Annotated in this window: 51 protein-coding genes and 1 pseudogene (1 of these 52 only partly in view); 33 read left to right on the top strand and 19 right to left on the bottom strand. The window is 71.1% G+C overall.

Going from position 1 to position 56,313, the window contains the following annotated elements:
* On the bottom strand, positions 1-291 hold the 5' portion of the coding sequence (locus METY_RS04485; RefSeq protein ID WP_244593518.1) for a Uma2 family endonuclease. Its footprint begins 189 nt before the window's first position; the window shows 291 of its 480 coding nt (coding positions 1-291); it begins with the start codon at positions 289-291; its stop codon lies off the left edge, out of view.
* Positions 292-406: 115 nt separating this feature from the next.
* On the opposite strand from METY_RS04485, the gene METY_RS04480 reads away from it, so the two are divergent.
* The 8 genes from METY_RS04480 (at position 407) to METY_RS04445 (ending at position 9,182) form a co-directional block, all read left to right on the top strand.
* The gene (locus METY_RS04480; protein ID WP_244593517.1) at positions 407-1,261 is read left to right on the top strand and encodes an ion channel; all 855 of its coding nucleotides are present in this window, start codon (positions 407-409) and stop codon (positions 1,259-1,261) included.
* Positions 1,262-1,369: 108 nt separating this feature from the next.
* On the top strand, positions 1,370-2,428 hold the full coding sequence (gene hemH / locus METY_RS04475) for a ferrochelatase (protein WP_103120187.1): 1,059 nt from the start codon (positions 1,370-1,372) through the stop codon (positions 2,426-2,428).
* A gap of 207 nt (positions 2,429-2,635) precedes the next feature.
* A complete protein-coding gene (locus METY_RS04470) occupies positions 2,636-5,065 on the top strand; it encodes a PAS domain-containing sensor histidine kinase (protein WP_103120186.1) in 2,430 nt (809 codons plus the stop codon).
* Positions 5,062-6,621, top strand: coding sequence for a tRNA (adenosine(37)-N6)-threonylcarbamoyltransferase complex ATPase subunit type 1 TsaE (gene tsaE / locus METY_RS04465; protein ID WP_244593516.1), 1,560 nt, complete (start codon positions 5,062-5,064; stop codon positions 6,619-6,621). Before METY_RS04470 ends, tsaE begins: the two co-directional genes overlap by 4 nt.
* A gap of 20 nt (positions 6,622-6,641) precedes the next feature.
* Positions 6,642-7,340, top strand: a complete 699-nt coding sequence (locus METY_RS04460; RefSeq protein WP_103120441.1) for a nucleotidyltransferase family protein — start codon at positions 6,642-6,644, stop codon at positions 7,338-7,340.
* 127 nt (positions 7,341-7,467) lie between these two features.
* Positions 7,468-8,433 carry a signal peptide peptidase SppA gene (gene sppA / locus METY_RS04455; RefSeq protein WP_103120185.1) on the top strand — a complete coding sequence of 322 codons (966 nt, stop codon included), beginning with the start codon at positions 7,468-7,470 and terminating at the stop codon, positions 8,431-8,433.
* 78 nt (positions 8,434-8,511) lie between these two features.
* Positions 8,512-8,826: an integration host factor subunit beta gene (gene ihfB / locus METY_RS04450; protein ID WP_020186701.1), complete on the top strand. Its 315-nt coding sequence runs from the start codon at positions 8,512-8,514 to the stop codon at positions 8,824-8,826.
* Positions 8,823-9,182 carry a lipopolysaccharide assembly protein LapA domain-containing protein gene (locus METY_RS04445; protein WP_103120184.1) on the top strand — a complete coding sequence of 120 codons (360 nt, stop codon included), beginning with the start codon at positions 8,823-8,825 and terminating at the stop codon, positions 9,180-9,182. Before ihfB ends, METY_RS04445 begins: the two co-directional genes overlap by 4 nt.
* A 198-nt stretch (positions 9,183-9,380) precedes the next feature.
* Here the strand turns inward: METY_RS04445 and mutS are convergent, their stop codons facing one another.
* The 3 genes from mutS to METY_RS04430 all read right to left on the bottom strand — a co-directional run bounded on the left by mutS (position 9,381) and on the right by METY_RS04430 (position 15,116).
* A complete protein-coding gene (mutS, locus tag METY_RS04440) occupies positions 9,381-12,059 on the bottom strand; it encodes a DNA mismatch repair protein MutS (protein ID WP_103120183.1) in 2,679 nt (892 codons plus the stop codon).
* A 96-nt stretch (positions 12,060-12,155) separates the two neighbouring features.
* Complete coding sequence (locus METY_RS04435) at positions 12,156-13,226, bottom strand: GNAT family N-acetyltransferase (protein WP_103120182.1); 1,071 nt, start codon at positions 13,224-13,226, stop codon at positions 12,156-12,158.
* Between the two features lie 165 nt (positions 13,227-13,391).
* A complete protein-coding gene (locus tag METY_RS04430) occupies positions 13,392-15,116 on the bottom strand; it encodes an ATP-binding protein (protein ID WP_103120181.1) in 1,725 nt (574 codons plus the stop codon).
* Positions 15,117-15,250: 134 nt separating this feature from the next.
* Between METY_RS04430 and greA the strand changes: the two genes are divergently transcribed.
* Positions 15,251-15,730, top strand: coding sequence for a transcription elongation factor GreA (gene greA, locus METY_RS04425; protein ID WP_103120180.1), 480 nt, complete (start codon positions 15,251-15,253; stop codon positions 15,728-15,730).
* Between the two features lie 6 nt (positions 15,731-15,736).
* Here greA and METY_RS04420 read toward each other — a convergent pair whose 3' ends face one another.
* The gene (locus METY_RS04420; RefSeq protein WP_103120179.1) at positions 15,737-16,486 is read right to left on the bottom strand and encodes a HugZ family pyridoxamine 5'-phosphate oxidase; all 750 of its coding nucleotides are present in this window, start codon (positions 16,484-16,486) and stop codon (positions 15,737-15,739) included.
* Positions 16,487-16,622: 136 nt separating this feature from the next.
* Here METY_RS04420 and METY_RS04415 point away from each other — a divergent pair, with 136 nt between their 5' ends.
* From METY_RS04415 to METY_RS04395, 5 genes are read left to right on the top strand one after another with little or no spacing between them, the layout of a single operon-like run.
* A complete protein-coding gene (locus METY_RS04415) occupies positions 16,623-17,333 on the top strand; it encodes a response regulator transcription factor (protein ID WP_103120178.1) in 711 nt (236 codons plus the stop codon).
* 38 nt (positions 17,334-17,371) lie between these two features.
* On the top strand, positions 17,372-19,165 hold the full coding sequence (locus METY_RS04410) for a sensor histidine kinase (protein ID WP_103120177.1): 1,794 nt from the start codon (positions 17,372-17,374) through the stop codon (positions 19,163-19,165).
* Positions 19,162-19,758, top strand: a complete 597-nt coding sequence (locus METY_RS04405) for an HPr kinase/phosphorylase (protein ID WP_103120176.1) — start codon at positions 19,162-19,164, stop codon at positions 19,756-19,758. The genes METY_RS04410 and METY_RS04405 overlap by 4 nt, the downstream gene beginning before the upstream one ends.
* Positions 19,755-20,156: a PTS sugar transporter subunit IIA gene (locus METY_RS04400; protein WP_020186711.1), complete on the top strand. Its 402-nt coding sequence runs from the start codon at positions 19,755-19,757 to the stop codon at positions 20,154-20,156. The genes METY_RS04405 and METY_RS04400 overlap by 4 nt, the downstream gene beginning before the upstream one ends.
* A 53-nt stretch (positions 20,157-20,209) precedes the next feature.
* Positions 20,210-20,500 (top strand): HPr family phosphocarrier protein, encoded by a 291-nt coding sequence (locus tag METY_RS04395; protein ID WP_103120440.1) that lies wholly within the window; start codon positions 20,210-20,212, stop codon positions 20,498-20,500.
* Positions 20,501-20,503: 3 nt separating this feature from the next.
* Here the strand turns inward: METY_RS04395 and cysW are convergent, their stop codons facing one another.
* The 3 genes from cysW to METY_RS04380 form a co-directional block, all read right to left on the bottom strand.
* Positions 20,504-21,340 carry a sulfate ABC transporter permease subunit CysW gene (gene cysW, locus METY_RS04390; RefSeq protein ID WP_103120175.1) on the bottom strand — a complete coding sequence of 279 codons (837 nt, stop codon included), beginning with the start codon at positions 21,338-21,340 and terminating at the stop codon, positions 20,504-20,506.
* Positions 21,337-22,161, bottom strand: coding sequence for a sulfate ABC transporter permease subunit CysT (cysT, locus tag METY_RS04385; RefSeq protein WP_103120174.1), 825 nt, complete (start codon positions 22,159-22,161; stop codon positions 21,337-21,339). Before cysT ends, cysW begins: the two co-directional genes overlap by 4 nt.
* A gap of 175 nt (positions 22,162-22,336) precedes the next feature.
* Complete coding sequence (locus tag METY_RS04380; protein WP_103120173.1) at positions 22,337-23,347, bottom strand: sulfate ABC transporter substrate-binding protein; 1,011 nt, start codon at positions 23,345-23,347, stop codon at positions 22,337-22,339.
* A gap of 368 nt (positions 23,348-23,715) precedes the next feature.
* Here METY_RS04380 and METY_RS04375 point away from each other — a divergent pair, with 368 nt between their 5' ends.
* The 6 genes and pseudogenes from METY_RS04375 to METY_RS04350 all read left to right on the top strand — a co-directional run bounded on the left by METY_RS04375 (position 23,716) and on the right by METY_RS04350 (position 29,806).
* Positions 23,716-24,360: a phosphoribosylanthranilate isomerase gene (locus METY_RS04375; RefSeq protein ID WP_103120439.1), complete on the top strand. Its 645-nt coding sequence runs from the start codon at positions 23,716-23,718 to the stop codon at positions 24,358-24,360.
* 30 nt (positions 24,361-24,390) lie between these two features.
* On the top strand, positions 24,391-25,623 hold the full coding sequence (gene trpB / locus METY_RS04370) for a tryptophan synthase subunit beta (protein WP_103120172.1): 1,233 nt from the start codon (positions 24,391-24,393) through the stop codon (positions 25,621-25,623).
* Positions 25,620-26,453: a tryptophan synthase subunit alpha gene (trpA, locus tag METY_RS04365; RefSeq protein WP_103120171.1), complete on the top strand. Its 834-nt coding sequence runs from the start codon at positions 25,620-25,622 to the stop codon at positions 26,451-26,453. Before trpB ends, trpA begins: the two co-directional genes overlap by 4 nt.
* 27 nt (positions 26,454-26,480) lie before the next feature.
* A pseudogene (gene accD, locus METY_RS04360) lies at positions 26,481-27,429 on the top strand (acetyl-CoA carboxylase, carboxyltransferase subunit beta); the annotation flags it as partial.
* A complete protein-coding gene (locus METY_RS04355) occupies positions 27,428-28,747 on the top strand; it encodes a bifunctional folylpolyglutamate synthase/dihydrofolate synthase (protein WP_103120438.1) in 1,320 nt (439 codons plus the stop codon). The pseudogene accD and the gene METY_RS04355, both read left to right, overlap by 2 nt.
* An 87-nt stretch (positions 28,748-28,834) precedes the next feature.
* Complete coding sequence (locus tag METY_RS04350; RefSeq protein WP_103120169.1) at positions 28,835-29,806, top strand: TAXI family TRAP transporter solute-binding subunit; 972 nt, start codon at positions 28,835-28,837, stop codon at positions 29,804-29,806.
* A gap of 110 nt (positions 29,807-29,916) precedes the next feature.
* Here METY_RS04350 and trxA read toward each other — a convergent pair whose 3' ends face one another.
* The 3 genes from trxA to METY_RS04335 form a co-directional block, all read right to left on the bottom strand.
* Positions 29,917-30,237: a thioredoxin gene (trxA, locus tag METY_RS04345; RefSeq protein ID WP_020186722.1), complete on the bottom strand. Its 321-nt coding sequence runs from the start codon at positions 30,235-30,237 to the stop codon at positions 29,917-29,919.
* A gap of 220 nt (positions 30,238-30,457) precedes the next feature.
* A complete protein-coding gene (gene ahcY, locus METY_RS04340; RefSeq protein WP_103120168.1) occupies positions 30,458-31,864 on the bottom strand; it encodes an adenosylhomocysteinase in 1,407 nt (468 codons plus the stop codon).
* Between the two features lie 200 nt (positions 31,865-32,064).
* The gene (locus tag METY_RS04335) at positions 32,065-32,880 is read right to left on the bottom strand and encodes an outer membrane protein (protein ID WP_103120167.1); all 816 of its coding nucleotides are present in this window, start codon (positions 32,878-32,880) and stop codon (positions 32,065-32,067) included.
* A gap of 264 nt (positions 32,881-33,144) precedes the next feature.
* Between METY_RS04335 and METY_RS04330 the strand changes: the two genes are divergently transcribed.
* From METY_RS04330 to METY_RS04315, 4 genes are all read left to right on the top strand, one after another.
* Positions 33,145-34,176, top strand: a complete 1,032-nt coding sequence (locus METY_RS04330; RefSeq protein WP_103120166.1) for a Tim44 domain-containing protein — start codon at positions 33,145-33,147, stop codon at positions 34,174-34,176.
* Positions 34,177-34,334: 158 nt separating this feature from the next.
* A complete protein-coding gene (locus METY_RS04325) occupies positions 34,335-37,151 on the top strand; it encodes a [protein-PII] uridylyltransferase (RefSeq protein ID WP_200819597.1) in 2,817 nt (938 codons plus the stop codon).
* A gap of 296 nt (positions 37,152-37,447) precedes the next feature.
* Positions 37,448-38,521 carry a fatty acid desaturase family protein gene (locus METY_RS04320; RefSeq protein WP_103120165.1) on the top strand — a complete coding sequence of 358 codons (1,074 nt, stop codon included), beginning with the start codon at positions 37,448-37,450 and terminating at the stop codon, positions 38,519-38,521.
* Positions 38,522-38,685: 164 nt separating this feature from the next.
* Positions 38,686-39,654: a cell wall hydrolase gene (locus tag METY_RS04315; RefSeq protein WP_103120164.1), complete on the top strand. Its 969-nt coding sequence runs from the start codon at positions 38,686-38,688 to the stop codon at positions 39,652-39,654.
* Positions 39,655-39,657: 3 nt separating this feature from the next.
* Here the strand turns inward: METY_RS04315 and METY_RS04310 are convergent, their stop codons facing one another.
* The 5 genes from METY_RS04310 to METY_RS04290 form a co-directional block, all read right to left on the bottom strand.
* Positions 39,658-41,307, bottom strand: coding sequence for a cisplatin damage response ATP-dependent DNA ligase (locus METY_RS04310; protein WP_103120163.1), 1,650 nt, complete (start codon positions 41,305-41,307; stop codon positions 39,658-39,660).
* Complete coding sequence (locus METY_RS04305) at positions 41,304-42,464, bottom strand: ligase-associated DNA damage response exonuclease (RefSeq protein ID WP_103120162.1); 1,161 nt, start codon at positions 42,462-42,464, stop codon at positions 41,304-41,306. The genes METY_RS04310 and METY_RS04305 overlap by 4 nt, the downstream gene beginning before the upstream one ends.
* Before the next feature lie 70 nt (positions 42,465-42,534).
* Entirely contained in the window at positions 42,535-43,524 is a 990-nt protein-coding gene (locus tag METY_RS04300) for a complex I NDUFA9 subunit family protein (protein WP_200819596.1), read from the bottom strand.
* Positions 43,525-43,597: 73 nt separating this feature from the next.
* Complete coding sequence (locus tag METY_RS04295; protein WP_103120160.1) at positions 43,598-44,650, bottom strand: hypothetical protein; 1,053 nt, start codon at positions 44,648-44,650, stop codon at positions 43,598-43,600.
* Positions 44,651-44,779: 129 nt separating this feature from the next.
* Positions 44,780-45,754 (bottom strand): DMT family transporter, encoded by a 975-nt coding sequence (locus METY_RS04290; protein ID WP_103120436.1) that lies wholly within the window; start codon positions 45,752-45,754, stop codon positions 44,780-44,782.
* Positions 45,755-45,959: 205 nt separating this feature from the next.
* Between METY_RS04290 and moaB the strand changes: the two genes are divergently transcribed.
* Both moaB and METY_RS04280 read left to right on the top strand, forming a co-directional pair.
* On the top strand, positions 45,960-46,520 hold the full coding sequence (gene moaB / locus METY_RS04285; protein WP_103120159.1) for a molybdenum cofactor biosynthesis protein B: 561 nt from the start codon (positions 45,960-45,962) through the stop codon (positions 46,518-46,520).
* Positions 46,517-46,981, top strand: a complete 465-nt coding sequence (locus METY_RS04280) for a hypothetical protein (protein ID WP_103120158.1) — start codon at positions 46,517-46,519, stop codon at positions 46,979-46,981. The genes moaB and METY_RS04280 overlap by 4 nt, the downstream gene beginning before the upstream one ends.
* Here the strand turns inward: METY_RS04280 and METY_RS04275 are convergent.
* A complete protein-coding gene (locus tag METY_RS04275) occupies positions 46,972-47,649 on the bottom strand; it encodes a glycosyltransferase (RefSeq protein WP_103120157.1) in 678 nt (225 codons plus the stop codon). The two genes, METY_RS04280 and METY_RS04275, sit on opposite strands and share 10 nt — an antisense overlap.
* Positions 47,650-47,776: 127 nt before the next feature.
* On the opposite strand from METY_RS04275, the gene METY_RS04270 reads away from it, so the two are divergent.
* From METY_RS04270 to METY_RS04255, 4 genes are all read left to right on the top strand, one after another.
* On the top strand, positions 47,777-48,919 hold the full coding sequence (locus tag METY_RS04270; RefSeq protein ID WP_146035653.1) for a PA0069 family radical SAM protein: 1,143 nt from the start codon (positions 47,777-47,779) through the stop codon (positions 48,917-48,919).
* Between the two features lie 82 nt (positions 48,920-49,001).
* A complete protein-coding gene (locus METY_RS04265) occupies positions 49,002-49,433 on the top strand; it encodes a VOC family protein (RefSeq protein WP_103120156.1) in 432 nt (143 codons plus the stop codon).
* A 42-nt stretch (positions 49,434-49,475) separates the two neighbouring features.
* The gene (locus tag METY_RS04260) at positions 49,476-50,141 is read left to right on the top strand and encodes a ribonuclease HII (RefSeq protein ID WP_103120155.1); all 666 of its coding nucleotides are present in this window, start codon (positions 49,476-49,478) and stop codon (positions 50,139-50,141) included.
* Between the two features lie 97 nt (positions 50,142-50,238).
* Positions 50,239-51,357 (top strand): site-specific DNA-methyltransferase, encoded by a 1,119-nt coding sequence (locus METY_RS04255; protein ID WP_103120154.1) that lies wholly within the window; start codon positions 50,239-50,241, stop codon positions 51,355-51,357.
* Here METY_RS04255 and METY_RS04250 read toward each other — a convergent pair.
* Both METY_RS04250 and mutY read right to left on the bottom strand, forming a co-directional pair.
* Positions 51,354-52,523: an MFS transporter gene (locus tag METY_RS04250; RefSeq protein ID WP_103120153.1), complete on the bottom strand. Its 1,170-nt coding sequence runs from the start codon at positions 52,521-52,523 to the stop codon at positions 51,354-51,356. The two genes, METY_RS04255 and METY_RS04250, sit on opposite strands and share 4 nt — an antisense overlap.
* Positions 52,520-53,632: an A/G-specific adenine glycosylase gene (gene mutY, locus METY_RS04245; protein ID WP_103120152.1), complete on the bottom strand. Its 1,113-nt coding sequence runs from the start codon at positions 53,630-53,632 to the stop codon at positions 52,520-52,522. The genes METY_RS04250 and mutY overlap by 4 nt, the downstream gene beginning before the upstream one ends.
* A gap of 66 nt (positions 53,633-53,698) precedes the next feature.
* Here mutY and METY_RS04240 point away from each other — a divergent pair, with 66 nt between their 5' ends.
* The 3 genes from METY_RS04240 to METY_RS04230 all read left to right on the top strand — a co-directional run.
* Positions 53,699-54,220, top strand: coding sequence for a DUF721 domain-containing protein (locus METY_RS04240; protein ID WP_103120151.1), 522 nt, complete (start codon positions 53,699-53,701; stop codon positions 54,218-54,220).
* A gap of 122 nt (positions 54,221-54,342) precedes the next feature.
* Entirely contained in the window at positions 54,343-55,011 is a 669-nt protein-coding gene (locus METY_RS04235; RefSeq protein WP_103120434.1) for a DsbA family protein, read from the top strand.
* Between the two features lie 87 nt (positions 55,012-55,098).
* The coding region (locus METY_RS04230) for an AAA family ATPase (RefSeq protein WP_160147302.1) at positions 55,099-56,313 on the top strand (1,215 nt) is incomplete at its 3' end.

Genomic DNA, 56,313 nt, shown 5'->3' with positions numbered 1-56,313 from the left:
CATCTGCGGCTTCTCGGTGTCGACCAGCAGGATGTAGCGCAGCGACGGCCCGGACTTGTACTCGTCGAGCTTGCGCACCCGGTCGAAGTTCATGGTGCTGGGCGACAGCACCTCGACGACGAGGCGGGGCTCGGCGGAGGTGGTGTCCTTGAGGAGGGGTTGGCCGCATTCCACGGTCACGTCGGGGCGCCTCACATTGCCGGCCGGAATTTTTAACGCGATCGCGTCCGTCGTTGTCTCGCAGGGTTTCCCGCGGAGCTGACCGTGCAGCGACGCGACCAGGTTCACCATCACTCTGTCTCGCTCGTCGCCTGTCTTCCGCGCGCTCGCCCGGAGAGGCGCGTTTGCCGCGGGGCTTGCGCTCGCTATCTAGCGCGGGATGACGACCTCCCGCCCGGAACGCCGCTTGCCCGACACGACAGACGCCGCCGCAGCGGCAGCCGCGGCAGGCGCCGAACCCTCGGCCGACGGCCCGCCGCCCCGCGGACGGGGCGGCTTCGCCCGCTTCCGCCGCGCGCTGCACGCGCTCTACCACGGCGACAGCCGCAGCGCGCTCCGGTTCCAAGGCGTGGTCGTCCTGATCGACCTTGCGATCATCGCCTTCTTCCTGGCGACGCCGGCGCTCAGCACCGAGCCGATCTATCTCTGGCTCGACGTGCTGATTGCGATCGTCGTGGGCCTCGACCTCGCGGCACGGGCGCTCGCGGCGGCGGATCTGAAGCGCTGGATGCGCCGACCGGACGTCTGGATCGACGCCTTCATCTTCGTCACCCTGCTCGCGCCCGCATGGTTCGCGAACCTGGGTTTCCTCCGGGCGCTCAGGATCTGGACGCTCTCCCGCAGCCCGACGATCTGGCGGGGCCTGCGCCGCCATGGCCTCGCCCATTGGGAGGACGCCACCCGCGCGGTGATCAATCTCGCCACCTTCCTGATGGTGGTGACCGGTTTCGTCTACACCGGCTTCGCGGGCCGCGCCGAGGGCATCACGTCCTATGTCGACGCGCTCTACTTCACGGTGACGACCGTCACCACTACGGGCTTCGGCGACATCACCCTGCCGGGAACCTGGGGGCGGCTGACGTCCGTCGTCGTCATGATCGTGGGCATCTCGCTGTTCGTGCGGCTGGCGCAGGCGATCTTCCGGCCGCGGAAGGTCTCGTTCTCCTGTCCGCAATGCGCCTTGACCCGTCACGAACCCGACGCGGTCCACTGCAAGGCCTGCGGCCATCCGCTGAAGATTCCGGACGGCGACGACGACTGAGCGCGATCCGCCTTTCCGCCGGCGCCGTAAGGGCGGTGCGGCCCGGCTGTATTTCCGCGCGCCGGCGACTATGTTCCGGCCAGCCATTCGAGGAGTTCCACCCGTCCGATGAACGCCCCCTTCAGCCAGGGCGACATGCGCGCCGTGCGCCTGCCCGCCGATCATCCGCCGGTGAAGGTCGGCCGTATCGGCGTGCTGCTCGTGAACCTCGGCACGCCGGACGGCACCGACTACTGGTCGATGCGGCGCTACCTCAAGGAGTTCCTGTCGGACCGCCGCGTGATCGAGACGCCTCGGATCATCTGGTGGCCATTGCTGAACGGGATCATCCTCACGACCCGGCCCGGCCGGAAGGGCAAGGACTACGCCTCGATCTGGAACAAGGAGCGCGACGAGAGCCCGCTCCGCACCATCACGCGAAGCCAATCCGAAAAGCTTGCGGCGTCGCTCGCGTCGACCGCGCCGAACCTCGTCGTCGACTGGGCGATGCGCTACGGCAACCCTTCGATCCCGTCCCGCATCGAAGCGCTCCAGAAGGAGGGCTGCGACCGCATCCTCCTCGTGCCGCTCTACCCGCAGTACGCCGCGGCGACCTCCGCCACCGTCTGCGACAAGGCGTTCGACGCGCTGAAGGCCATGCGCTGGCAGCCTGTGCTCAGGGTCGCGCCGCCGTGGGCCGACGACCCCGTCTACATCGAGGCGGTCACCAGCCAGCTGCGGAAGGAAGTGGCGAAACTGTCGTTCGAGCCGGAGGTCATCCTCGCCTCGTTCCACGGCGTTCCCCAGTCCTATCTCGCGAAGGGCGACCCCTACCACTGCCAGTGCCAGAAGACGGCGCGGCTGATGCGTGAGGCGCTCGGGCTCGACGAAACCCGCTTCCGGATCACCTTCCAGTCCCGCTTCGGCCCCGAGGAGTGGCTGCAGCCCTACACCGACAAGACGGTGGAGGCGCTCGCCAAGCAGGGCGTGCGCAACCTCGCGGTCTGCATGCCCGGCTTCACCGCCGACTGCCTGGAGACGCTGGAGGAGATCGCGGGCGAGAACGCCGAGATCTTCCATCACAACGGCGGCCAGAACTTCGCGGCCATTCCCTGCCTCAACGACGGCGAGGAGGGCATGCGCGTGATCGAGCACGTGGTGCGCCGCGAATTGATGGGCTGGATCTGAGGAAAAAGCGCCGCCGCGGAGCCGCGCGCGTCGCCATAATACCGTCTCCCGAAGGACTCAATCGCGCCTTTCTCGTTCGCGTACTCGTTATGGACTCTTGGGGGCGACTCCCCCCGAAGGGTATGGTGACGCTGATTCGTGAGGGCGCGCGCGGGGCGTATGGCGCGCCTTTCGCGGCGAACGCCGCACCGACGGGGGCTTCACCAGATGCACGACCGGCCGCGCCGCGCCGTCGCTCCTTTTGTCGTCGTCACGGCGGCGCTCTTCGCCCAGCCGGCTGCGGCCGCGCCCTTCGGAGCGCCTGAGACCGCCGCCCTCTCTCTCTTTCTCGGCGCGCTGTTCGTGGCGGCCCTCACCTCCATCCTGTTCCTGCGCACGCGCCAGCGCCTCGCCGAGGCTCAGCACGCCGCAGCCGCCGAGATCGCCGAGCTGCGCTCGCGGCTCGATCGCTCCGAAGCGCTGGTCGCGACCGAGCCGCAGGTGATGATCATTTGGCGGGCGGGCGCCGAGGCGCCGGAGCTGGTCGGCGACCCGGCGCGCCTGACCGGCATGCCGGCAGGCCGCCGCCTGCTCGCCTTCGGAACCTGGCTCGAACCCGACGCCGCCCGCGCCCTCGACGCCCGGTTGGACGCGCTCCGCCAGCGGGGCGAACCGTTCCGCCTCATGCTGCGCACGCCCGAGGGCGGCCACCTGGAGACCGAAGGCCGCCCCGTCGGCGCCGCCGTGGTGCTGCGTCTGCGCGACGTCACGGGCGAGCGCTTGGCCCGGGCCGAGATCGAGGACCGCAACGCCGAGCTCTCCGGCGCCCTCGCCCGCGCCACCGCCCTGCTGGAGTCCCTGACGCAGCCGGTCTGGATCCGCGACGCCGAAGGCCGGCTGACCTACGCCAACGAGGCCTACGCCCGCGCGGTCGAGGCCAGGACGGGCGCCGCCGCGGTCGAGCAGGGCGCGGAGTTCCTCGACCAGCCGCTGCGCGCCGCCGCCGCCCGCGCCAACCAGGCCGGCCAGGTGTTCCGCCGCCGCGCGCCCGCGGTGTTCGCGGGCGCCCGCCGCATCTTCGACGTGGTCGAGGCGCCCTCGCCATCCGGCTCGGCCGCGATCGCGGTCGACGTCTCCGAACTCGAGGACGTCCGCGCCGACCTGTCGCGCCAGATGGAGGCGCACCGCCGGACGCTCGACGAACTCGCGACCGCGGTCGCGATCTTCCGCAAGGACGGCGCGCTCGCCTTCCACAACCAGTCCTACCGGCAGCTCTGGGCGCTCGATCCCGCCTTCCTCGACGGCGGCCCGAGCGACGCGACGATCCTCGACCGGCTGCGCGCCGAGCGCCGGCTCCCCGAAGAGGCCGATTTCCGCAAGTGGAAGGCCGAGCTGCACGAGGCCTACCGTGCGATGGAGCCGCGCGAGCACTGGTGGCACCTGCCCGACGGCCGCACGCTGCGCGTGGTCGCGGCGCCGAACCCCGAGGGCGGCGTCACCTACCTGTTCGACGACGTCACCGAGAAGATCGCCCTGGAGAGCCGGTTCAACGCGCTGTCCAAGGTGCAGCGCGAGACGCTCGACCATCTGCAGGAGGCCGTCGCGGTGTTCGCCTCCGACGGCCGGCTCACGCTGCACAACCCGGCGTTCGCCAGCCTTTGGCGCCTGTCCGAGGCCGACCTCGCCAACCGTCCGCACGCCGACGAGATCCTCAAGGCCTGCAGCGCGCGCCACGCCGACGTCGAGCTCTGGCGGCAGCTTAAGATGGCGATGACCGCCATGCCCGACGAGCGCCAGCCGGTGATCGCCCGCATCGACCGCGATCGCGCCGGCATCGTCGACGTCATCACCCTGCCGCTGCCCGACGGCGGCACGCTCGCGACCTTCACCGACGTGACCGCGAGCGTGAACGTCGAGCGCGCGCTGCGCGAGCGCGCCGAAGCGCTCGAGGCCGCCGACCGCCTCAAGAACGACTTCGTCAACCACGTGTCCTACGAGCTGCGCTCGCCTCTCACCAACATCATCGGCTTCGGACAGCTGCTGGGCGACGCCCGGCTAGGCGCGCTTTCGCCGAAGCAGCGCGAGTACGTCGAGCACATCCTGTCGTCCTCGGCCGCCCTGCTCGCGATCATCAACGACATCCTCGACCTCACCACCATCGACGCCGGGGCCATGGAGCTGGAGCTCGGCCCAGTCGAGGTGCGCGAGAGCATCGACGCCGCCGTCGAAGGCGTGCGCGACCGGCTTGTGGAAGCCGGGCTCCGGCTCGAGATCGACGTCGCGCCCTCGGTCGGTTCGTTCGTCGCCGACGGCAAGCGCGTGCGCCAGGTGCTGTTCAACCTGCTTGCAAACGCCATAGGGTTCTCCCAGCCCGGCCTGCCGATCCGGCTGTCCGCGCGCCGCGAGGAGGACGCCGTTGTGTTCCAGGTCTCCGACCGAGGTTCCGGAATTCCGCCGGAGATGCTCGAGAAGGTCTTCGACCGCTTCGAAAGCCGCACGGCGGGCGCCCGCCACCGCGGCGTCGGCCTCGGCCTGTCGATCGTCCGCTCCTTCGTGGAGCTGCACGGGGGCCGCGTGACGATCGACAGCGGGCTCGGCCGCGGCACCACCGTCACCTGCCGCTTCCCCGCGGGCCAGATCGCGGCCGCCGCGGAATGAAGGGCCCGGCCAGCATGATCGGCGCGGCGCGCAAGGCGACGCCGGGCGTCGAGACCTGGGAGCTCGCGCTCGTCGACGAAGCCGCGACCGCCGCGCTCGCCGCCGACGTCGCCCGCATCCTTCGCCCCGGCGACCTGATGACGCTGTCGGGCGACCTCGGCGCCGGCAAGACCACCTTCGCCCGCGCCCTGGTGCGCGCGCGCGCCGGCGACCCGGAGCTCGAGGCCCCGAGCCCGACCTTCACCCTGCTCCAGATCTACGACCTGCCCCGCGGCGCGATCGTCCACGCCGACCTCTACCGCCTCACCGGTCCCGAAGAATTGGAGGAGCTCGGCTGGGAGGAGGCCGGCGAAGACGCGATCGTGCTCGTCGAGTGGCCGGACCGCATCGGCGCAGACCTGCCGCCGGACCGGCTGGACCTCAGGCTCGATCTCGGCTCAAGCCCGGAGTCCCGCAAGGCGCGGCTGTCGGGCTACGGCGCCTTCGGCAATCGGCTGGCGCGCCTGCGCGACGGCCGGCGCTTCCTCGACGCCGCCGGCTGGGGCGAGGCAGCCCGCGCCCACGTGCAAGGCGACGCCTCGAGCCGCCTTTACGAGCGCCTGACGCTCGGCGACCGCACGGCCATCCTAATGGACGCCCCGCCGCGCGCCCACGGTCCCGCGCTCTACGACGGCAAGAGCTACCTGACGCTCGCCCGCCTCGCGGTGGACGTGAAGCCCTTCGTCGCCGTGGCCAACGCCTTGCGCGCCTTCGGCTACGGCGCGCCCGAGATCTACGCGCAGGACCTCGCCAACGGCTTCCTGCTTGTGGAGGATTTGGGCCACGAGCCGGTCGCCGCCGGCCAGCCGATCGCCAGCCGCTACGAGGTTGCGGTGGAGCTTCTGGCCGATCTCCACGGCCGTTCGGCGCCGACGGAGCTGCCGGTCGGCCGCGAGCTCTACAGCGTGCCGCCTTACGACCTGTCGGCGATGCTGGTCGAGGTCGACCTGCTGCTCGACTGGTACATGCCGCATGTGGCGGGCGCCGCTCCCGCGCCCGAGGCGCGGGCGGAGTTCCGCGCGCTCTGGGCGGCCGCGCTGGAGCCGATCCTGGACGAGCCCGCGACCTGGACGCTGCGCGACTACCACTCGCCGAACCTCACTTGGCGCGACGACCGGGAGGGGCTGCAGCGGCTCGGCGTGCTCGACTTCCAGGACATGGTGTTCGGCCCGCCGGCCTACGACGTCGTCTCGCTGCTGCAGGACGCCCGGGTCGACATGCCCGACGGGCTCGAGCTCGCGCTTGCGGCCCGCTACCTCGAGCGGCGGCGACGCGCCGATCCCGGCTTCGACCCCCGGGCCTTCGCCCGCGCCTACGCCACCATGGGCGCGCAGCGAGCGACCAAGATCCTCGGCATTTTCGTGCGGCTCGCCAAACGCGACGGCAAGCCGGGCTACCTCGGCAACATCCCGCGGGTGCGACGGGCGCTCGCCGCCAACCTCGCCCATCCCGACCTCGCCGACCTCGCCGCCTGGTGCGCGGCCAATCTCGAGCTGACGGAGACATCGGAGCGTTGAGCGCCGCGATCACCGACGCGATGGTGCTGGCCGCCGGCCTCGGCACGCGGATGAGGCCCATCACCGAAACCAAGCCGAAGCCGCTGGTCGAGGTCGGCGGCGCGACGCTGGTGGACCATGTGCTGGACCGGCTCGCGGACGGCGGCGTCGCGCGCGCCGTCGTCAACGTCCACCACCACGCCGATCAGATGGAGCGCCACCTCGCCGCCCGGACGGCGCCGGCGATCGTGATCTCCGACGAACGCGATCGGCTGATGGATTCGGGCGGCGGCGTCGCGCGGGCTCTTCCGCTGCTGACGGGGGACGCCGTCTTCATCGCCAACGCCGACACCTTCTGGATCGACGGCGCGCGCTCCAACGTGGCCCGCATGGCCGAGGCCTGGGACCCGTCGAGGATGGACGCGCTGCTGATGGTGGCCGCGCTGACCGCGAGCGTCGGTTTCGACGGCGCCGGGGACTTCGCCTTCGCGGCCGACGGCCGCCTCACCCGCCGCCCCGAGAACCAGGTCACCCCCTTCGCCTACGCCGGCCTCGCGGTGATGCCGCGCGCCACGTTCGAAGGCGTCGGCGACGCGCCGTTCTCGCTCAACCGGCTCTGGAACGAGGCGATCGAGCGGGAGCGCCTGTTCGGCCTCCGGCTGGACGGCCTGTGGCTGCACGTCGGCACGCCCGAAGCCATCGTCGAGGCCGACCGCGCCATCGCGCTGTCCGCGGCCTGAGAGGGCTCGCGCCGGGAGCCGCGGAGCCTCCGCGACCCGGCGCTCGCCCGTGGCGGCGAGAATGGAAGACAGCGCGCGGGCGGCCATGCTACGCCTCGTCGCCTGACAGCCGCACAGGGACGACGCCATGGCCCTCGACGCCGAATCCATCATCGAGCGACGCGCGCTCCGGCGGCGGCTCGCGATCTGGCGCGTCGGCGCGATCGCGCTGGTCGGCCTCGTGATCGTCGTCGGCGCGCTCGCGACCTTCGGAGGCGACGAGCGGAAGCCCGGCCCGCGCGAAGCGCACATCGCCAAGGTCGAGATCTCGGGCGTCATCATGGACGACGAGAAGCGCCAGAAGCTGCTCAAGGACATCGACAAGAGCGAGGCCAAGGGCGTCCTGCTGGTCGTCAACAGCCCCGGCGGCGGCGTGACCGCATCCGAGGACATCTATCTCGCCGTCCGCAAGATCGCCGAGAAGCGGCCGGTCGTCGCCGTGGTCGAGACGCTCGCGGCCTCGGGCGGCTACATCGCCGCCATCGCCGCCGACCGCATCGTCGCCCGCGAGACCTCGATCACCGGCTCCATCGGCGTGCTGGCGCAGTACCCCAATTTCACCGGCCTGCTGGAGAAGCTCGGCGTCCAGGTGGAGTCGGTGAAGTCCTCGCCGCTGAAGGCGGCGCCGAACGGCGTGGAGCCGACAAGCCCCGAGGCGCGCAAGGCGCTCGAGGCGCTGATCCTCGACAGCTACGCCTGGTTCAAGACGCTCGTCTCGGAGCGCCGCAAGCTCGACGGCGAGGGCCTCGCCACCGTCGTCGACGGTCGCGTCTTCACCGGCCGCCAGGCGCTCGGCCTGAAGCTGGTGGACGAGATCGGCGGGGAGGACCAAGCCATCGCCTGGCTCGGAACCAAGGGCGTCGACGTCGACCTTCCGGTGCGCGAATGGAAGCCGGACCAGGGCGGTCTGGCGCGCCTCGGCCTCGCCGGCATGGCGGCCTCGGCGGCTGACGCTCTCGGCTTCCCGGCGCTCGGCGCCGCGCTTCGGACCGGCGGCGACGGCCGCCCGCTGATGCTTGACGGGCTGCTTGCCCTCTGGCAACCTTCCGCCTAAAGGCCTTGTTTTCGAGGCACTTAAGCCGAACGAGAGACCTGAGCGGCCGCCCGGCCGCATCTGGCGGAGGGGATGGCGATGATCAAGTCGGAACTGGTGACCCGTATCGCGGCGGAAAATCCGCACCTCTACCAGCGCGACGTCGAGAACATCGTGAACGCCATCCTCGACGAGATCGTCGACGCCCTCGCCCGCGGCGACCGGGTGGAGCTGCGCGGCTTCGGCGCGTTTTCGGTGAAGGCGCGTCCGGCCCGCGTCGGCCGGAACCCGCGCACCGGCGAACACGTTCCGGTGGACGGCAAGGTGGTGCCGTTCTTCAAGACAGGCAAGGAGATGCGCGTGCGGCTGAACAAGGACGACCCGGCGGCGGCGGCGGCGGAAGCGAGCGCATGACCCTCCGTCGGCTCCTCACCGGCCTGATCGGCGTCCCGCTGTTCCTCATCCTCGTGCTGTTCGCGGTGGCGAACCGGCAGTCCGTGGTCGTCGGCTTCGACCCGTTTTCGCCCGAAGCGCCCGTGCTCGCCGCGCCGGCGCTGCCGCTGTTCGCCGTCATCCTCGCCGCCGTGATGCTGGGCGTCGTGATCGGCGGCTCGGCCTCCTGGTTCCGCCAAGGCAAATGGCGCAAGGAGGCGAAGACCCGCCGCGCCGAGGTCTCGAAGCTGGAAGCCGAGACCGAACGCGCGCACCGCGAAGCCGCCGCTGCCCGGCAGGCCCTCGCGCTGCCGGCGCCCCGCCGCGAAGCCGCCTAAGCCAGGCGGACGCCGACCCTTTTCCTCCCGTCGGCTTTCTGCGCGCCGTCTTGCGGCGCGCTGCATGCGTTCACGGGCGAACCATGGGCGTGTCAGCCCCCTCGACCATTGCGGCGATCGTACCGAGCAGCGCGTAGGCGACGTGGGGCTGGCGCGGCAGCGCCCTTCCGCAGGCTGATGAACGCGAGCCGTTAAGCCTCAGGCCTCTCCGGCCTTCCTCAGCGTCTTCAACCGGTACAGCGCCTCGAGCGCCCCCTTGGGCGTCAACTCGTCAGGGTCGATCGCGTCGAGCGCCTCCGCGACAGGGTCTGGCCCCGCCTCAGGCTTCGGGCGCGCGGCGGCGAAGAGCGGCAGGTCGTCGATCATGCGCTCCACCGGCGAGGCGCGGTCCGCGGCCTCTAGCTCGTCCAGCACCGCCTTCGCGCGACGGACCACCATCGGTGGCAGGCCCGCGAGCTTCGCCACCTGGATGCCGTAGGAGCGGTCGGCGACGCCGGGCGCGACCTCGTGCAGGAACACCACCTCGCCCTTCCACTCCTTGACCCGCACCGTGGCGTTGCGCAGCCGGCCGAGCCGGCGCGCGAGCGCGGTGAGCTCGTGGAAATGGGTCGCGAACAGCGAGCGACACCGGTTGACCTCGTGCAGGTGCTCAATCGCGGCCCAGGCGATCGACAGGCCGTCAAAGGTCGCGGTGCCGCGGCCGATCTCGTCGAGGATCACGAGCGAGCGCGGCCCCGCCGTGTTCAGGATGGCTGCGGTCTCGACCATCTCCACCATGAAGGTGGAGCGCCCGCGGGCGAGGTCGTCCGCGGCGCCGACGCGGCTGTAGAGCCGGTCCACCACGCCGATGCGCGCGGCCTTCGCCGGCACGTAGGCGCCGGCCTGCGCCAGCACGGCGCAGAGCGCCGCCTGCCGCAGGTAGGTCGACTTGCCGCCCATGTTGGGGCCGGTGACGAGCTGGACGATCCCCGCGTCGAGCTCGGTCTCCGAGAGCGTGACGTCGTTCGGCACAAAAGGCTTTCCGCCCCGCTTCAGCGCCCGCTCGACCACGGGGTGCCGGGCGCCCTCCAACCGGAAGTCGAGCGTGTCGTCCACATGCGGCCGCACGTGGCCGCAATCGACCGCGACCTCCGCCAGCGCCGCCGCCACGTCGAGCGCGGCCAGCGCCTCGGCGCAGGCGCGGGACGCGTCCCAGCTCGCCGAGACCTGCGCCGCCAGCCGGTCGAACTGCGCGAGCTCGAGCCGCAGCGCCGTGTCCCCCGCCTCGCCGATCCGCCGCTCGAGGTCGCCTAGCTCGGTGGTGGTGAAGCGCATGGCGCCGGCCATGGTCTGGCGGTGTACGAAGGTCTCGGCATGGGGCGGCTTCAGCAGACGCTCGCCGTGCTGCTGCGGCACCTCGATGAAATAGCCCAGCACGTTGTTGTGCTTGATGCGCAGCGTCCGCACATCGGTTGCGTCGGCGTAGCCGGCCTGCAGCCGCGCGATCACCTTGCGGCTCTCGTCGCGCAGCGCCCGGGCCTCATCCAGCGCGGGGTCTGCGCCCGCGCGCACGAAGCCGCCGTCGCGCTTCAGGAGCGGGAGCTCGTCGTCGAGCGTGGCGGCGAGGTCCGCGCCGAGCGCATGGTCGGCGGCGCCGAGCGCGTCTGAGATCGCGCCAAGCTCGTCCGCCGCGGGGACCAGCGGCGCGATCCGCGCGGCGAGCGCTTCCGCGGCCCTGAGCGCGTCGCGGACGGCGGCGAGGTCGCGCGGACCGCCGCGTCCGAAGGCGATGCGCTGGGCGGCGCGGGCGAGATCCGGCGCGCCGGCGAGCGCGGAGCGGACGGCGCGGCGGACCGCGGGCTCCTCGATGAAGGCGGCCACGGCGTCGTGCCGGCGGCGGATCGCGGCGACGTCGACAAGCGGCCCGGCGAGGCGCGCGCCCAGCAGCCGCGAGCCGCCGGCGGTGACGCAGGCGTCGACCGCGTCGAGCAGGCTGCCCTCGCGCTGGCCTGCGAGCGTCCGCACGATCTCGAGGTTCGCCCGCGTCGCCGCGTCGATCTCCATCGCAGCGCCGCGCCCCTCGCGGACGGGACGGGCCAGCGGCGGGCGGCTGGCCAGCTGGGTGCGCTCGAGATAAGCGACGACGGCCGCCGCGGCCCCAAGCTCTGCCTTCGACAGCGCGCCGAAGGCTTCGGCCGTCGCGACGCCGAAGTGCTTGGCGAGCCGCGCGTCGGCGCGGGCGGCGTCGGTCATGTCGCGGGGGATCGGCGTGACGGCGGCGCGGGTCTCGGCGGTCGCGGCCGCTACGTCGTCGACCAGCGCCTCTGGTACGAGTATCTCGGCCGGGTCGAGCCGCGCGAGCGCCGCGCCCAGGCTCGCTGGGGCCGCCTCTCCGACCGCGAAGGCCCCGGTCGAGACGTCCACGTGGGCGACGCCGAACACCACGCCGCTGGTCTCGCCGCGAGCGCGGACGACCGCCGCCAGCAGGTTCGCCCGCCGAGGCTCCAGCAGCGCGTCTTCGGTCAGGGTGCCGGGGGTGACGAGACGCACGACGTCGCGGCGCACGACGGATTTCCCGCCGCGCTTCTTCGCCTCCTTCGGATCCTCGGTCTGCTCGCAGACCGCGACGCGATGGCCGGCGGCGATAAGGCGTTGGAGATAGTCGTCGGCGCGGTCCACCGGCACGCCGCACATCGGGATGTCCTCGCCGAGGTGCTTGCCGCGCTTGGTCAGCGTGATGCCGAGCGTTTTGCTCGCGACCTCGGCGTCCCGGAAGAACAGCTCGTAGAAGTCACCCATCCGGTAGAACAGCAGGCTGTCCGGATTGGCCGACTTGATCTCGACGTACTGCTCCATCATCGGCGTCACGCGCGCCGGGGCGTCTTGGACGTCGGTCATCGGAGGTCGCGGGTTCCGCTGCGGCAAGCGTCCTTCAAACGCGATTCCGCGCGCCGGCGCAAACCTGCGGCTGGTCGGGGCTGGCGACGAGCGGCCTCAGGACGCCCGACGGCCGGCGTCGCCGCCGTAGTAGTCGACGTAACGAGGGTTGATCAGCGCTCGCGGCATCACGATCAGCACGTCGGTGGTGCCGAACTGGCGGTCGATCACCGCTCCGTCGCCGATGAAGGCGCCGAGCCTCAGATAGCCCTTGATCAGCGGCGGCAGCGCCTTGAGCGCCGCCCGCAGATCGATCGCCTCCCTGGGCATCAGGTTCATGCCCGTCCGGCGTTCGGGAAGCGCGGCCGCGCTCCACTCCGCGGGGGCTGCGTGGAAGTGGTGGAGGTAGGACAGCGGAAGCGCGAGCCGCTCCGGGTCGCAGCCCTCGAGGCTCGCGCAGCCGATCATCACGTCGACGTCGTGGGCCTGCACGTAGGCCCAGATGCCCTGCCACAACAGCTCCACCGTCCGCTTGTCGCGGTAGGCCTTCTCGACGCAGGAGCGGCCGAGCTCCAGGAACGACAAGCCCCTGTGGCGAGCGACGAGATCGTCGATCGCGAACTCGCCCGAGGTGTAGAACCCGAAGGCGCGGTCCGCCGCCTCCTGCCGAAGCAGGCGGTAGGCGCCGACCACCCGCGGCTTCTTCTTGAAACCCTTCGGCTTGAACGGCGCGGCGGCCTCGCCGAAGGCGCGGGCGAACTCCGCGCCCTTGCCCTCAAGACCCTTCAATTCAAATCCCTGCAGCCCGAGAAGCGCCTTGGCGGGCTTCGGCCGCGGGGTGTGGTCGAGCACGAGCAGGTGGTCGCAGACGGCGTCGTAGGCGTCCATGTCGCGCCGCGCGAGCCGCGCCAGCGGGTCGGCGACGGCCGACAGCTCCTTGTAGAACACCTCGTAGCGCAGCCGCTGGGCGCGCTTCACGTCTCGGGGGCGTTCGGCGAGCCGCACCTCGAGCTGGCCGATGCGCCCGAGCGGCTTGGGCATGGCGTCGGCGGAGGCTTCGAGCGCGGCGCGGCTCGGCGTCAGGTCGAACGGGAAGCCCTTTCGCTTGGGCAAACCGGCCGCGTGATGGGACCGGAAGCGCCCGACAAGCGAGGGAGCGCCGGCGCGGGGAGCACGGACGATGGACATGCGGGCGTGGCCTCTTGCGGACCGGCGAGGTTTGGACCGCGCCTCGGGACGGGCCGCCCGTCAGGGCCGGCCTAGGGCCGCAACCGGCCCTTCCCTCACATCACCATAATCCGCGGACGCCAATGTGACAACGCAACCGCCGGAACGCCTTGGCGAATTCCCGACTCACGCCACGCGGGCCGCGACCGCCGCCTGAACCGCAAGCAGACCTTCAAGGGCGCGGGCGTCGAGCGGTTTGGCGAGCAGATCGTCCATGCCGGCCTCGAGCGCCGCGGCGCGGTCGGCCGTCGAGACGTTCGCCGTCAGCGCGACGACAAGCGCCGGCCGCCGGTCGCCGGCGCGCTCGATCGCGCGCAGCCGACGGGCGCAGGCGAGACCGTCGAGGCCCGGCATCCGGATGTCGACGAGCGCGGCGTCGAAGGTCTCCCCTTCAAACGCCGCCACGGCCTCAAGCCCGTCCTGGACCCTCACCACCGCGTGGCCGAGCCGCGAAAGATGGGCCACTGCAATGAGAGCGCTGACCGGGTCGTCCTCGGCCAGCAGCACCTTCAGGCCGCGCGCGCGAGGGAAGCTGACGGCCGGGCGGGTTTCCACCGGAACCTGCTCGCCGAGCGGCCGCGGATCGTTGAGACGGCTCGTGAGCGACGCCGCCCGCACCGGCTTCACCAGATAGCCGTCGAAGCCGTCGGCGACGAGGGCCGGCAATTCGCGGCGGTCCAGCGGCGTCAGCAGGGCGAGCGTCTTCTCGGCGCCGCCGAGACGGGCCGCGGCGGCGAGGTCGCTGGCGCGCGCCTGGATCGCGCGGTCGATCACCACGGTGTCCGCCTTGAACCGGCGGACGCGGGCCGCGAAGTCGTCCGCCGGCTCCGGCGCGACGAGCCGGGCCTCTGCGCCCCATTCCGCGAGCTTCTCGACGAGCCAGGGCCCGCCGAACGGAGCGTTGGACACCACGAGCAGACGGCGGCCGGCGAGGCTCGCCTCGGGCTGCGGCGCGGGGGCCGCCGCGGCCGCCGGCAGCGTGAGCGTGAAGACCGCGCCCTCGCCCGGCCGGCCATCGGCCGTGAGCCGACCGCCCATGGCGGCGGCGAGCCGCGCGCTGATGGCGAGGCCGAGGCCGGCGCCGCCGGCGCCCGGATCGGCGTCGCCGCGCTCGAACTCCTCGAACAGGCGCTCGGCGTCCGAAGGTTCGAATCCGGGGCCGGTGTCGAGCACCGTGAAACGCAGCCCGTCGCCGGTGGGGTCGACCCGCAGGCCGACCCCGCCCTCGGTCGTAAACTTCACCGCGTTGCCGGCGAGGTTGAGCAGGATCTGTCGAACGCGCGCCGCGTCGCCGACGACCATCGCCGGCCCCTCGACGGCGACGCGCACGGCGAGGTCGAGTCCCTTGGCCTGCGCGCGCGGCGCCAGCAGCTCCGCCACGCCCTCGACCACCTCGGCCACGTCGAAGGGCGCGGTCTGCAGCGCCACTCGGTCCGATTCGATGCGGGAGAGGTCCAGCATCTCGTCGACCAGCGCGAGCATGCCCTCAGCGGAGGTCTTCACCGCCGTGGCGTAGGTGCGCTGCTCGGCGGCGAGCGGCGTGCCGAGCAGAAGGTCCGTCGCGCCGATGACGCCGGAAAGCGGCGTGCGCATCTCATGGGTGACGGTGGCGAGAAAGCGCGTTTTGGCCTCGGAGACCGCAGCGGCCCGCTGCTTGGCGCTGTCGACCGCGCGGACGCCCTCGGTCCGCGCGCGCTCCTCGCGTTCCTGCGCCGCCCAGACCGCGTCGCGCAGGCTCTCGGCCTCGATTGCGGCGTCGGACAGCCGCCGGCGAAGCGTCCAGCATCCGCCCGCCGCGACCAGCGCGACGGCGCCCGTGACGGCGAACAGCGCTTCGACCTCAAAGCTCATGCGCAACCTCCCCGCCCCGCGTCCCAGCGCAGGCGCCTTCGATCCTAGGACGCCGGCCTTGCGGAACTCTTGACGGAGGCCCACCTCGCCGGCTTGCCTAAGCGTTTCCCCGAAGCGTCACACACAGAGCAGCGATGAGCGTCGCCTTCACAAAAGAGCAGGAGAACGAGGCGACCGCCGCCGACCTGCCGGACCGCCCGATCTCGCCGCATCCCAATCTCGTGACGCCCGAGGGCCTGCGCCAGCTCGACGCGGCTTTGGCCGAAGCGCGCGCCGCCTACGCCGCGGCGCAGGCGACGGGCGACATCCAGCAGGACCGCACGGCGATGGCCCGCGCCACCCGCGACCTGCGCTACTACTCGGCCCGCCGCGCCAGCGCCGAGCTGATCGAGCCGGCCGCGAACCCAGACACCGTCACCTTTGGCGGGACGGTGACCTTCGACCGCGAGGACGGCCGCCGGCAGACCTTCCGCATCGTCGGCGAGGACGAGGCTGACCCCGCGAAGGGCTCCGTCTCTTATGTCTCCCCGCTCGCCCGCGCGCTGATGGGGAAGACCGTCGGCGACGCCGCGACCGTTGCGGGCGGCGAGGTGGAGATCGTTGCGATCGGTTAGGCGGCCTTAGCCGCCCCGCGCCTTTGCGACCAGCGCCACCAGCTGCTTGCGCACGTCGCCGGCCGTCGTCGCAGGCGCGTCGAACGGCAGATAGGCGGCGCGTCCGTCGAGGGCGATCTCGCAGCCAAGCGGATCGACGCCCTCGAAGCGCCAGTCGCCGTCCGGCAGGCCGAGCAGCTTCGTGGCGTAGAGGCGGGTGGCGTCGGCATGGTCCTCGTTCATGTGCGCGACGATCCCCTCCTCCGCCGCGATCAGCCCCTCGGCGCCGGCAAGGTCCGTGCGCAGATCGTCCCAGGCCAGGTCGACGATGCGCCCGAAGCCGGCGACGAGGTGCGCGCCATGAGGCTCCAGCCGGAGCATGCGGAAGTCCGAGAAGCCGACATACATCGCCGATTCGGGCTGCCGCGCGAGCCAGCGGGCCTTCTGCTCGGCCTTGTCGACCTGGACGCAGGCGCCGAACAGCGTGACCCGGGGATGGGCGAGCGGATCGCCCGCGCCGACGTCGGCGCAGAGCAGGCTCGCGCGGGGGTCGCTCGCGAGATTGTGCGTGTGGCGGGCGAGATCGGACACCAGCAGCAGCGGCGCGCCGTCAGGCGCGGTCGCTACGGCGACCAACGAAACGTAGGGAGCGCCGTTGCGCCCGAGCGTCGCCAGGCTGGCGCGACGGGCGGACCGGAGCAGCCCGCGAGCGACCGCAACCGGATCGAAACCGGGACCGGCGGCGGGCTGCGGCGTGGCGGGTGCGGCTGTGGTCATCGGCGCGGGGCGCTCCGTTCCTGCGGGCACCGACCAAGTGGCGCCTTGACAATCAAGTCCAATCGGCGCGTCCGTCACATTTAGGCCACTTGGCGCCGCTTCATGCGGCGTGGGTTTCTCGACATATGACGGCGACATGCCAACCATTGCTTTGGTCGACGACGACCGCAACATCCTGACCTCGGTTTCCATCGCTCTCGAAGCGGAGGGGTACCGGATCCAGACCTACAACGACGGCGCCGCGGCCCTTGAGGGGCTGAAGACGTCGCCGCCGGATCTTGCGATCTTCGACATCAAGATGCCGCGCATGGACGGGATGGAGCTGCTGCGGCGGCTGCGCCAGAAGTCCGAGCTTCCGGTCATCTTCCTGACGTCCAAGGACGAGGAGATCGACGAGCTGTTCGGCCTCAAGATGGGCGCGGACGACTTCATCCGGAAGCCGTTCTCGCAGCGCCTTCTGGTCGAGCGCGTCAAGGCGGTGCTGCGCCGGGCGGCCGCGAAGGACCCGACGGCGCCGGGCGCCGTGGCCAAGGGTCCCGACAGCAAGGCGCTCGAGCGCGGCCTGCTGATGATGGACCCCGAACGTCACACCTGCACCTGGAAGGGTGAGCCGGTGACGCTGACGGTCACCGAGTTCCTGATCCTGCAGGCGCTGGCGATGCGTCCGGGGGTGGTGAAGAGCCGCAACGCTCTGATGGACGCGGCCTATGACGACCAAGTCTATGTCGACGACCGCACCATCGACAGCCACATCAAGCGGCTCCGTAAGAAGTTCAAGTCGGCGGACGACGACTTCGACATGATCGAGACGCTGTACGGCGTCGGATACCGCTTCAAGGAAATCTGAGCGGCGGCCCGCCGGGCCGCGTTCGGACGGACAACGGAATGAGCGTCGACGCGGAACGGCCGGACGAGATCGCGACGGTCGACGCCGACGACGACGCCGCGCGTCCCTCGCTCAAGCAGCGCGCCAAAGCTGCGCTGCTCGCGCTGCGGATGCTGGGCTTCTCCAGCCTGACGCGCCGCATCGTCATCCTGAACCTCGCCGGCCTCGTCGCGCTGCTGTCGGGCATCCTCTACCTGAACCAGTTTCGGGCCGGGCTGATCGACGCGCGCGTGCAGAGCCTGCTGATCCAGGGCGAGATCATCGCCGGCGCGATCGCCTCCTCCGCCACCGTCGACACCAACCAGCTCTACGTCGACCCGGACCGGCTGCTGGAGCTTCAGGCCGGCGAAAGCGCCTCGCCGAACGAGGAGGGGCTGACCAGCCTCGAATTTCCGATCAACCCCGAGCGGGTCGCGCCGGTGCTACGCCGACTCGTGACGCCGACGCGCACCCGCGCCCGCATCTACGACCGCGACGGCGCGCTGCTGCTGGATTCCCGCTCGCTTTACGCGCGCGGCGACATCCTGCGCTTCGACCTGCCGCCGCCGCAGACCCGCGAGCCCACGCTCATCGACCAGGCGGTCCGCACCGTGAAACGGTGGTTCCGGCGTTCGGACCTGCCGGTCTACGAGGAGATCGGGGCGTCCAACGGACGGGCCTACCCCGAGGTCAAGCGCGCGATCTCCGGCACGCCGGAGAGCATCGTGCGCGTGAACGACAACGGCGAGATCATCGTCTCGGTCGCGGTGCCAATTCAGCGCTTCCGCGCCGTCACCGGCGTGCTGCTGCTCTCGACCCAGGGCGGCGACATCGACGCCATCGTGCAGGCCGAGCGGTTCGCGATCGTCCGCGTCTTCCTGGTGGCCGCGGCCGTCATGGTGGTGCTGTCGCTGCTGCTCGCAAGCACGATCGCCGGCCCGGTGCGCAAGCTCGCCGACGGGGCCGAGCGGGTGCGCAACGGCGTCCGGCGGCGGGCCGAGATCCCGGACTTCACCAACCGCTCCGACGAGATCGGTCATCTCTCCGGCGCGCTGCGCGACATGACCAACGCGCTCTACGCCCGGATGGAGGCGATCGAGCGCTTCGCGGCCGACGTCGCGCACGAGCTCAAGAACCCGCTGACGTCGCTGCGCTCGGCCGTCGAGACGCTGCCGCTCGCCCGCAACGACGACTCGCGCCAGCGCCTGCTCGGCGTGATCGAGCACGACGTGCGCCGGCTCGACCGGCTCATCAGCGACATTTCCGACGCGAGCCGGCTCGACGCCGAACTCCAGCGTCAGGACACCGAGCCGGTGGACGTGGTGAAGCTGCTCACGACGGTGATCGACATGCAGAACAGCGTCACCCGGGACGACGGCGTCGCCGTCGCGCTCACGGTCGCCGACGCGGCCCAGGGCCGCGACGCCTATCTCGTGCTCGGCCACGATTCGCGGCTCGCGCAGGTCGTGACCAACCTGATCGACAACGCGCGCTCGTTCTCGCCCAAGGGCGCGACGGTGCGGGTCCTCTGCCGCCGCTCCAAGGCCTCGGTAGAGATCGTCGTCGAGGACAGCGGCCCAGGCATTCGGCCGGACGCCGTCGAGAAGATCTTCGAGCGCTTCTACACCGACCGGCCGGACCAGGGGTTCGGTCAGAACTCCGGCCTCGGCCTGTCGATCTCCCGGCAGATCGTGGAGGCGCACAATGGCCGCATCCGCGCCGAAAACCGGGTTCGCAAGCCCGTCCACGAGGGGGACGAGCCCAAGATCCTGGGCGCGCGCTTCGTCGTGCGTCTGCCGGCGGCGCTGGCATGAGCGCGCCCACGAGCCACGCCAGCGTCGTGGTGATCGGCGAAGCCGGCGTGCTCGTCCGCGGAGCCTCGGGCGCCGGCAAAACGACGCTCGCGCTCACGCTGTTGCGCGAGGCAAAGCGCGAGGGCCTTTTCGCCCGCCTCGTCGCCGACGACCGCGTGCGGCTGACGACGGTCGGCGGCCGCCTGATCGCCGAGGCGCCGGAGGCGATCGCCGGGTTGGTGGAGGTGCGGGGCCTCGGCGTGGTCCCCGAGACCTTCTGTCCTTCGGCGGTCGTACGCCTGGTGGTTGATCTCGGCGTCGCCGCTGCCCGCTCTCCCGAGGCGGAGGAGCTTCGCACGGAGGAGGAAGGGGTCCCGCTGCCGCGACTTCCGGTCGCAGGAGGCGATCCCGGCGGCCTCATGCTGGCGTGCCACGCCATTTTGCGCATGCTGTCGCACGCGGGTTGTGGCGGCTCCGCACTTGCGTTCGCGCCGCAACATGAAAAACTGCCTCTTCCGGCGCCGTCGGCGCCTCTTTTCAGGTCGATCGGCGACGGCCCGCCGCCCGACGACCTCGACCCGGAGCGCAAACGAGCTTGCGCGGAGACTGCATGATAGGCCTCGTACTCGTAACCCATGGGCGGCTCGCCTGTGAGTTTCGTTCCGCGCTCGAGCACGTCGTCGGACCCCAGGGCCAGATCGCGACCATCACGATCGAGCCCGAGGACGACATGGAGCTGCGTCGGGGCGACATCATCGCCGCGGTCCGCGAGGTCGACACGGGCGATGGGGTCGCCGTCCTGACCGACATGTTCGGGGGCACCCCGTCGAACCTGGCGATCTCCTGCATGGAGGGCCGCAAGGTCGAGGTCATCGCCGGCATCAACCTGCCGATGCTGATCAAGCTTGCGAGCGTCCGCTCCGACCTTCCGCTTGACGCGGCGGTGGTGCAGGCGCAGGAGGCGGGGCGCAAGTACATCAACGTCGCGAGCCGCGTGCTCTCGGGCAAATAGGCTTTCCCCTTTCCTCCCTTTCCCAGAGTGTGATGGTCCAGGACGCCGCCGCAATGATCGAGACGAGCGACAGCCGCGTTTCTTGCGAGCTCCCGATCATCAACAAGCGGGGTCTGCACGCTCGCGCCTCCGCGAAGTTCGTCCAGGTCGTCGAGCGGTTCAACGCGGACGTGCGCGTGAGCCGCGCCGGCGAGACGGTCGGCGGCACCTCGATCATGGGGCTCATGATGCTGGCTGCGGCGCCGGGCACCACGATCTACGTCGAGGCCAAGGGCGCAGACGCGGAAGAGGCGATCGAGGCGATCGCGAGCCTCGTCGCGAACCGCTTCGGCGAGGACGAGTAGGCCTCAGCCGGCCCTGTCGGGATCCATCCGCTCGACGACCAGCTTAGCCACGATGGTGAGCAGCGCGATGCCGGCGAGCACCGTCGCCGCCGCGAAGGCCCCGGGCGCGTTGTAGTCCTGGTACAGCAGTTCGATCTGCAGCGGCAGCGTGTTGGTCACCCCACGGATCGAGCCCGACACCACCGACACCGCGCCGAATTCGCCCATCACCCGCGCGTTGGTCAGCACGGCGCCGTAGAGCAGCGCCCAGCGGACGTTCGGCAGCGTCACGCTCCAGAGCGTGCGCCAGCCCGAGGCGCCCAGCGACAGCGCCGCCTCCTCCTCGTCCGAGCCCTGCTGCTGCATGACCGGCAGAATCTCGCGCGCCACGAAGGGCGCGGTGACGAACAGGCTCGCCAGCACGATCGCGGGGTAGGCGAACATCACCTTGATCCCGAGCGCATCGAGCGTCGGCCCGAACCACCCCTGCGCGCCGTAGACGAAGAGATAGGCGACGCCGGCCACGATCGGCGAGATCGAGAACGGCAGCTCCACCAGCGCCGTCAGCAGGCCCTTGCCCGGGAATTCGAACTTCGCGATCGCCCAGGCGGCCGCGATCCCGAAGGCGACGTTGACCGGAACCGCGACAAGCGCGGTCAGCACGGTGAGGCCGATCGCGTGGACGGTGTCGGGCGCGGCGAGGTTCGACAGATAGATGCCGAGACCGGCCTTAAAGGCCTCCACGAAGATGATCAGGAGCGGCCCGACGATCAGCAGCGCAGCGCCGAGCATGACGAAGGCGAGCAGCGCCGGCCGGAAGACCGGCCCGTCGCCGACGCGGGGGCGACGCTTCGCGCTCATGCCGCCGACCTCGTCCAGCGCAGGCTCCAGAGCTGGATGGCGTTCACCGCCAGCAGCATCAGGAACGCCGCGCCGAGCATCACGGAGGCGATCGCGGCCGCCGCCGGGTAGTCGTACTCCTCCAGGCGGATGAACACGAGCAGCGCCGCGATCTCGGTGCGAAACGGCTGGTTGCCGGCGATGAAGATCACCGCGCCGAACTCGCCGAGCGAGCGGGCGAAGGCGAGGCTGCACCCGGCGAGAAAGGCCGGGAAGATCGCCGGGAAGATCACGCCGGCGAAGATGCGGGCCTGACCGGCCCCGAGCGTCTCGGCGGCTTCCTCGACGTCGGCGGTCAGATCCTCGAGCACCGGCTGCACGCTGCGCACCACGAACGGCAGGCTGGTGAAGGTCATGGCGGCGACGATTCCGAGCGGGGCGTAGGCGACCTTGATCCCGAGCGGCTCCAGAAACTGCCCGTACCAGCCGTTGCCGGCGAACAGCGCGGTGAGCGCGACGCCCGCCACCGCGGTCGGCAGCGCGAAGGGCACGTCGACCAAGGCGTCCAGCAGGCGCTTGCCGGGAAAGTCGTAGCGCACGAGCGCCCAGGCGAGCGCGAGGCCGAACACCGCGTTGATCGCGGTCGCGCCGAGCGCAGAAAAAACGGTGACGCGGAAAGCGGCGAGCGCGCGGTCGCCGGTGACGACCGTCACGAACCGCGCCCAACCGAGGTCCGCCGCCTGCCAGACGAGCGCCGCCAGCGGCAGCAGCACGATCACGCCGACGTAGAGCAGCGTGCAGCCCATCGCGAGCCGGAAGCCGGGGAGGATCGTGCGGGGCATACGGGCTCGCTGGAAACCCTTCCGCGCCCGACAGGCTCGGAAAGGGCAGGATGAAACGCGTCACCCTCCGGCTTGACCGGAGGATCCGTGTTCGGCGTCGAGCTTTACGGCCGGTTCGGGCCCTCCGGTCAAGCCGGAGGGCGCCGCGGCGCGGTGTGCGGTAGGCGCGGGGCCTTTAGCGCCCCACGAACAGCTGGTCGAGCTTGCCGCCCGACGCGAAGTGGACGTCGTTCGCTTTCTTCCAGCCGCCAAACACGGCGTCGACCGTCAGAAGCTCGACCTTGGGGAACTGCGCTTCCGTCGCGGCGGTCACCTTGGCGTCGCGCGGGCGGTTGTTGAAGGACGCGATGATCTCCTGCGCCTTGGGCGAATAGAGCCACTCGAGATAGCCGGTGGCGACCGCGCGGCTGCCGCGCTTGTCGACCACCTTGTCCACCACCGAAACGGGGAAGTCCGCGAGCAGGCTGACCGGCGGCACCACGACGTCGACCTTGTCGGCGCCGTACTCCTTCTTCACGGCGGCCGTCTCGGCCTCGAAGGTCACCAGCACGTCGCCGATGCCGCGCTCCACGAAGGTCGTGGTCGCGCCGCGGCCGCCGGTGTCGAACACGGGCACGTTGGCGAGCAGCTTCTTTACGAAGTCGTCCGCCTTGGCCTCGTCGCCGCCGTAGGCCTTCAGCGCGAAGGCGTAGGCCGCGAGGTAGGTGTAGCGGGCGTTGCCCGAGGTCTTCGGGTTCGGGAACACCACCTTCACGTCCGAGCGGACGAGATCGTCCCAGTTCTTCACGCTCTTCGGGTTGCCGGCGCGCACCACGAAGGCCGGCAGCGAGAAGTAGGGCGAGGCGCCGTTCGGCAGGCGCGTGCGCCAGTCCGAAGCGACCGCGCCCTTATCGGCCAAGAACTGCACGTCCAGCTCCTGGTTGAAGGTCACCACGTCGGCGTCCAGCCCCTCAAGGATCGAGCGCGCCTGCTTGGAGGTCCCGGCGTGGCTCTGGTTGACGGTGATCTCGGTCCCGGACTTCGCCTTCCAGTCCGCGGCGAAGGCCATGTTCAGCGCCGCATAGAGCTCGCGGCCGACGTCGTAGGAGGCGTTGAGGATCGTGGTCGGCTCCGCGGCGCGGGCCGGGGCTGCGGCGAAGGCGGCGAGGCCGAGCGCGAGAACGGCGCGGCGGAAGAAGGCGGCCATGGCAGGCTCCGATGCGGCGCGGGCGCGCCGTGCAAGAGGGTCGCCGCCGCTGTCACGGAGGGACCGGGACGGCGGATATAACAATCCACTGCATGTTTGTCGACTTTATATACAAATCCAGTTGTGCGACGTGTTTTGTCGTTTCGCCTGCAGTCCTGTCGTGCCGACGGTCGCCGGACCGATGTTTCCGACAGCGTCGCCGGAGCGCTCGCCCAGATCCCTAAGCAGGCGCCCGACCTCGCCGGCCTACGCGCCGCCGGGGCGCGCTGCGACAGGGCTGGCCGTTCGCGGCGATTGACGTTGCGCGGGCGAACGCCGACATGCGAAGCCAAGCCGCCGGCGGAGGCGCCGGCGTGAAAGGGCCCGCGATGTCGGTCGAGATCAAGATCTGCGGTCTGTCGGACGAGGCGACGCTCGACGCCGCTCTCGACGCCGGCGCGAGCCATGTGGGATTCGTCTCCTTTCCAAGGAGCCCGCGTCATGTGACGCCAGACCGCGCGCGCGATCTTGCGCGGCGAGCCCACGGCAGGGCCGGGATCGCCCTGCTCACCGTCGACGCCGACGACGCCGCGTTGGCGGCGCTCGTCGAGGCGGTCGATCCCGCCGTTCTGCAGCTCCACGGTCACGAGACGCCGGAGCGGGCGGCGGCGGTGAAGGCCCGTTTTGGCCGCGAGGTCTGGAAGGCGGTCCCGGTCGCGACCGCCGAGGACCTGGCTCTCGCGTCCGCCTACGCCGGCGTCGTGGACCGGGTGCTGTTCGACGCCAAGCCCCCCAAGGGGGCGGACCTGCCCGGCGGCAACGGCGTCGCCTTCGACTGGGACCTCCTTGCCGCGCTTGACCCCAGCCTGCGCTTCGTGCTTTCCGGAGGACTTACGCCCGAGAACGTGGCCAAGGCCGTTGCGCGCACCCGCGCGCCCGCGGTCGACGTCTCCTCGGGCGTGGAGAGCGCCCCCGGCGTCAAGGATCCGGAGCGCATCCGGGCGTTCGTCCGCGCCGTACGATCGGATGGCTGACCGCACACGCGCCAGCCGTCGCGCATCTTGATGAAGGCTTCGTCCGTGACCGAACATGCCCTGCCGAATTCGTTCCGCACCGGCCCCGACGAGCGCGGCCGGTTTGGAATCTATGGCGGCCGTTTCGTCGCCGAGACGCTGATGCCGCTGATCCTCGAGCTCGAGAAGGAGTACGAGGCGGCGAAGAAGGATCCAGCCTTCCACGCCGAGATGGCGTCCTACCGCACCCACTACATCGGCCGGCCGAGCCCGCTCTATTTCGCCGAGCGCCTGACCGAGCATCTCGGCGGCGCGAAGGTGTACCTTAAGCGCGAGGAGCTGAACCACACCGGCTCCCACAAGGTGAACAACGTCCTCGGCCAGATCCTGCTCGCCCGCCGCATGGGCAAGAAGCGGGTGATCGCCGAGACCGGCGCCGGCCAGCACGGCGTCGCGACCGCGACGCTCTGCGCCCGCTTCGGGCTCGAATGCGTGGTGTTCATGGGCGCGGTCGACGTCGCGCGGCAGGCGCCCAACGTGTTCCGCATGAAGATGCTGGGCGCGACCGTGGTGCCGGTGCAGTCCGGCGCGCGCACGCTGAAGGACGCCATGAATGAGGCGCTGCGCGACTGGGTCACCAATGTCGCCGACACCTTCTATTGCATCGGCACCGTCGCCGGCCCGCACCCCTACCCCGGCATGGTGCGCGACTTCCAGTCGGTCATCGGCGACGAGACCAAGGCGCAAATGCAGGAGCTCGAAGGCCGCCTGCCCGACAGCCTGATCGCCTGCGTCGGCGGCGGCTCGAACGCCATCGGCCTGTTCCATCCCTTCCTCGACGACGCCGACGTCGCGATCTACGGCGTGGAGGCCGCCGGCCACGGCCTGACCCAGCTGAACGCCGCCTCGATCGCCGGCGGCCGCCCCGGCGTGCTGCACGGCAACCGCACCTACCTGCTGATGGACAAGGACGGCCAGATCGAGGAGGGCCACTCGATCTCCGCGGGCCTCGACTATCCCGGCATCGGGCCGGAGCACGCTTGGCTGAACGACATCGGCCGGGTGAAGTACCTCTCCGCCACCGACGACGAGGCGGTCTCGGCGTTCCAGCTGCTGTCGAAGCTCGAGGGCATCATCCCGGCGCTTGAGAGCGCGCACGCCATCGCCAAGGTGGTCGAGCTCGCGCCCGGCCTGCCGAAGGACCACCTGATGGTCGTCAACCTCTCCGGCCGCGGCGACAAGGACGTGCCGCAGGTGGCCGAGCTTCTGGGAACGAGCCTGTGACGACCCGCATCGACGCCCGTTTCGCCGCCACAGCCTCCGAAGGCAGGGCCGCGCTCGTCACCTTCGTCACCGCCGGCGACCCAGACCACGCGACCTCGCTCGCGATCCTCAAGGCGCTGCCGAGCGCGGGCGCGGACGTGATCGAGCTCGGCGTGCCCTTCACCGACCCGATGGCCGACGGCCCGGCGATCCAGCAGGCGGGCCTGCGCGCGCTGGCGGGCGGCGAGAGCCTGGTGAAGACGCTCGACCTGGTGCGCGCCTTCCGCGCGGACGACGACGCGACGCCGATCGTGCTGATGGGCTACTACAACCCGATCTACGTCTACGACGTGGAGGCCTTCCTCGCGGACGCCAAGGCCGCCGGCGTCGACGGCCTGATCGTCGTCGACCTGCCGCCGGAGGAGGACGAAGAGCTCTGCCTCCCCGCGCTCAAGGCCGGCCTCGCCTTCGTCCGGCTTGCGACCCCTACGACCAACGACCTGCGGCTTCCCGCCGTGCTCCAAAACACCTCAGGTTTCGTCTATTACGTCTCGATCGCAGGCGTGACCGGAACGGCGACGCCTGATTTCGACGTGGTGACCGGAGCCGTGCAGCGCATCAAGCGCCACACGGCCCTGCCCGTCGCCGTCGGCTTCGGCGTGAAGACGCCCGAACATGCGGCGGCGATCGCGAAAGGCGCGGACGGCGTGGTGGTCGGCTCGGCTCTGGTCGACGCCGTTCGCGGCTCGCTCGACGCCGAAGGCCACGCAACCGCCAAGACCGTGTCCGCAGTGACGGACCTCGTCGCGGCGCTCGCCGCCGGGGTCCGCTCGGCCCGCGTCGCGGCCTGACGCTAAAACGGGAGGCGCAAGGCCCCGATGAACTGGCTCGTCAACGTCGTACGTCCCAAGATCAACAACCTCTGGCCGCGCAAGGACGCGACGCCGGAGAACCTGTGGATCAAATGCCCCGAGACCGGGCAGCTCGTGTTCCACAAGGACGTGGAGGCCAACGACTGGGTGATCCCCGGCTCCGGCTACCACATGCGCATGGGCGCGAAGCAGCGGCTTGCGGCGACGCTCGATCCCGGGTTCGAGGAGATCGCGCTTCCTGATGTCGCAATCGACCCGCTGAAGTTCCGTGACGAGAAGAAATACGTCGACCGGCTCAAGGACGCGCGCACCAAGACCAGCATGACCGACGCCGTGAAGGTGGCGGTCGGGACGATCGAGGGCGCGCCGGTGACGGTCGTCGTGCAGGACTTCGAGTTCATGGGCGGCTCGCTCGGCATGGCGGCCGGCGAAGCGATCGTCCGCGGGCTCGAGACCGCCGCCGAGCGCGGCACCCCCTGCATCCTCTTCGCGGCCTCCGGCGGGGCGCGCATGCAGGAGGGCATCCTCTCCCTCATGCAGATGCCGCGCACGACCGTCGCGGTGCAGATCCTGCGCGAAGCGAAGAAGCCCTACATCGTGGTGCTGACCAACCCGACCACGGGCGGCGTCACCGCCTCCTACGCGATGCTGGGCGACGTCCACATCGCGGAGCCCGGCGCGCTGATCGGCTTCGCGGGCCCCCGGGTGATCGAGCAGACGATCCGCGAGAAGCTCCCGGACGGGTTCCAGCGCTCGGAATACCTGAAGGACCACGGCATGGTGGACATGGTCGTCCACCGCAAGGACCTGCGCGCGACGCTCGCGCGGCTGTGCCGCCTGTTGACCAAGCAGCCGAAGGACGACGGTCGCGCTCTCGCCGCGCCGGAGCCGGAGGAGGCTCACGCCGGACCCGTTCCGGCGTGAGCCCCGCGCCCGCCCGGCAGCAGACGTCGGTGGAGATCAGCGACGCCATCCTGGCGCGTTTCCTCGCGCTGCACCCGAAGGAGATCGACCTCTCCCTCGGCCGGACCCAGCGTCTGCTGGCCGATCTCGGCCATCCGGAGCGGGCGATGCCGCCGGCGATCCAGATCGCCGGCACCAACGGCAAGGGGTCGACCACGGCCTTCCTGCGGGCGATGCTGGAGGCCTCCGGCCGCTCCGTCCACGTCTACACCTCGCCGCATCTCGTGCGCTTCCACGAGCGCATCCGGCTCGGCTCCGCCGACGGCGGACGCTACGTCGACGAGGACCGGTTGGTCGCGACCTTCGACGAGGTCGAGCGCGTCAACGCCGGCCGCGAGATCACGCTGTTCGAGATCACCACCGTCGCGGCCATGCTGCTGTTCGCGCGTTCGCCCGCGGACGTGCTGCTGCTGGAGGTCGGGCTCGGCGGCCGCTACGACGCCACCAACGTGATCGAGACCGCGCTCGCGAGCGTCATCACGCCGGTGAGCCTCGACCATCAGAAGTTCCTCGGCGACGACATCGCCGCCATCGCCCATGAGAAGGCCGGCGTGCTGAAGAGCCTGACGCCTGCGATTCTCGCCCGGCAGGAGGAGGCCGCCCTCATCGCGATCGAGCGCGAGGCCGCGCGCGTCGCGGCGCCGCTGTCGATATCGGGCCAGGACTGGCAGGCGCGCGAGGAGCGCGGCCGCTTGGTGTTCGAGGACGGCGACGGGCTGCTCGACCTGCCGCTGCCGCGCCTCGTGGGCCGCCACCAGATCGAGAACGCCGGCGCCGCCATCGCGACGCTGCGCGCCCTGCCCGTGCTGAAAGTCGGCGCCGACGCCATTGAGGCCGGCCTTGGCTCCGTCAACTGGCCGGCGCGCATGCAGCGGCTCGCGACCGGACGTCTGCCGACGCTGTTGCCCGAAGGCTCCGAGCTCTGGCTTGACGGCGGGCACAACCCGGACGGGGGCCGCGCGATCGCCTCCACGCTGGCCGAACTGGACGAGCGGTCTCCGAAGCCGATCGTGATGATCGTCGGCATGCTCAACACGAAGGACTCCGACGGCTTCCTGGAGGCCTTTTCGGGGCTCGCCGGCCGCGTCTACTGCGTCCCGATCTCGTCCTCGTCCGCCGCGCGATCCGTCGAGGAGGTGGCCGCCGCGGCCGAACGCGCCGGGCTCGCCGCGGAGGCCTGCGCCACGATCGAGGAGGCTCTGGCCAAGACCGCGCGCGCGGCCGGCGCCGTTCCGCCCCGCGTGCTCATCACCGGCTCGCTCTATCTCGCGGGCGACGCGCTCGGCGCCAACGGCACCCCGCCGCAGTAGACGGCCGCCGTCGCTCTGGACGCTGGCGCTTCGGGTCTTAGCTCTCGTTCCAGACCGCCGATAGGCGCGACAGGGGGACTGAGGCGCATGATCTCTAAGAAGACCTCTCGTCGAGCCGTGCTGCGAGCGATCGCGGCGTCGCCAGCGCTCGGGCTCGCGCCACCCTTTTCCTTCGCGGCGGAGACGCCGCTGCGGCTCGGCACCTCCACGGCGGGCGGCGGCTTCACTCTGTATGGCGAGACGCTGGCCCGGGCGGCGAACGCGCGGGCGGGCGAGACGCTGGTCGTCCCGGTCGGCACCAACGGGACCGCCGAGAATCTCCGATTGCTCGCGGACGGGCGGCTCGATCTCGCCCTCATCCAGGGCACGGCGGCCAGTCAGGCGCTGGCGGCCGAAGACGCGTCGGGGTTGCGGATCGTGTTCGCGATGTACCCGAGCCCCGGCATGCTCGCGGTTCCCCGCGGCTCGCCGACGCGGCGTTTTGAGGACCTGAAGGGGCAGCCTGTGGTCTTTGGCGTGCGGGCGTCCGGGCTGGTGCTTTTGGCCCGGCAGGTGTTCGGCGCGATTGGCCTCGACGTCGACCGCGATTTTCAGGCGGTCTATGTCGGCCAGGCGGCGGAGAGCCCCGAACGCGTGATCGATGGCGAGGCGGCGGGTCTCTGGGGAGCCGGAGAGGGGTGGCCCGGCTTCGCGCGGCTGGCGGCCTCGCCCCGCGGCGCGCGGTTCCTCGGCCCCCTCCCCGAACAGATCCCAAGAATCCTCGCGGCCCATCCCTTCCTGACGGCGATGGCGGCGCCGGCGGGCGCCTACCCCGGGCTCGACGCGGACCTGCCGACGGTCGGCTCGTGGAACCTCATTCTTGGCCGTTCCGATCTCTCCGCCGAACGCGTGCGCGGCTTCGCCGACGCGGTGCACGCCGCGGCAAGGGAACTGGCCGCCGCCTTGCCGCAGGCGGCGATGACGACGGCGGCGCAGACGGCCAAGGCGACGCCTGCGGCGGCCCTGATCCATCCGGGGACCGCGGCTCTCCTGAGGGAGTTGAAGCTGCTTCCCGGCTGAGGCCCGCTTCGTCGCCGCGCCCTCCTGCGCTCACGAAAAAGCCCCCGGCTTACGCCGAGGGCTTTTGTCGTTCACATGCCGTCCCCGGACACTCCGGGATTGGGGTCGATCTAGACCGAGGTCTCGATCCAGCTCACGAGCTTGGACTTCGGAGCCGCGCCGCGCTGGGTGGCGACATGCTCGCCGCCCTTGAACATCATCAGCATCGGAATGGCGCTGATGCCGAAGCGGGTGGCGATCTCGGGGTTCTCGTCGACGTTGAGCTTCACGATCTTCACCTTGCCCGCCATCTCCTCGGAGATCTCTTCGAGCGCCGGGCCGATCGCGCGGCAGGGGCCGCACCACTCGGCCCAGAAGTCGACGACGACGGGCTCGGACGACTTAAGCACGTCCTGTTCGAAGGTCGCGTCGGAAACCTTGGCGGTCGCCATGGGAAACATCCTTATCATCTGGAGCGCCAGCGAAAGGGCCGTCGCGGCCCCTGAGCGCTCTCGTGCGTTGGCGCGAAGGTATGAACAGCGCGCTGGAGCGTCAAGCGAGCGCGGCCCTGCGCCGCGCCCGGCGCAGGGGACGGAGAACGCGGCGCCGCCCCTGGAAGACCGGCCGTCATCCCCCCAGACCCAGCCGGGGGATGACGTCACGGAACTCCGCTCAGTAGCGGTATGTCTCGGGCTTGAAGGGACCGGCCTGCGGCACGCCGATGTAGCCGGCCTGTTTGTCGGAGAGCTTCGACAGCTTGACGCCGATCTTCGCGAGATGCAGCGCGGCGACCTTCTCGTCGAGCGTCTTCGGCAGCACGTAGACCTGCTTGCCGTACTTGCCGTCCTTGTTGTTGGCCCAGAGCTCGATCTGCGCGAGCGTCTGGTTCGTGAAGGACGCCGACATCACGAAGGACGGGTGGCCGGTGGCGTTGCCGAGGTTCACCAGACGGCCCTCCGACAGCACGATGATGCGCTTGCCGTCGGGAAACTCGACCTCGTCGACCTGCGGCTTGACGTTGTCCCACTTGAAGTTCTTCAGCGCGCCGATCTGAATTTCGCTGTCGAAGTGGCCGATGTTGCAGACGATCGCCCGGTCCTTCATCGCGCGCATGTGGTCGACGGTGATGACGTCGACGTTGCCGGTCGCGGTGACGAAGATGTCGGCGCGGGTGGTCGCGTCCTCCATCGTGGTGACCTCGTAGCCCTCCATCGCCGCCTGCAGCGCGCAGATCGGGTCGACCTCGGACACCATCACGCGGCAGCCGGCCTGGCGGAGCGAGGCGGCCGAACCCTTGCCCACGTCGCCGAAGCCCGCGACCATCGCGACCTTGCCGGCCATCATCACGTCGGTGCCGCGGCGGATCGCGTCGACGAGGCTCTCGCGGCAGCCGTAGAGGTTGTCGAACTTCGACTTGGTTACGCTGTCGTTGACGTTGATCGCCGGGAACAGCAGCTCGCCCTTCTTGGCGAGCTCGTACAAGCGATGAACGCCCGTGGTGGTCTCTTCGGTCACGCCCTGGATGGCGTCGGCGTTCTTCGTGTACCAGCCCGGATGGGTCTTGAGGCGCGACTTGATCGCCGCGAACAGGACCTCCTCCTCCTCGTTGGTCGCGCCTTCGAGGAAGGCGACGTCGCCCGCTTCCGCGCGCTTGCCGAGGTGGAGCAGCAGGGTGGCGTCGCCGCCGTCGTCGAGAATCATGTTCGGCGTGCCGCCGTCGGCCCACTCGAAGATGCGGTGGGTGTAGTCCCAGTACTCGGTCAGGGTCTCGCCCTTGACCGCGAACACCGGCGTGCCGTTGGCGGCGATCGCGGCGGCGGCGTGGTCCTGCGTCGAATAGATGTTGCACGAGGCCCAGCGGACGTCGGCGCCGAGGGCCTTCAGCGTCTCGATCAGCATCGCGGTCTGGATGGTCATGTGCAGCGAGCCGGCGATGCGCGCGCCCTTCAGCGGCTGCGACGGGCCGTACTCCTCGCGCACCGACATCAGGCCGGGCATCTCGGTCTCGGCGATCGCGAGCTCCTTGCGGCCCCAATCGGCGAGAGAGATGTCCTTGATGACGTAGTCGGGAGCGCTCATGGGGCTCGTCCTTTCGCGAAGGGTGTGCGGACCGCGGGCGGGCCCGGCGATCAATCCGGGCCGCTGCGTAGCACGGCCGGCGCCGCCGATCAATAAAGACATAAAGAAGTCTTTATATCGAAGCTGCGACGGCAGCCGGCCGACGTACGAAAAAAGGGCGGCCCGAGGGCCGCCCTTCGATCCGCCAAAGGGGCGGCGGATCAGAACTTGTAGTTCACGCCGGCGCGCACGAGGTGGCCGTCGTTCTCGAACTTGGAGCGATAGCCGGACTGACCGACCGGCGCCGCGGCGGTGCGGTTGACGTTCAGCTTGGTGTCTCCGAGGTCATAGTAGAGGTACTCGCCCTTCACCGTGACATTGTCGGTCACCGCGTATTCGACGCCGCCGCCGACAGCGTAGCCGACCTCCCATTCGCTTTTGCTGTCCGAGAAGCCCAGCGCGCCGCCGACGCCGGCGGGCGTCAGGTTGTTGTTGAAGCGCGCCGAGGTCTTGACCTTGCCGTAGGCCAGGCCGCCGGTGCCGTACACCAGGATGCGATCGAAGGCGTAGCCGATGCGGCCCCGCACGGTGCCGAGGTACTCGAGCTCCTGCTTGAACGTGGAGCGGATGTTGCCGAGCGCCGGAGCGAGCGGCGCCCGGTTGTAGCGCGCCGTCTCGTCGATGTCGGTGTAGTTGAAGTCCGCCTCGACGCCGACCACGAGCGGCGAGTTGTCGAACTGGAAGTTGTAGCCGGCCTGCGCGCCGACGCTCCACCCGTCGCCGTCGATGCCGACGCTCGGCGGCCGAAGGCGATTCTGGACGTTGAGACGCGTGGCGGCGTCCTTGCCGCGGGTCTGGATGTCATGGTCGCCCCAGATGTAGCCGGCGTTCACGCCGACGTAGACGCCGGTCCAGGTGAAGGACGGGACGGCGATGGCCGGGGCCGTCTCGTAGGCGGGAAGATCGGCGGCGGACGCGAGGGACGCGCCGGCGAGCAGGGCGGCGGCGGAGAGGGCCATGCGCAGAAGCGAGGTCATGGGATGCCTTGGGGGGTATGGGGGTCACGAAGAACGCAACAATGGGTTGCACCGCCCCTCCCTTGAATTGACGAGAGTGTGATCGCCCGGCAATTCGCGCGATAGTGGCGCCAATGCCTCACTTCGACCGCGCCGCCCGCCCGCAACGGGCCGCGGCGACCGTCGACTGGCGCAAGCGTGATCGCGGTTCGCGGCCGCGGTCGATGACATTCGGGACGAGCGCCCCCATGTTCCCGTCGGTTCAAACACAGGAACAGGCTCCGCATGCCCCTCTCGACCCCCGCTTTTCGCCGCACCTTGGCCGCGGCTCTCGCTGCGCTGATCGTCGGCGTGACGCTCGCGCCGCTCGACGCGGACGCGCGCGCCGGTCGCGGAGGCAGCTTCGGCAGCCGCGGCGGCAAGACCTTCTCCGCGCCGCCTCCGACCGCGACCTCGCCCGGCGCGGCGCCGATGCAGCGCTCCATCACGCAGCCGGGCCAGCAGACGCCGGGCTTCGGCGCGGGCGCGGCCGCCCAGCAGCAGCGCCGCGGCATGTTCGGCGGCGGCATCGGCGGCGCCATCATGGGCGGCCTTTTGGGCGCCGGCCTGTTCGGCCTGCTGTCCGGATCGGGCTTGTTCGGCGGGCTGGGCGGATTCGCCTCGATCCTCGGCCTGCTGATCCAGGTGGCGCTGATCGGCGTCGCGATCCATTTCGCGCTGAAGTGGTTCCGCCGTCGCAACCAGAGCGCGCCGGCCTACCGAACGGCGACTGCCAGCGGTCCCGACCTCGGCGCGGGCTATCGCCCCGAAGCGCCCAACACCGCGGCCCGCACGGGTCTTGGCGGAGGCCTTGGTTCGGGTCTGGGGTCCGGGTTCGGATCGGGCTTCGGCGGCGGAGCCGCCGCCGCCCCCGTGGAGCTGCAGAAGGACGATTTCGACGTTTTCGAGCGGATGCTCACGGAGGTGCAGGAGGCTTGGTCCCAGGGCGACCTGGCGCGTCTTCGCAGCCTCGCGACGCCCGAGATGGTCGAGATCTTCGCCGAAGACCTCGCCGACGACGCGAGCCGCGGCGTGGTCAACAAGGCCTCCGCCATCAAGCTGCTCCAGGGCGACCTCGCCGAGTCCTGGCGGGAGGGCGACCGCGAGTACGCGACCGTCGCGATGCGCTACGAGCTGATCGACGTCACGGAGGACCGCGCCACCGGCCGGATCGTCGACGGCGATCCGACGACGCCGATCGAAGTGACCGAAGTGTGGACCTTCGTTCGCACCCGCGGCGGTCGCTGGCTGCTCTCGGGCATCCAGCAGGCGCAGTAACCGCCACGCCGCAGGTTAAGGCCTTCGAGGCGTCGCTCCGGAACCGGAGCGACGCCTCATTCGTATTCGGTGCGGCGGCGCGGACCTTGCCGCATGGCTCTTTAACGCCTGCGCGCCTATGGTCCGCCGCGCATGACCTTCCAAAGCCTCGAGTCCTGATGTCCACCGTCCGCCAACGCTTGCGCGTCGCGCGCGACGCCCGCGCCCTTTGCGACCGCGCCGCCCTCGAGGCGGATCTCTCCCGGATCGCCCGCGAGGCCGGCCCGAGCCGCGACCGGCATGGCCTCATCGTCGCCCGCGTGAAGCAGGCGCTGGCCGAAGGCCGCGCCGTCGCGCGCTCCTGGCTGATCGGGGACGGCGCGGGCTCGGCCTGCGCGGAACGCCTCTCCGGCCTGATGGATTCAGTCGTGCAGGCCCTGTTCGGGCACATCGTCAACGACCTCTATCCCCGGCTGAACCCATCCTCCGGCGAGCGGCTGGGAATCGCCGCCGTCGGCGGCTACGGGCGCGGCACGATGGCGCCCGGCTCCGACGTCGATCTGCTGTTCCTGCTGCCCTACAAGCAGACCGCCTGGGGCGAGAGCGTGGTCGAGGCCATGCTCTACGTTCTCTGGGACGCGGGCCTGAAGGTCGGCCACGCCACGCGCTCGATCGACGAGTGCATCCGCCTCGCGCGCGCCGACATGACGATCCGCACCGCCGTGCTCGAGGCGCGTCACGTGGCGGGCGACGCGGAGCTGATCGACGAGCTGATCACGCGCTTCGACGCCGAGGTGGTCAGCAACACCGCGGCGGAGTTCGCCGCCGCCAAGCTGCAGGAACGCGACGAGCGGCTCGGGAAGGCCGGCGCCTCGCGCTATCTGGTCGAGCCCAACGTCAAGGAGGGCAAGGGCGGCCTGCGCGACCTCAACACGCTGTTCTGGATCGCGAAGTACGTTTACCGCGTCCGGGACGTGAACGAGCTCGTGGCCGCCGGTCTGTTCTCCGCCGCCGAGCTAAAGCTGTTCAAGAAGTCCGAGGACTTCCTCTGGGCGGTGCGCTGCCACCTGCACTTCATAACGGGGCGTCCCGAGGAGCGTCTGTCCTTCGACCTGCAGCGCGAGATCGCGATCGCGCTCGGCTACACCGAGCACCCTGGCCTGCAGGACGTCGAACGCTTCATGAAGCACTACTTCCTCGTGGCGAAGGACGTCGGCGACCTCACCGCCATCCTCTGCCACGCGCTGGAGGAGCGCGAGGCCAAGCCCAGGCCCAGGCTCGACCGCTTCCTCACCAAGCTGAAGCCGCGGCGCAAGCCGAAGGAGCTTGGCGACTACTTCACCGTCGAAGCCGAGCGGCTGAACGTGAGGGACGACCAGGTCTTCACGCGCGATCCGGTGAACCTGATCCGGCTGTTCCACGCGGCCGACCAGAACGGCCTCGCCCTCCACCCGGTCGCGGTGCGGCTGGTGACGAAGTCGCTGAAGCTGATCGACGGGCGTCTGCGCGACAACCCGGAAGCGAACGCGCTCTTCCTCGACATTCTCACGTCGAAGCGCTCGCCGGTGGTCACCTTGCGGCGCATGAACGAGACCGGCGTGCTCGGTCGCTTCATCCCCGACTTTGGCAAGATCGTCGCGATGATGCAGTTCAACATGTACCACCACTACACGGTGGACGAGCATCTGCTGCGGGCCATCGGCGTGCTGGCGGAGATCGACGGCGGCGAGGCGGCCGACAGCCATCCGCTCGCGAACGAGATGATGCCGACGGTGCGCGACCGCACGGCGCTCTACGTCGCGCTGTTCCTGCACGACATCGCCAAGGGCCGCCCGGAGGACCACTCGGTCATGGGAGGCCGCATCGCGCGCCGGCTCTGCCCCCGCTTCGGCCTCACGCCGGCCCAGACCGACACCGTCGCCTGGCTGATCGAGCAGCATCTGACGATGTCGATCGTCGCCCAGTCCCGCGACCTCTCCGACCGGCGCACGATCCAGGATTTCGCCAAGCTGGTGCAGAGCCCCGAGCGACTGAAGATGCTGCTGATCCTCACGATCGCGGACATCAAGGCGGTCGGGCCCGGCGTCTGGAACGGCTGGAAGGGCCAGCTTCTCCGCACGCTCTATTGGGAGACCGAGAACCTTCTGACCGGCGGACGCGACATCGGCGACCGGAAGAGCCTGGTCGAGCAGGCGAAGGCCGAGCTGCGCGCCGCCCTCGCCGACTGGAGCGACGAGACCTTCACGGGCTACGCCGCGCGGCACTACCCCGCCTACTGGCTGCGGGTGGAGCCGGCGCGGGCCGAGGCGCACGCCCGGTTCCTGAAGGCGGCCTGCGTCGACGGCTGCAAGCTCGCGACCGAGGTCAAGACCGACGCGTTCCGCGGCGTGACCGAACTCACCGTGCTCGCGCCCGACCATCCGAAGCTGCTGGCGATCATCGCCGGCGCCTGCGCGGCCGGCGGCGCGAACATCATGGACGCGCATATCCACACCACCACCGACGGCTTCGCGCTGGACTCGATCTTCATCGGCCGCGCCTTTCCTGACGATCACGACGAGATGCGCCGCGCCCGCCGGATCGCGGAAAGCGTGGAGCAGGCGCTCGTCGGCGACATCTGGCTGTTCGACATCGTGGAGAAGCGCACGAAAGGCGCGGCCGCCAAGGGCCGCACTCGCCCGTTCGAGGTGGAGCCCGAGGTCACCGTCACCAACGCCTGGTCGGACCGCCACACCGTGCTGGAGCTTGTGGGGCTCGACCGGCCGGGCCTGCTCTACGAGCTCACCACCGCGATCTCCAAGCTCAACCTGAACATCGCCTCCGCCCATGTCGCGACCTTCGGCGAACGCGCCGTCGACGTGTTCTACGTGACCGACCTCACCGGCGCGAAGATCACGACGACGACCCGCCAAGCCGCCATCCGCCGCCGCCTCCGCGCCGTGCTGGAAACCGACGACCGGGACGAGGCGAAGAAGGACGAGGCGAAGGCGAAGTAGGATCCGCCCCACGCCTGGCGCCAAATACCCGGTCGTCCTGCGGCTTGATCAGAGGACCCATCGCAGCGGGACGGAACTGCGTGCTTCGAGACGCCCGCTGCGCGGGCTCCTCAGCATGAGGGGACCTGTGGTGTTCCACTACGTCCTCATGCTGAGGAGCGCCGAAGGCGCGTCTCGAAGCACGCAGGCCATTCCCCTCCTCCCGCACGCGAGCCTTTCGCATCGCGCAGGTGTCGGGCGCCTCGCGCCGGTGGTATAAGCGTCCGCGTCGCTCCCGACCCGAAAGCGCATGCCCGATGTCCGCATCCGGAACCGCCGCCCCCGAGCCGAACCTCGTCGCGCAGGCCCACAAGCTCTGCGCCGACCTCACGCCTGCGCGGCCCTGGATCTACTGGACCGACCTCGTCGCCACCGCGTTCACCGGCTACGCCGCCTTCGCGGGCGCGGTGCTCGCGCCGGGGCTTGGGCTCCGGAGCCTGTTCTTCGTGGTCGCCGCGCTCGCCTTCTACCGGGGCGTCAGTTTCATCCACGAGGTCAGCCACCTGCGCCCGCAGGACGTGCCGGGCTTCCGGAACGGCTACGACGCCCTGATCGGCGTGCCCTTCCTCACGCCTTCGCTGATGTACGAGGGCGTGCACAACCAGCACCACGCCAAGTCGCGCTACGGCACCAAGCTCGACCCGGAGTACCTGCCGCTGGCGAGCGGCCCGGTCGTCCAGGTGCTGCTGTTCCTGCTCGTCTCCGCGCTCGCGCCGGTCGGCCTGTTCCTGCGCTTCGCGCTCCTGGCGCCGCTGTCGGCTCTGCACCCGAAGATCCGGACCTTCGTGATCGAGCGCTGCTCGGCGCTCGCGATCAATCCGGAGTTCCGCCGAGACATCCCGACCGGCGACCAGGCGCGCCGCTTCCGCGTGCTGGAGGCCTTGTGCTCGGTCTGGGCGATTGCGGTGCTGGCCTTGACCGCAGCCGGCGTGATCTCGCTCACGGTGTTCCTGACCGCGCTCGCGCTGGGCGCCGCGGTCGGCGTCGTCAACCAGTTCCGCACGCTCGTCGCCCACCACTGGGAGAACGACCACGGCGCGGAGATGACCGCGACCGAGCAGTTCCTCGACAGCGTCAACGTGCCCCCGCCGGCCACGCTGCCGATGCTCTGGGCGCCCGTCGGCTTGCGCTACCACGGCCTGCACCATCTGCTGCCGCGGCTGCCCTACCACGCGCTGGGCGCCGCCCACGCCCGCCTCTGCGCGACGCTCCCGCCCGAGAGCCCCTATCACAAGGGCAGCCACCGCGGTTTCTGGCACGTGACGGGGCGGCTTCTGGGCGAGATCAAGGGCCGCAAAGCCGGCGTCGCCGCGGTCGCGCCTGGGGAATGAGCGCTGCTTTTGCCGGGTCGGCGGGCACTCCGCGGCCAAACTAAGGCGACGTACCTTCGTACCACCACGTATTGACCATACGACCACCAATCGAGTCTTGAGATGTCCGTCTGGGACGACGGCGCGCTTCGGCGCGGGCCGCGCCCGCCGGAGCCAAGTTCGACATGACGCATCGCCTCTTCGTCCGCCTCGCCCTCGTATCCGTCCTCGCCGCGACCAGCGGCGTCAGCGCGGAGGCGGCGAAACGGCACGGTGCGAAGCAGACGCGATCCCACGCCCGAACGGTCGTCGCCGCAAAGCCGCCTCGCGCCAAGGCCGCCGTCCGTCGGCCGCAGCCCTCCGAGCGCGAATGCCTCGCGCGGGCCATGTACTTCGAATCCAACCGCAACGCCGAGGATGGCATGCTCGCCGTCGGCACGGTGGTCGCCAACCGTCTTGACGCTGGCCGCTACGGCGACACGCTCTGCCGGGTGGTGTCGGCCTGGCGGCAGTTCGCGCCGGGCGTGTTGACGCGGCCCATGGCCGAACCCCGGCCGAAGGAGCGGGCGCTGAAGGTTGCGGACCTCGTGCTCGCCGGCGCGCGCCACCCCGTCGCGGGGAACGCGCTCTTCTTCCACACCGCCAACGTCCCCTTCCGGCGCGACGACAAGCGCTACCTGCTGGTCTCGGGCGGCAACGCCTTCTACGCGTGGCGCAGGGGGCAGGAGGAAGGGCTGAAGCGCGAGAACCTGGCGACCTTCGCCTTGGCCTCGGCCAATGCGGATCGCGACGTCGCCGCCGGCGCTCAGGCGATCGCGGCCAAGCTGACGCCGCGCGCGCCAACGCTGGTCGCGGACGCCTCGCGCCCGGCGCCTGAGCCCGTCGCCTCCGAGAAAGCGGAGGCCTCGCTCGCCCTGGCGCTGGCCTACCGCGGCGAGACGCCGCCGACGGCCGCCCGGCCCGCCGCGGCCCGCGAGGCGCTGGCGACGCTTGCCTCCCTTCCGCCCGCGGGGGCGCCGCGGGTGATCACGCTGGCGGCTCCTGTGCTCGCCGCCGCCGTTCCCGGGGCCCCGGCCGAACCCGCGCCGGCGCTCAAGGCGCTGCTCGCGCGGGCGAACCTGATGGTGGCGCAGGCCTGGGACGTGTTCGGCTGAGGCTCAGGCGCCGGCCGCCTCCCGCTCCTCGATCAGCCGCTCCAGGCTCTCCAGGCGGTCGGCCTCGTGGGGCGGCTTGTCCCAGCGGATGCGGGCCACGCGCGGGAAACGCATCGCGACGCCGGACTTGTGGCGCGCGGACTTCGCGATGCCCTCGAAGGCGATCTCAAGCACCAACCCGATCGCCTCGGTGTGCGTGACCTCGCGCACCGGCCCGAAGCGGTTCGTGGTGTTCTTGCGCACGAAGCGGTCGAGCTCGACCAGCTCCTCGTCCGTGAAGCCGAAGTAGGCCTTGCCCACAGGGGTTAGCCGCGGACCTTCGGCGTCCTCGGTCCAGACGCCGAAGGTGAAGTCGGAGTAGAACGACGAGCGCCGGCCATGGCCGCGCTGGGCGTACATCAGCACGGCGTCGACCGTCATCGGGTCGTGCTTCCACTTGAACCACAGGCCCTTTGGCCGGCCCACGACGTAGGGGCTGTCGCGCCGCTTCACCATCAGCCCCTCGACGGCGGCCGCGTCCGCGCCGGCGCCGGCCGAGGCGGGGTCGAGGCGGGCGGCGGCGAGCCCGTCCCAGTCGTCGAAGGGCACCAGCGGCGACAGGTCCATGCGAGGGCTCTCGGCGCGCGCGACGAAGGCCTCCAGCCGCTTGCGGCGCTCGACGAAGGGCAACTCGCGCAGGTCCTCGTCGCCGTCGAACAGCAGGTCGTAGGCGCGGATGTGCGCGGGGAACTCTGCGGTGAGCTTCGGCGTCACCGCTTTGCGGTTGAGGCGCTGCTGCAGCACGTTGAAGGTCTGCACGCGCCCGTCCCGCAGGATCAGCAGCTCGCCGTCGATCGCCCCATGGAAGGTCAGCGCGTCCAGCAGGTCGGGGAACGCGCCCGAGACGTCTTCGCCGGAGCGGCTCCACAGCCGCGCCACATGGCGCCCCTCTGCGTCCCGGCCGGCCGAGGCCTGCACGCGGATGCCGTCCCATTTCCACTCCGCCGCGAAATCCTTAGGGTCAAAGGCTCGGAAGTTCGCGTCCTCCAGCGGATGGGCGAGCATCGGCGGGCGGAAGGGCGCGGGATCTTCCGCGTTCGGCCGCTCGGCGCGGCCCTCCACCCAGGCGAACAGCGCGTCGTAGGGCGGCTCCAGCCCCGGCCACACCAGCTCCACGTCGTCGGGCTTGATGTCCTGCCCCAGCGCCGCGACGGCGGTCTTGGCCAGCCGGGCGGACGCGCCAATGCGCAAGCTGCCGGTGATCAGCTTCAGCAGCGCCCAGCGCCCGGTCTCATCCAGCGCGTCGAGCCACTGGGCCAGGCGCTTCGGCAGGTCGAGCTTGGCCGTCGAGGACAGGCCCTCGACGATCTCGGAGAGCGGCGGCGCGCGGTTCGCCCGCGTTTCGCCCGGCCACATCAGCGCGACGGTCTCCGCGAGATCGCCGACGTAATCGTAGGACATGGCGAACAGCGTCGGATCGGCGCGCTCCATGATCAGGCCCCGGATCAGCCCGGGCTTGGCGTGCCGGAACGACAACGCGCCGGTCAGCGCCGCCAGCGCCCAGCCGCGCTCGGGGTCGGGCGTCTCGCGGAAGTAGTCCGCCATCAGCCGCACCTTGGCGTTGCGGCGCGGTTCGTAGGACAGCCGGTCGAGCAGGAACGCGAAGCGGTTCATGGGGCTGCGTCATCCCGACCGAAGCGAAGCGAAGAGCCGGGATCGTCATCGGAATCGAGCGCCTCATCCGGCTTACGATCCCGGCTCTGCGGGCTTCGCCCTTCGGCCGGGATGACGCTCTCACCCCCCTCCTCCGGCGCCGCCGGCTCGTCCGTCTCGCCTTCGTCGCCGTAGCCCACGAGCCGGAGCGGCCGCGCCTGCAGTCCGGCGGTCGTGCACCAGTGCACCAGCGCGTCCTCCTCGCCGTGGGTGACCCAGATCTCGCCGGCGCCGGTGTCCAGGATGGTCTGGCGCAGGTCGTCCCAGTCGGCGTGGTCGGAGACGACCAGCGGCAGCTCGACGCCCTTCTGGCGGGCGCGCGCGCGGACCCGCATCCAGCCCGAGGCCGCGACCGTCACCGGGTCCGGGAACTTGCGCGCCCACAGCTCGCGCAGCGCGGAAGGCGGGCAGAGCACGATCGCGCCGGCGAGCTCCTTGCGGTCGGCGGCCTTGACCTGGGCGGTCTCGCCGAGGTCGATCCCGAGATCGCGGTAGGTCTCCGTCACCCGCACCATGGCGCCGTGGAGGTGGATCGGCCGGTCCCAGCCGCGCAGGCGCAGCAGCTTCATCAGCCGCTGTGCCTTCCCGAGCGAATAGGCCCCAACGAGGTGCGCGCGCTCCGGAAACAGCTCGACGCTGTCGATCAGCTTCGCGACCTCGTCGGCGGCGTCGGGGTGGCGAAACACCGGAAGCCCGAAGGTCGCTTCGGTCACGAACAGGTCGCAGGGGACCACCTCGAACGGCGCCGCGGTGGGATCGCCCTGGCGCTTGTAGTCGCCGGAGACGACCGCACGGAACCCTTTCCACTCGAACAGGATCTGCGCCGCGCCCAGCACGTGTCCGGCGGGGTGGAAGCTCACCGTGACGTCGTTGATCTTCGTCTTGGCGCCGTAAGGAGCCGGCTGGCGCGTGGCGCAGAAGGCCTCGCCGTAGCGCGCGGCCATGATCGCGAGCGTCTCCGGCGTCGCCATGACCGCCTCGTTGCCGGGACGGGCGTGGTCGGCGTGGCCGTGGGTGACGAGCGCGCGGGCGACCGGCCGCATCGGATCGATGTGGCAATCGGCCGGAGGGCAGTAGAGGCCTTGGGGCGTGGGAACGAGCAGGTCTTCGGGGCGCATCTCAGCCGAGAGATAAGCCTCCGGCGACGGAGGAACAGGCGCGCCCGACCGAAGACCCGCTTTCGCCCCCTTAAGCTTCCCGCGCCTTGCCGAACTGTCCGGTCTTGCGGAAGCGCCAGAGGTAGCTCGGGACGACCGCCTCGATCGGGGCCGGGGTGATCCCGAGCCCTTCGAGCGTGCGACCGGCCCCGCGCGCCTCGTCGGAGACCACGTTGTCGGTCTCGAGCATGGTCACCTGGTCGACGGTGAGCGGCGCGTTCGGCAGAAGCTGCAGGATCTTGGCCTGCGCCTTGGCGAGGCCGAACGACAGCGGCAGCAGGAGGCGGGACCGGTCGGTGACCTGCAGCACGTACTCGAGGATCTGCCTGAAGGTGAGAACCTCCGGCCCGCCGAGCTCGTAGGGGAGGCCCGCAGCGAGCTCGCCGCGCAGCGCCTTTGCGACCGTCTGGGCCACGTCGCCCACGAACACCGGCTGGAACCGGGTCGTCCCGCCGCCGATCAGCGGCAGCGCTGGCGAAAACCGCGCCATCGCCGCGAAGCGGTTGAAGAAGTCGTCCTCGGGACCGAACACGATCGACGGCCGCAGGATGGCGGCGTCCGGAAAGGCGTCGAGCACGGCCTGCTCGCCCGCGGCCTTGGTCCGGCCGTACTGCGCCTTGCTGGCGCGGTCGGCGCCGATCGCCGACATCTGCACGAAGCGCGTGACGTCGGCGGCCTTCGCCGCCTCGGCCACGACCTGCGGACCCTTGGCCTGGACGGCCTCGAAGCGCTGCTTGCCGCTCTCCGACAGGATGCCGACGAGGTTCACCACCGCGTCCGCGCCGCGGACCGCCTGCGCGACCGACTCCGGGAAACGCAGGTTGGCCTGAACCGCGACGATCTGGCCGACGCCGCCGAGCGGCTGCAGATGGCCGGCGAGGTCGGGCCGGCGGACCGCGACGCGCACGCGCCAGCCGTCCTTCGCAAGCGCCCGCACCACATGGCGGCCCACGAAGCCCGAACCGCCGAAGACCGTGACCAGCCTGTCGCCGATCGGACGGGAGGGAGAGGCGAGGGCCATCGCGGGCGGCTCCTTCGAGCGGTTCAAAACGCGCCCAGAGACCTAGAGCATCGTCCAAACGTCGTAAAGCGGATCAGACGCGCGCGGCGGCGAAACGCACGGCGCGGAACGACAGGTTCGACACCGCTCCCGCGAGCAGGCCGCCGAACCAAAGCAGCGCGGCCCAGAGATGCGCGAGGATCATCTCCCCGAGGCGGATCGTGGTGCGGAAGCCGCGGAGCGAGGCGCGGCCGGTGAGCTCCGCCACCGCGCGGGCCTTGACGCCGAACCGCCGGGCGAAAGGCGCGAGATCGGCGAGGTCGTCGCCGGAGCGCACGAACTTCATCAGTCGCACGGTCTCCGCCGGGCCCGCCACGGCGCTCGCCGCGCGCAGCTCCCCGGCCATTCCGCCGAAGGCGCGCAGCGCCGGCGTCGCCGCGCCCTCCCCCGCCCGCACGCCGCGCAAGCCGGCGGCGTCCACGCGCCGGGCGTCCGCCGCGCGGCTCAAGGTGCGGGTGAGGTGGGCGGCGAAGTCTGCGGTCAGGGTGCCGGCGCGGCGGGCCGCCTTCAGGATCGAGACGCCGACCTTGGCGGGGGCCGCGGCGCCGCCGCTCGCGACCGTCGCAGCCGTCAATCCGACGCCGGCGGCTGCGAGCGCGATCATCAGGTCGCTGTGCTCCTCGCCGCGGGCGATCTTGGCGCCCTCCCCGATCAGGTCGCGGACGTCGCCGATCACCGTCAGGTCGGAGGCGACGGCGCCGGCGAGCGCCGCGGGGCCGGCCGCGGCCCCCGTCACGAACCCTTGCGCGAAGCCGCGGGTCGAGCGCCAGGCGGACGCGCCGGGCGTCTCCGCGGCGGCGAGCCGGGCGAGCGTTTCGCCCGAAAGCGGCCGGTTGAGTTCCGCGGCGAGCTCCACGTAACCGCGCGCGAGCGCGACGTCCTCGGCGTCGAGCGCGGCGCGAGCCTGACGTTCGAGACGATCCCGCGGCGCGACGTCGGCGAGCGTCCGTTCGATCGCGACGTCGAGCGGCACGGCGAAGCCGAAGTCCCGCGCGGTCCCGATCGCGACGGCCGCGACCGAGAGGCAGAGCCCAACGCGGGACAGCCGCGCCGTCCAGTCCACGGCCGTCGCGAGGCGAGCGCCCATCAGGCGGCGCCGTCGGCGGGGAACGGGGAAGCGGCGCGGGTCATGTGAAAGCCGGCTGGGACGCGACGCCTCCCAAGATGGGCGCAAGGGGCCCCGCGCTCAAGCCGGATGGACGGGCGCCGGAGCCGCTCAGCTCGCGACGCCTCGCTTCAACGCCCGCCAGGGCCGCCCGTCGATCGCGGCGAGGCCGAGGGCGATCGCGCCCATGCCCAGGAACTCCCGCGCGTCGAGCCGCTCGCCGAGGACGAGCGCGCCGAGCAGGATGGCGCTCACCGGCACCAGGAAGGTCACGAGCGCGGCGTTGGTGGAGCCCGCTCCGGCCAGAATGCGGAAGTAGATGACGAAGCCGAGCGCCGTCGAGAACAGGCCGAAGACCACGAGCGACGCCGTGACATGCGGGGAAGGAAGCGCCGGCGCGCCCTCGAACGCCAGCAACGCCGCGACCATGATGACGCTCGACAGGCCAAGCTGGGAGGCGGCGGTGATCAGCGGCGGCCGGCCGCGGAACTTTCGGGCGTAGATGATCGCGGCGGCGTAGCACATCGCCGCGCCGACGACGCAGAGCGCCGGCGCTAGCGCGTTGCTGACGCCCTCGAGGGCCCGCGGGCCGATGATGACGGCGACCCCGACCATGCCGACGGCGACGCCCACGAGGCGGCCGCCGGTCGCGCGCTCGTCCATGGTCGTCACATGGGCGAGCAACACCGTCCAGAGCGGCGTGGACGCGTTGAGGATCGCGGCGAGCCCGCTCGGAAGCCCCTGCTGGCCGTAGGCGAGCAGACAGAACGGGGCGACGTTGTTGATCAGAGCGAGCACGAGATAGTCCCGCCACAGGGCTCGCTCGCGCGGAACGGCGAGGCCCTTCGCAATCACCACGGCCCAGAGCGCCGCGGCGGCGACGCTGACTCGGGCGGCGACAAGCGCGAGCGGCGTGACCTCCGCCAGCGCCACCTTGCTCAGAAAGAACGCGCCGCCCCACAACGTAGAGAGCACGATGAGCAGGCCCCATTCGGTGCGGCTCATGGTCGGCGCGGCGACGACCGGCGGGGCGGCCGGAGCCGCGGAGGCCGCGACGACGGCCGCTTCGGATGACTGTATCGACATGAAATGTCCGCTTCTCGCGCGCAGCCGCACCATGGCCCCTGCGTGGGCGCCGGGACCAATTCAAAAACACGCCCTCAGCCAATCGAGATCGTGATCAATCGACGAGCGCAGGGTAGCCGCCGTGGCGGTCCTTGCGCGCTCCGCTTCCGGCCGGCGAATTCCGCCCTAAGATGGCCCGACCGCACCGACAGAGGTTTCCCGCCCCATGTCCCGCATCGACGACGCCCGTCCCTTCGTGCCGCTCGGCGTCGCGATCGTGACCGTCTCCGACACCCGCTCGGAGGCCGACGACACCTCGGGCGCGACGCTGGCGGCCCGCGTAACGGACGCCGGACACCGCGTCTCGGGCCGGAAGATCGTGCGCGACGAGCGCGAGGCGCTAAGGGCTGCGGTCTGCGCCTTCGTCGCGGACCCCGCCACCGACGTGGTGCTGACGACGGGCGGCACCGGCTTCACCGGCCGCGACGTGAGCCCGGACGCGCTGGAGCCGCTGTTCGAGAAGCGCATGGACGGGTTTTCGAACCTGTTCCACGCCTATTCCAACGGGACGATCGGGACCTCGACGCTGCAGTCGCGCGCGACCGCGGGCGTCGCCGGCAAGACATTCGTGTTCGTGCTGCCGGGCTCGGGCGGCGCCTGCCGCGACGCCTGGGACGGCGTGCTGAAGGCGCAGCTCGACTACCGCCACCGCCCTTGCAATTTCGTGGAGATCCTTCCGCGGCTCGACGAGCACCTCAAGCGCGGGAAGCTGAAGGCGGCGGGATGAACAGAGAACACGCGCATTTGCTGCGAACCGCCGGACGTGGATCGCGCTTTGATCAGCCTCTCCGGGTCTTGATCTCCGCCCTGCTCGGCGTAAGCCTCGGCGGCGGTGTCGCCGGTTGGAGCTCTTTCGGCCTTGGGTTCGCTCCTTACTTTATCGTCATCGCATTGATCGCATCGTTGCCTGTCGTGCTCGCTGCCCTCGTCACGTTCGCCGTCTTCCTGCCGAGCATCCGCCGGAGACCCGCAGTGTGGTCCGCGGCGGCGCCCTTCATCGCTGTCGCGATGTGGGCCGCGTGCGAATACGTGCTATCGCCGGATGGTTACGGACTGACGAGCGTCATCAAGTCGCGCGCCGTCCTCGATCGAACCGCATTAGCGTTTTTCTGCGCAACCATAGCGTCAGCAATTTTCTACGGATGGGAACGCGCTCTAGGGCGCACGAAGGTTAATCTTCAGCCGTAGAGCCGCGACACCAGCCGGGGCGGCACGCGCAGCATCAGCAGGCCGGCGCCGAGCGCGGCCCGTGGGCCCGCAAACCGCTTCTTCAGCGTCGGCGTCAGCGCGCGGGCGCGCAGCCGCATCACCTTGCTGCGGCCGATCCGGCGGATGAGGTCGGCCTCCGCCATGGCGGGAAGCGACCGGAAGCCGCCGAGCTTCTCATAGAGCGCGCGATGGATCAGCAGCCCCTGCTCCGGCCGCGGCAACCCGGTCAACGCCTCGCCGATCCGCACCAAAGTCTCCGAGGCGCGCGCGCCGGCGCCGAACTGGTCGAGCCCGAAGCTGAAGACCGCGGCGCGTGAGGCGGTCTCGCCGCGGCGTTCGAGCGTTTCGACCAGGCTGCGGACCTCCCGGAACCAGCCCTCGTCCAGCACCGAGCCGGGCTCGAGAAACAGGATCCACGGAGACTTCGCCCGGCGGGCCGCGGCGTCCAGGCGGCCGGCGCGATCGGCGAAACCGCCGATCACGTTGCAGCCGGCGAGATCCGCGATCTCGAGCGTCGAGTCCGTCGAACCGCCGTCGGCGACCGTCACGTCGCGGACGACGCCTTCCGCCGCGCCCGGCACCAACGCCGCAAGCGTCGCGACCAGAACGGCTTCGTCGTTTCGTGTCGGAATGACCACGCTGAGCATAGCCCCAAGCGTTAGCACGGGTTTCCTCCCGCGTCCGTCTCCTTTTTGCAGCGCCGCGCGTACAAATTGACCGCGATCCCGCGACATCGTTCTTGTTTTGTTCGAGATCGCGGATTAGCTTCGTGGCATGTCGCAGCCAGCCCGCGCCCACACCCTTCCACCTCCCCCCACCGCAGCGCCGCCCGGCGCTCCGGTTGACCTCGCACGGCGCAGGGGGCGCGGCGCGGTCACCAACGCCAGCGGCCGGTTCGAGCCCTATGCGCGGGTCGCCGGAGACGACGGCTGGGACAGCCTCGAGGAGCTGCCGCCGTTTCGGACCGAGGTGACGCTGGAGACGGCGCGCACGGCCATCACGCGCAACCAGTCGCCGGACATCGCCTTCGATCGGTCGGTCAACCCCTACCGCGGCTGCGAGCACGGCTGCGTCTACTGCTTCGCGCGGCCGACGCACGCCTATCTCGGGCTGTCCGCGGGGCTGGACTTCGAGTCCAAGCTCACCGCCAAGCCGAACATCGCCGAGGCGCTGCGGAGGGAGCTTGCGGCGCCCGGCTACAAGCCGCGCACCATCGCGCTCGGCACCAACACCGACCCCTACCAGCCGATCGAACGGACGCACCGGCTGACGCGACAGATCCTCGAGGTGCTGGAGGAGACGCGGCATCCCGTGGGCATCGTCACCAAGTCGACGCTGGTGCTGCGCGACCTCGACATCCTCTCGCGGATGGCGGAGCAGGGCCTCGCCAAGGTCGCGCTGTCCATCACCACCCTCGACGCTACGCTCGCGCGGCAGATGGAGCCCCGAGCCCCGACGCCCTCGAAGCGGCTCGAGGCGGTGGCGGCGCTGACGCGCGCCGGCGTGCCGACGACGGTGCTCACCGCGCCGATCATCCCCTCGCTGAACGACCATGAGATCGAGCGGCTGCTGGAGGCGGCCAAACAGGCCGGCGCCTGCGAAGCCGGCTACGTTCTTCTCCGACTGCCGAACGAGATCAAGGATCTGGTGCAGGAGTGGCTGGTCGAGCACCACCCGGCCAAAATGCGCCGCATCCTGTCGCTGGTGCGCGAAACCCGCGGCGGAAAGCTCTACGATTCCGGCTGGGGCGTGCGGCAGACCGGCGAAGGCGTCGTGGCCTGGACGATCGGCCGGCGGTTCGAACTGGCCGCGCGACGGCTTGGCCTCGATCGCCGACACCTGCGGCTGCGGACCGATCTGTTCACCCCGCCGGCGCGTACCGCGAAAGACGGCGGCGTGCAGCTTTCGCTGTTCTGACCAGGCCTTGAGCCGCTTGGGTGTTGACGGCGGCGCCTTCGGACAGCGTTAGATGCGGCGTTGCGTATGACGAGGCCGCTCCATGCCGATTCCCCTGCGTCTGTCCCTCGTCACCCTCGGCGTCGCGGACGTCGCGCGCTCGACCGCCTTCTACGAAGCGCTCGGCCTCGTCGCGTCGTCGGCCAGCACGAACAACGTCACCTTCTTCAACACCGACGGGCCGGTGCTCTCGATCTACGGCCGGGAGGCTCTGGCCGCCGACGCCCAGGTCCCTGCCGAAGGCTCCGGCTTTTCCGGCGTCACGTTGGCCTGGAACCTCAATTCGGAAACGGACGTCGACAAGGCGACGGTGCGCGTGGTCGCCGCCGGCGGGCTGATGGTGAAGGCGCCCGAGAAGACGTTCTGGGGCGGATACTCCGGCTACGTCGCCGACCTCGACGGCCATCTCTGGGAGCTCGCGCACAACCCCGGCTTCGTCGTTGACGCGGTCGGCCGCGTCCGCGCCCCGGACTGATCGGTCTCGCGGACCGGCCCCGAATCGCGCGACAGTGCCGGCATGCCCGCCGCCCGACCCGACGCCAAACGCGCGCCTGTCCTCAAGCTGGTCGCGACCTTCGCCCGCGAGAGGGCTGCGCGCGCGTCGGGTCTCGGCCCTGTCGCCGGCGTGGACGAAGCCGGCCGCGGGCCGCTCGCGGGCCCCGTAGTGGCGGCCGCCGTCGCGCTCGACCCCAAGCGCATTCCCGCGGGCCTTGCCGACTCCAAGGCTTTGACCGCAGTCAAACGCGAGGCGCTGTTCGCCGAGATCATGGCGAGCGCCGACGTCGCCTTCGTCGCCGCCTCGACCGAGCGCATCGAACGGCTCAACATCCGCGGCGCGACGCTCTGGGCGATGGCCCGCGCGGTCGCGGGGCTCCAGTCCCGCCCGGCGCTGGCGCTGATCGACGGGCGCGACGTGCCGCCGGGTCTCGGATGCCGCGGCGAGGCCGTGATCGGCGGCGACGCCACCGTGCTGTCGATCGCCGCGGCGTCGATCGTCGCGAAGGTCGTGCGCGACCGGATGATGGTGCGGCTCGGCGAGTGCGTGCCGGGCTACGGCTTCGAGCACCACATGGGCTACGGCACGCCGGAGCATCTCGCCGCGCTGAGCCTGCTCGGCCCCTGCGCGCACCATCGGCGGGGCTTCGCGCCGGTCTCGGCGCTCCTCGCCCAAGCCGCCGGCTGAACGTTAACCCTCCGTTCACCCCGTTTCTTGAGGCGCTCTTTACGTTACCGAACCGAGAATCCGTCCGACAGTCGCGTAAACGAACGGATCGGATCTCATGGCTCTTCGGCTCAACCGCGCCCCCGCGCGGCACGACGCTCCGGCGCTCCCCCTCGACACCATCCTGATCGGCGACTGCGTCGCGGAGCTCGAGAAGCTGCCGTCGGCGTCCGTGGACCTGATCTTCGCCGACCCGCCCTACAACCTGCAGCTTCAGGGCGATCTGCGCCGGCCGGACCAGAGCCTCGTCGACGCGGTCGACGACGCCTGGGACCAGTTCGAGAGCTTCCAGGCCTACGACGCCTTCACCCGCGCCTGGTTGATGGCGGTGCGCCGCGTGCTGAAGCCCACCGGCACGATGTGGGTGATCGGCAGCTACCACAACATCTTCCGCGTCGGCGCGGTGCTGCAGGACCTCGGCTACTGGGTGCTGAACGACGTGGTGTGGCGGAAGACCAACCCGATGCCGAACTTCCGCGGCCGCCGCTTCACCAACGCCCACGAGACGCTGATCTGGGCGGCCAAGAGCGCGGACGCCAAGGGCTACACCTTCAATTACGAGGCGCTGAAGGCCGGCAACGAAGACCTGCAGCCGCGCTCGGACTGGCTGATCCCGATCTGCTCCGGCGGAGAGCGCCTGAAGGGTGAGGACGGCAAGAAGGTCCATCCGACGCAGAAGCCCGAGGCGCTGCTGGCGCGCGTGCTGCTGTCGTCGTCAAAGCCCGGCGACGTCGTGCTCGACCCGTTCTTCGGCTCCGGCACCACCGGCGCGGTGGCGAAGCGGCTGGGACGCCACTTCATCGGCGTGGAGCGCGACCGCGACTACGCCGCGGCCGCCCGCGCGCGGATCGACGCGGTGACGCCCGAGACCGCGGAGGCGATCTCCGCCGCGCCGGCGAAGCGCGAGGCCCCGCGCGTCGCCTTCGCCACGCTGGTCGAGCGCGGGCTGGTGCGCCCCGGCGCCAAGGTCGTCGACGCCCGCCGTCGCTACGAGGCCACGGTGCGCGCGGACGGAACGCTGGCCTTCGGCACCGTCATCGGCTCGATTCACCGCATCGGCGCGCTGGCCCAGGGCGCCGAGGCCTGCAACGGCTGGAGCTTCTGGCATGTGGAGGCCGGCGACGCGCTGACCTCGATCGACGCCTTCCGCGACGCGGTGCGCGCCGAAGGCCTCTAAGGCGAGAGCTTCGCGGCGCGGCGCACGAACGCCGCGATCGCGAGCGCCGCGAACACCAGCGGCAGCAGCGCCCAGCGCAGGCCGACGCCATGCGCGAGGAAGCCGATGAGCGGCGGGCCCATCAGCCCGCCGCCATAGGCCATGGTGGCGACCATCGACAGCGCGGCGCCCGGCGCGACGCCGGGAAGCCGCGTCGAGGCCGAGAACAGCACCGGCACCACGTTCGCGAAGCCCAGCCCCGCCACCACGAAGCCCGCGATCGCCACAGCCGGCGTCGGCGCCGCGACCACGATCGCGAGCCCCGCCGCGGCGACCGCTCCTGAAACCTGCACCGCGCGCAGCGGCCCGAGCCGGGCGACGAAGGCGTCCCCGGTCAGCCGGCCGAAGGTCATGGCGGCCGAGAAGGCGGCATAGCCGACCGCCGCGAGCGCAGGCGTCGCCCCGGTCGCCTGGATCATGAACACCGCGCTCCAGTCGATCATGGCGCCTTCGGAGAGGAAGGCCGCGAGCGTCAGCAGCCCGAGGCCGAGCACCACGCCGCGCGGCAAACGGAGGCCGTGCGGCTCGTCCGGCGCGCCATGCGCCGCGATCGCGAGACGGGTTGCGGCGAGCGCGACCACCGCCCCGAGCGCAAGCGCCGAGAGCCCCATGCCGGCGACGGCGCCGAGGTCGAGCGCTATCAGGCCGCCCGAGGCGGTCGCGCCCGCCAGTCCGCCGATCGAGAAGAAGGCGTGGATCGACGACATGATCGGCCGTCCCCACGCGGTCTCTATCGCCGCCGCCTGGGCGTTCATGGACACGTCGATGGCGCCCATCGAGAGCCCGATGAAGGCGGCCGCGGCGACCAGGGCGGGATAGCTGGGCGCGAGCGGCGCGAGCGCCAAGGCGGTCGCGAGCGAGAAGCCAGAGGCGATGGTCATCGCCACGGCGCCGAAGCGGTGGAGCAGCAGCCCGGTGGGCGGCATCGCGCACACCGCGCCGATCCCCATCGCCAGCAGCACGAACCCCAGCGCCGCGTCGTCGACGTCGAGGCCGGCCTTGAGCAGGGGGATGTGCGCCGCCCACACGCCCATCGCGGCGCCGGCCACGAAGAAAGCGGCGGCGATCGCGGCGCGCGCGAAGGCGAGCCGCCGGCGATCGGCGGTTGGGACGGCAACTGCGGTCATCGGGCTATGGACTTCGATCGGGCCGGAGCCGCGTCAGCGCGGGCGTGCGCCACCACCTTGCGGAACACAGAGGGGAGCGCCTCGCAGTCGAGGTCGCGCCGCGCGACCCAACGCGCGCCGGCAGGCGCCGGCGTCGCCTGCGGCACGACGGCGGCGAGCACCGCGAGGTCGAGCGCGAAATGGCTGAAGACATGGGTGACGACGCCGGGTAGCCGGCGCCAGTCGGCGGGGAGCGGCGCCTCCTGGGCGAGCCTCGCCACCGGCGCGGCGAGATCGACGGTCTCGCTCCAGACTCCCGTCGGCGGTTCGGTCATGCCGCCGAGCAGGCCTTTCGGCGGGCGCGAGCGCACCAGCGCCGCGCCGTCCGGCCGCTCCACCCAATAGGCCACGCCGCGCCGGGTCGGCCGGTCGGCCTTCGCGGCCTTGCGCGGAAAGGTCTCCTGGTCGCCCCGTGCGCGAGCGAGGCACGCATCGTCCCACGGGCAGAGCGGGCAGGCTGGCTTGCGCGGCGTGCAGATGGTGGCGCCGAGATCCATCGTCGCCTGCGCGAAGTCGCCGGGCCGCTCGGCGGGGGCGATCGTGGCGGTCAGAGCTTTCAGCCGCGGTTTGGCGCCGGGCATCGCGGCCTCCACCGCGAACAGGCGCGAGACCACGCGTTCGACGTTGCCGTCCACCACCACCGCCGGCCGGTCGAAGGCGATCGCGGCGATGGCCGCGGCCGTGTAGGGCCCGACGCCGGGCAGCGCCAGCAGCGCGGCCTCGGAGGAGGGAAAGGCGCCGCCGTGGCGCTCCATCACCGCCTGGGCGCAGGCGTGCAGGTTGCGGGCGCGGGAGTAGTAGCCGAGGCCGGCCCAGAGCTTGAGCACCTCGTCGAGCGGCGCGACGGCCAGCGCCGCGACGTCCGGGAAATGCTGGAGGAAGCGCAGGAAATAGGGGCCGGCCGCCTTCACCGTCGTCTGCTGCAGCATGATCTCGGACAGCCACACCCGGTACGGGTCCACCCGCTCGCCCGCCTCCGCGCGCCACGGCAGGCGGCGCCGATGACGGTCGTACCAGGCAAGCAAGGCCGAGGGATCGGGCGCGGTCGGGGTTTCGGCGGCGGTCGCCAAACGGTACTCTCTGATTTCGTAACGGGGGGCGTCAGTCGGCGCCCAACCTACAGAGCGCCGCCACCCATGCAACCGCCCCGCCGCCGCGCCCTGGCGCTGTCCGATCTGTTGCCCGGCGCCTTGGGACCGGCCGCCGCACGCCAGGGCTTCGCGGGCGCGGAGATCATGGCGCGATGGGAGACAATCGTGGGACGGGAGATCGCGGCCTTCGCGATTCCACAGAAGCTCGCGGCGCCGCCGCGCGGCGCGGCGACCGACCCGGACGCGCCGCCGCCGACCTCTGTTCTTCACCTGCGCGTCGAGGGGGCCTTCGCGCTCGAGGTCCAGCACCGGGCGGCGGAAATCCTCGAGCGCGTGAACGCCCATCTCGGCTGGCGCTGCGTCGGCCAGCTCAAGTTCCGCCAGGGGCCGATCGCCGGCTTCCGGCTGTCGCGCCGCACGCCTCCGCCCGCGCTGCCCGCCGCCACGCCGGCCGAGAGCGCGAAGGTCGAAGCGGCGGTCGCTCCCGTCGCCGAGCCCGAGCTTGCGGCGGCGCTCGAACGGCTCGGCCGGGCGGTGCTTGCGCGTCGGCGAATCACGGGGGCGTGAGCGCCTCCGACGAAGGCCGGGCATGCTGCCGCCACATTCCGCTTGCGAATAGAATGGGAAGCCACGACGCTGCGCGCCGCCGCGCGTTCGCCTGGCCACCGCAGACTGTTGAGGACGCCCCCGTGACGCTCACCCGCCGCCGCTTTCTCGAGACCGCCGCCGCGCTCGCGCTGAGCGCCGCCGCCGCCGGGGCGCTGTCCCGTACGCCGTTCGGCCTCGTGTCCGAAGCCGCCGCCCAGGCGCCGTCGGCCGAGGACCTCGCCATGGCCGGCCCGCTGGGCGACAAGGTCGAGGGCAAGGACGACGCCCCCGTCACGATCATCGAATACGCCTCGATGACCTGCGGGCATTGCGCTCAATTCGCCGCGACGACCTTCCCGAAGCTGAAGGAAAAATACATCGACACGGGCAAGGTCCGGTTCATCCTGCGCGAGTTCCCGCTCGATCCGATCGCCGCCGCCGGCTTCATGATCGCCCGCTGCGCTGGCGACGACAAATACTTCGCGGTGATCGACGCGCTGTTCGCCCGCCAGAGGGACTGGGCCTACGCCACCGACCCGGTCGCCGGCCTGCAGACGATGGCCAAGCAGTTCGGATTCACACAGGAGACCTTTGAGGCCTGCTTGACGAATCAGGAGATGCTGGACGGGATCAACGCCGTGCGTGCGCGCGGCGCGGAGAAGTTCGGCGTGAACTCCACGCCGACCTTCTTCATCAACGGCAAGATCCAGCGCGGGGCGATCGGGTTTGAGGACCTGGAGAAGATCCTGCAGCCGCTGCTCAAGGCCTGACGCGTCGGGCCTGCTGAATTCGCGCGCGCTGTCGTTCCGGCGGCGGCGCTTCGGTGACCGCGGCCTGACGCGCGTCGGCTCGCGCCCATGAACTTCGCCAAGCTCAAGGTCGCGGGCTTCAAGACCTTCGTGGAGACGACCGAAGCCCCGATCGAGCCGGGGCTCACCGGCATCGTCGGCCCCAACGGCTGCGGCAAGTCCAACCTCGTCGAAGCCATGCGCTGGGTGATGGGCGAAAGCTCGTTCAAGTCGCTGCGCGCCTCGGGCATGGAGGACGTGATCTTCGCGGGCTCCGGCGGCCGGCCGGCCCGCAACCACGCCGAAGTCACGCTCACCCTCGACAACTCGGCGCGCACCGCGCCGGACCCGTTCAACGCCTCCGACGTGATCGAAGTCAGCCGCAAGATCGCGCGCGGGCTCGGCTCGACCTACCGCATCAACGGACGCGAAGTGCGCGCCCGCGACGTGCAGTTGCTGTTCGCCGACGCCTCCTCCGGCGCGCGCTCCCCGGCGCTGGTCGGCCAGGGCCGCGTCGGCGAGATCATCAACGCCCGGCCGGACCAGCGGCGGCGCATCCTGGAGGAGGCCGCGGGCATCGCCGGCCTCTACGCCCGCCGCCGCGAGGCGGAGCAGAAGCTCGAGGCCGCGGAGGCGAACCTGGTGCGCGTCGAGGACGTGCTGGGCCAGCTCGACCACCGCGCCGAAGCGCTCCGCCGACAGGCCAAGAGTGCGCAGCGCTATCGCGCGCTGACCGACGAGATCCGCGCGGCCGAGGGCCTCGCGCTGCTCGCCGAGCATGACGTCGCGACCGCTGGCGTCGCGGAAGCCGAACGGCTGGAAACGTCCGCCGTGGCCGGCGTCGCGGACGCCCTGCGGGCGCAGGGCGAGGCGGCCCGCGCCGAGGCCGTGGCGGCCCATGCGCTGCCGCCGGCCCGCACTGCGGCTAGCGACGCGGAGACCGCGTTGCGCCGCCTTACGCAGGAGGCGGCGGCGCTTGAGGGCGAGGAGGCCCGCGCCCGCGCCCGCCTCGCGGAGCTCGCCCAGCGGCTGACGCAGCTCGACGGCGACCTCGCGCGCGAACGGACGCTGTCCGAGGACGCGAGCGCTTCGCTCGCCCGCCTCGCCGACGCCGAGGCCGGCCTCGGACCCGCCTCCGACGACGGCGACGCGGAGGCCCGAGCCGCGGCGCAGGAGCGCCTCGCGCGCGCGGACGACGCGCTCGCCCAGGCGGAGGCGGCCCTCGCCGCCGAGACCGCCGCCGTGGCCGCGCGCCTGTCCGAACGCCGCGAGCTGGAGCGCCGC

This window comes from Methylopila sp. Yamaguchi, assembly GCF_002897035.1.
Classification (GTDB): Bacteria; Pseudomonadota; Alphaproteobacteria; order Rhizobiales; family Methylopilaceae; genus Methylopila.
This window is presented reverse-complemented; position numbering and strand designations above follow the sequence as displayed.

Coding starts and splice junctions, on each gene's coding strand:
- METY_RS04325 (WP_200819597.1), top strand. CDS start 34,335: ATGTCCACCGTCCGCCAACGCTTGCGCGTCGCGCGCGACGCCCGCGCC.
- hemH (WP_103120187.1), top strand. CDS start 1,370: ATGAACGCCCCCTTCAGCCAGGGCGACATGCGCGCCGTGCGCCTGCCC.
- mutS (WP_103120183.1), bottom strand. CDS start 12,059: ATGACCGACGTCCAAGACGCCCCGGCGCGCGTGACGCCGATGATGGAG.
- METY_RS04320 (WP_103120165.1), top strand. CDS start 37,448: ATGTCCGCATCCGGAACCGCCGCCCCCGAGCCGAACCTCGTCGCGCAG.
- METY_RS04400 (WP_020186711.1), top strand. CDS start 19,755: ATGATAGGCCTCGTACTCGTAACCCATGGGCGGCTCGCCTGTGAGTTT.
- METY_RS04260 (WP_103120155.1), top strand. CDS start 49,476: ATGCCCGCCGCCCGACCCGACGCCAAACGCGCGCCTGTCCTCAAGCTG.
- trpB (WP_103120172.1), top strand. CDS start 24,391: ATGAAGGCTTCGTCCGTGACCGAACATGCCCTGCCGAATTCGTTCCGC.
- METY_RS04305 (WP_103120162.1), bottom strand. CDS start 42,464: ATGCGCCCCGAAGACCTGCTCGTTCCCACGCCCCAAGGCCTCTACTGC.
- cysT (WP_103120174.1), bottom strand. CDS start 22,161: ATGCCCCGCACGATCCTCCCCGGCTTCCGGCTCGCGATGGGCTGCACG.
- METY_RS04240 (WP_103120151.1), top strand. CDS start 53,699: ATGCAACCGCCCCGCCGCCGCGCCCTGGCGCTGTCCGATCTGTTGCCC.
- METY_RS04380 (WP_103120173.1), bottom strand. CDS start 23,347: ATGGCCGCCTTCTTCCGCCGCGCCGTTCTCGCGCTCGGCCTCGCCGCC.
- METY_RS04405 (WP_103120176.1), top strand. CDS start 19,162: ATGAGCGCGCCCACGAGCCACGCCAGCGTCGTGGTGATCGGCGAAGCC.
- tsaE (WP_244593516.1), top strand. CDS start 5,062: ATGAAGGGCCCGGCCAGCATGATCGGCGCGGCGCGCAAGGCGACGCCG.
- moaB (WP_103120159.1), top strand. CDS start 45,960: ATGTCCCGCATCGACGACGCCCGTCCCTTCGTGCCGCTCGGCGTCGCG.
- METY_RS04350 (WP_103120169.1), top strand. CDS start 28,835: ATGATCTCTAAGAAGACCTCTCGTCGAGCCGTGCTGCGAGCGATCGCG.
- sppA (WP_103120185.1), top strand. CDS start 7,468: ATGGCCCTCGACGCCGAATCCATCATCGAGCGACGCGCGCTCCGGCGG.
- METY_RS04430 (WP_103120181.1), bottom strand. CDS start 15,116: ATGAGCTTTGAGGTCGAAGCGCTGTTCGCCGTCACGGGCGCCGTCGCG.
- METY_RS04265 (WP_103120156.1), top strand. CDS start 49,002: ATGCCGATTCCCCTGCGTCTGTCCCTCGTCACCCTCGGCGTCGCGGAC.
- METY_RS04420 (WP_103120179.1), bottom strand. CDS start 16,486: ATGACCACAGCCGCACCCGCCACGCCGCAGCCCGCCGCCGGTCCCGGT.
- ihfB (WP_020186701.1), top strand. CDS start 8,512: ATGATCAAGTCGGAACTGGTGACCCGTATCGCGGCGGAAAATCCGCAC.
- METY_RS04395 (WP_103120440.1), top strand. CDS start 20,210: ATGATCGAGACGAGCGACAGCCGCGTTTCTTGCGAGCTCCCGATCATC.
- METY_RS04295 (WP_103120160.1), bottom strand. CDS start 44,650: ATGGGCGCTCGCCTCGCGACGGCCGTGGACTGGACGGCGCGGCTGTCC.
- METY_RS04255 (WP_103120154.1), top strand. CDS start 50,239: ATGGCTCTTCGGCTCAACCGCGCCCCCGCGCGGCACGACGCTCCGGCG.
- METY_RS04310 (WP_103120163.1), bottom strand. CDS start 41,307: ATGAACCGCTTCGCGTTCCTGCTCGACCGGCTGTCCTACGAACCGCGC.
- trxA (WP_020186722.1), bottom strand. CDS start 30,237: ATGGCGACCGCCAAGGTTTCCGACGCGACCTTCGAACAGGACGTGCTT.
- METY_RS04470 (WP_103120186.1), top strand. CDS start 2,636: ATGCACGACCGGCCGCGCCGCGCCGTCGCTCCTTTTGTCGTCGTCACG.
- METY_RS04330 (WP_103120166.1), top strand. CDS start 33,145: ATGCCCCTCTCGACCCCCGCTTTTCGCCGCACCTTGGCCGCGGCTCTC.
- METY_RS04270 (WP_146035653.1), top strand. CDS start 47,777: ATGTCGCAGCCAGCCCGCGCCCACACCCTTCCACCTCCCCCCACCGCA.
- METY_RS04280 (WP_103120158.1), top strand. CDS start 46,517: ATGAACAGAGAACACGCGCATTTGCTGCGAACCGCCGGACGTGGATCG.
- cysW (WP_103120175.1), bottom strand. CDS start 21,340: ATGAGCGCGAAGCGTCGCCCCCGCGTCGGCGACGGGCCGGTCTTCCGG.
- METY_RS04290 (WP_103120436.1), bottom strand. CDS start 45,754: ATGTCGATACAGTCATCCGAAGCGGCCGTCGTCGCGGCCTCCGCGGCT.
- METY_RS04445 (WP_103120184.1), top strand. CDS start 8,823: ATGACCCTCCGTCGGCTCCTCACCGGCCTGATCGGCGTCCCGCTGTTC.
- ahcY (WP_103120168.1), bottom strand. CDS start 31,864: ATGAGCGCTCCCGACTACGTCATCAAGGACATCTCTCTCGCCGATTGG.
- greA (WP_103120180.1), top strand. CDS start 15,251: ATGAGCGTCGCCTTCACAAAAGAGCAGGAGAACGAGGCGACCGCCGCC.
- METY_RS04460 (WP_103120441.1), top strand. CDS start 6,642: ATGGTGCTGGCCGCCGGCCTCGGCACGCGGATGAGGCCCATCACCGAA.
- METY_RS04275 (WP_103120157.1), bottom strand. CDS start 47,649: ATGCTCAGCGTGGTCATTCCGACACGAAACGACGAAGCCGTTCTGGTC.
- METY_RS04410 (WP_103120177.1), top strand. CDS start 17,372: ATGAGCGTCGACGCGGAACGGCCGGACGAGATCGCGACGGTCGACGCC.
- METY_RS04435 (WP_103120182.1), bottom strand. CDS start 13,226: ATGTCCATCGTCCGTGCTCCCCGCGCCGGCGCTCCCTCGCTTGTCGGG.
- METY_RS04250 (WP_103120153.1), bottom strand. CDS start 52,523: ATGACCGCAGTTGCCGTCCCAACCGCCGATCGCCGGCGGCTCGCCTTC.
- METY_RS04415 (WP_103120178.1), top strand. CDS start 16,623: ATGCCAACCATTGCTTTGGTCGACGACGACCGCAACATCCTGACCTCG.
- METY_RS04335 (WP_103120167.1), bottom strand. CDS start 32,880: ATGACCTCGCTTCTGCGCATGGCCCTCTCCGCCGCCGCCCTGCTCGCC.
- METY_RS04375 (WP_103120439.1), top strand. CDS start 23,716: ATGTCGGTCGAGATCAAGATCTGCGGTCTGTCGGACGAGGCGACGCTC.
- METY_RS04315 (WP_103120164.1), top strand. CDS start 38,686: ATGACGCATCGCCTCTTCGTCCGCCTCGCCCTCGTATCCGTCCTCGCC.
- METY_RS04300 (WP_200819596.1), bottom strand. CDS start 43,524: ATGGCCCTCGCCTCTCCCTCCCGTCCGATCGGCGACAGGCTGGTCACG.